This is a genomic window from Streptosporangium sp. NPDC023615 (genome assembly GCF_040640155.1).
In the GTDB taxonomy this organism is placed as follows: domain Bacteria; phylum Actinomycetota; class Actinomycetes; order Streptosporangiales; family Streptosporangiaceae; genus Streptosporangium.
Map to the genome: position 1 here is coordinate 1 of NZ_JBFABE010000066.1, position 43,912 is coordinate 43,912.

33 protein-coding genes and 2 pseudogenes are annotated in these 43,912 nt (G+C 71.2%); 16 read left to right on the plus strand and 19 right to left on the minus strand.

All coding sequences use genetic code 11. The features are described from left to right. Nucleotides 1–79: 79 nt before the first annotated feature. The 3 genes from AB0G16_RS31460 to AB0G16_RS31470 form a co-directional block, all read right to left on the minus strand. Nucleotides 80–1,063: an ABC transporter substrate-binding protein gene (locus tag AB0G16_RS31460; RefSeq protein ID WP_362813203.1), complete on the minus strand. Its 984-nt coding sequence runs from the start codon at nt 1,061–1,063 to the stop codon at nt 80–82. Between the two features lie 24 nt (nt 1,064–1,087). Beyond that, complete coding sequence (locus AB0G16_RS31465) at nt 1,088–1,990, minus strand: ABC transporter permease (protein ID WP_362813206.1); 903 nt, start codon at nt 1,988–1,990, stop codon at nt 1,088–1,090. Between the two features lie 110 nt (nt 1,991–2,100). Then, nucleotides 2,101–2,874: an ATP-binding cassette domain-containing protein gene (locus AB0G16_RS31470; RefSeq protein ID WP_362813213.1), complete on the minus strand. Its 774-nt coding sequence runs from the start codon at nt 2,872–2,874 to the stop codon at nt 2,101–2,103. 89 nt (nt 2,875–2,963) lie between these two features. Here AB0G16_RS31470 and AB0G16_RS31475 point away from each other — a divergent pair, with 89 nt between their 5' ends. Beyond that, nucleotides 2,964–4,007 carry an SIS domain-containing protein gene (locus tag AB0G16_RS31475; protein ID WP_362813216.1) on the plus strand — a complete coding sequence of 348 codons (1,044 nt, stop codon included), beginning with the start codon at nt 2,964–2,966 and terminating at the stop codon, nt 4,005–4,007. 180 nt (nt 4,008–4,187) lie between these two features. Here AB0G16_RS31475 and aspS read toward each other — a convergent pair whose 3' ends face one another. The 5 genes from aspS to AB0G16_RS31500 form a co-directional block, all read right to left on the minus strand. After that, a complete protein-coding gene (gene aspS, locus AB0G16_RS31480; RefSeq protein WP_362813218.1) occupies nt 4,188–5,492 on the minus strand; it encodes an aspartate--tRNA(Asn) ligase in 1,305 nt (434 codons plus the stop codon). A gap of 445 nt (nt 5,493–5,937) precedes the next feature. Beyond that, the gene (locus AB0G16_RS31485) at nt 5,938–6,873 is read right to left on the minus strand and encodes a hypothetical protein (RefSeq protein ID WP_362813221.1); all 936 of its coding nucleotides are present in this window, start codon (nt 6,871–6,873) and stop codon (nt 5,938–5,940) included. Further along, on the minus strand, nt 6,870–8,324 hold the full coding sequence (locus AB0G16_RS31490) for a VWA-like domain-containing protein (RefSeq protein ID WP_362813224.1): 1,455 nt from the start codon (nt 8,322–8,324) through the stop codon (nt 6,870–6,872). Before AB0G16_RS31490 ends, AB0G16_RS31485 begins: the two co-directional genes overlap by 4 nt. Next, nucleotides 8,321–9,418: an ATP-binding protein gene (locus AB0G16_RS31495; RefSeq protein ID WP_362813227.1), complete on the minus strand. Its 1,098-nt coding sequence runs from the start codon at nt 9,416–9,418 to the stop codon at nt 8,321–8,323. The genes AB0G16_RS31490 and AB0G16_RS31495 overlap by 4 nt, the downstream gene beginning before the upstream one ends. Before the next feature lie 56 nt (nt 9,419–9,474). Beyond that, nucleotides 9,475–9,708, minus strand: coding sequence for a hypothetical protein (locus AB0G16_RS31500; RefSeq protein WP_362813230.1), 234 nt, complete (start codon nt 9,706–9,708; stop codon nt 9,475–9,477). A gap of 168 nt (nt 9,709–9,876) precedes the next feature. Between AB0G16_RS31500 and AB0G16_RS31505 the strand changes: the two genes are divergently transcribed. Further along, a complete protein-coding gene (locus AB0G16_RS31505) occupies nt 9,877–10,524 on the plus strand; it encodes a hypothetical protein (RefSeq protein ID WP_362813233.1) in 648 nt (215 codons plus the stop codon). 55 nt (nt 10,525–10,579) lie between these two features. Further along, the gene (locus tag AB0G16_RS31510; protein ID WP_362813236.1) at nt 10,580–11,731 is read left to right on the plus strand and encodes an AI-2E family transporter; all 1,152 of its coding nucleotides are present in this window, start codon (nt 10,580–10,582) and stop codon (nt 11,729–11,731) included. A 100-nt stretch (nt 11,732–11,831) separates the two neighbouring features. Here the strand turns inward: AB0G16_RS31510 and AB0G16_RS31515 are convergent, their stop codons facing one another. Continuing rightward, nucleotides 11,832–12,443, minus strand: coding sequence for a TetR/AcrR family transcriptional regulator (locus tag AB0G16_RS31515; RefSeq protein ID WP_362813239.1), 612 nt, complete (start codon nt 12,441–12,443; stop codon nt 11,832–11,834). A gap of 71 nt (nt 12,444–12,514) precedes the next feature. On the opposite strand from AB0G16_RS31515, the gene AB0G16_RS31520 reads away from it, so the two are divergent. The 3 genes from AB0G16_RS31520 to AB0G16_RS31530 all read left to right on the plus strand — a co-directional run bounded on the left by AB0G16_RS31520 (nt 12,515) and on the right by AB0G16_RS31530 (nt 15,312). Beyond that, nucleotides 12,515–13,162 (plus strand): class I SAM-dependent methyltransferase, encoded by a 648-nt coding sequence (locus AB0G16_RS31520; RefSeq protein WP_362813242.1) that lies wholly within the window; start codon nt 12,515–12,517, stop codon nt 13,160–13,162. A 169-nt stretch (nt 13,163–13,331) separates the two neighbouring features. Next, nucleotides 13,332–14,459: a sigma-70 family RNA polymerase sigma factor gene (locus AB0G16_RS31525; RefSeq protein WP_362813245.1), complete on the plus strand. Its 1,128-nt coding sequence runs from the start codon at nt 13,332–13,334 to the stop codon at nt 14,457–14,459. 76 nt (nt 14,460–14,535) lie between these two features. After that, nucleotides 14,536–15,312, plus strand: coding sequence for an alpha/beta hydrolase (locus tag AB0G16_RS31530; protein ID WP_362813248.1), 777 nt, complete (start codon nt 14,536–14,538; stop codon nt 15,310–15,312). A 20-nt stretch (nt 15,313–15,332) separates the two neighbouring features. Here the strand turns inward: AB0G16_RS31530 and AB0G16_RS31535 are convergent. After that, nucleotides 15,333–15,500: pseudogene (locus AB0G16_RS31535) on the minus strand (LysR family transcriptional regulator); the annotation flags it as partial. A gap of 135 nt (nt 15,501–15,635) precedes the next feature. Here AB0G16_RS31535 and AB0G16_RS31540 point away from each other — a divergent pair. The 3 genes from AB0G16_RS31540 (at nt 15,636) to AB0G16_RS31550 (ending at nt 18,801) form a co-directional block, all read left to right on the plus strand. Continuing rightward, a complete protein-coding gene (locus tag AB0G16_RS31540; RefSeq protein ID WP_362813251.1) occupies nt 15,636–16,865 on the plus strand; it encodes an MFS transporter in 1,230 nt (409 codons plus the stop codon). Nucleotides 16,866–16,934: 69 nt separating this feature from the next. Beyond that, nucleotides 16,935–17,933 carry an NAD(P)/FAD-dependent oxidoreductase gene (locus AB0G16_RS31545; protein WP_362813254.1) on the plus strand — a complete coding sequence of 333 codons (999 nt, stop codon included), beginning with the start codon at nt 16,935–16,937 and terminating at the stop codon, nt 17,931–17,933. Between the two features lie 178 nt (nt 17,934–18,111). Further along, a complete protein-coding gene (locus tag AB0G16_RS31550) occupies nt 18,112–18,801 on the plus strand; it encodes a methyltransferase domain-containing protein (protein WP_362813257.1) in 690 nt (229 codons plus the stop codon). A gap of 137 nt (nt 18,802–18,938) precedes the next feature. Here AB0G16_RS31550 and AB0G16_RS31555 read toward each other — a convergent pair whose 3' ends face one another. Beyond that, on the minus strand, nt 18,939–19,700 hold the full coding sequence (locus AB0G16_RS31555) for an NUDIX domain-containing protein (protein WP_362813260.1): 762 nt from the start codon (nt 19,698–19,700) through the stop codon (nt 18,939–18,941). 199 nt (nt 19,701–19,899) lie between these two features. On the opposite strand from AB0G16_RS31555, the pseudogene AB0G16_RS31560 reads away from it, so the two are divergent. Then, nucleotides 19,900–20,298 (plus strand): annotated as a pseudogene (locus AB0G16_RS31560) (SDR family NAD(P)-dependent oxidoreductase); the annotation flags it as partial. Nucleotides 20,299–20,356: 58 nt separating this feature from the next. Beyond that, nucleotides 20,357–20,707, plus strand: a complete 351-nt coding sequence (locus AB0G16_RS31565; protein WP_362813263.1) for an SDR family oxidoreductase — start codon at nt 20,357–20,359, stop codon at nt 20,705–20,707. Here the strand turns inward: AB0G16_RS31565 and AB0G16_RS31570 are convergent. From AB0G16_RS31570 to AB0G16_RS31585, 4 genes are all read right to left on the minus strand, one after another. Further along, on the minus strand, nt 20,694–21,491 hold the full coding sequence (locus AB0G16_RS31570; RefSeq protein ID WP_362813267.1) for an isocitrate lyase/phosphoenolpyruvate mutase family protein: 798 nt from the start codon (nt 21,489–21,491) through the stop codon (nt 20,694–20,696). The two genes, AB0G16_RS31565 and AB0G16_RS31570, sit on opposite strands and share 14 nt — an antisense overlap. Beyond that, nucleotides 21,488–22,351 (minus strand): cytochrome P450, encoded by an 864-nt coding sequence (locus AB0G16_RS31575; RefSeq protein WP_362813270.1) that lies wholly within the window; start codon nt 22,349–22,351, stop codon nt 21,488–21,490. The genes AB0G16_RS31570 and AB0G16_RS31575 overlap by 4 nt, the downstream gene beginning before the upstream one ends. Nucleotides 22,352–22,477: 126 nt before the next feature. Continuing rightward, nucleotides 22,478–23,833 (minus strand): serine hydrolase domain-containing protein, encoded by a 1,356-nt coding sequence (locus AB0G16_RS31580; RefSeq protein ID WP_362813273.1) that lies wholly within the window; start codon nt 23,831–23,833, stop codon nt 22,478–22,480. Between the two features lie 39 nt (nt 23,834–23,872). Beyond that, nucleotides 23,873–26,356: an ATP-binding domain-containing protein gene (locus AB0G16_RS31585; protein ID WP_362813275.1), complete on the minus strand. Its 2,484-nt coding sequence runs from the start codon at nt 26,354–26,356 to the stop codon at nt 23,873–23,875. Nucleotides 26,357–26,630: 274 nt separating this feature from the next. Here AB0G16_RS31585 and AB0G16_RS31590 point away from each other — a divergent pair, with 274 nt between their 5' ends. Then, on the plus strand, nt 26,631–26,972 hold the full coding sequence (locus tag AB0G16_RS31590; RefSeq protein WP_362813278.1) for a nuclear transport factor 2 family protein: 342 nt from the start codon (nt 26,631–26,633) through the stop codon (nt 26,970–26,972). Nucleotides 26,973–27,055: 83 nt separating this feature from the next. On the opposite strand, the gene AB0G16_RS31595 is transcribed toward AB0G16_RS31590, so the two are convergent. Further along, nucleotides 27,056–29,380 (minus strand): tetratricopeptide repeat protein, encoded by a 2,325-nt coding sequence (locus tag AB0G16_RS31595; protein ID WP_362813281.1) that lies wholly within the window; start codon nt 29,378–29,380, stop codon nt 27,056–27,058. 240 nt (nt 29,381–29,620) lie between these two features. Between AB0G16_RS31595 and AB0G16_RS31600 the strand changes: the two genes are divergently transcribed. Next, entirely contained in the window at nt 29,621–30,184 is a 564-nt protein-coding gene (locus tag AB0G16_RS31600; RefSeq protein ID WP_362813284.1) for a hypothetical protein, read from the plus strand. Nucleotides 30,185–30,382: 198 nt separating this feature from the next. Here AB0G16_RS31600 and AB0G16_RS31605 read toward each other — a convergent pair whose 3' ends face one another. Beyond that, a complete protein-coding gene (locus tag AB0G16_RS31605) occupies nt 30,383–30,508 on the minus strand; it encodes a hypothetical protein (protein WP_362813287.1) in 126 nt (41 codons plus the stop codon). 198 nt (nt 30,509–30,706) lie between these two features. Between AB0G16_RS31605 and AB0G16_RS31610 the strand changes: the two genes are divergently transcribed. Further along, nucleotides 30,707–33,667 (plus strand): tetratricopeptide repeat protein, encoded by a 2,961-nt coding sequence (locus tag AB0G16_RS31610; protein ID WP_362813290.1) that lies wholly within the window; start codon nt 30,707–30,709, stop codon nt 33,665–33,667. Between the two features lie 88 nt (nt 33,668–33,755). On the opposite strand, the gene AB0G16_RS31615 is transcribed toward AB0G16_RS31610, so the two are convergent. Further along, nucleotides 33,756–34,745 carry a tyrosine-type recombinase/integrase gene (locus AB0G16_RS31615; RefSeq protein WP_362813293.1) on the minus strand — a complete coding sequence of 330 codons (990 nt, stop codon included), beginning with the start codon at nt 34,743–34,745 and terminating at the stop codon, nt 33,756–33,758. Between the two features lie 761 nt (nt 34,746–35,506). Here AB0G16_RS31615 and AB0G16_RS31620 point away from each other — a divergent pair. Then, nucleotides 35,507–42,706: an RHS repeat-associated core domain-containing protein gene (locus tag AB0G16_RS31620; protein ID WP_362813297.1), complete on the plus strand. Its 7,200-nt coding sequence runs from the start codon at nt 35,507–35,509 to the stop codon at nt 42,704–42,706. Nucleotides 42,707–43,317: 611 nt separating this feature from the next. On the opposite strand, the gene AB0G16_RS31625 is transcribed toward AB0G16_RS31620, so the two are convergent. Next, entirely contained in the window at nt 43,318–43,590 is a 273-nt protein-coding gene (locus tag AB0G16_RS31625; protein WP_362813300.1) for a hypothetical protein, read from the minus strand. A 43-nt stretch (nt 43,591–43,633) separates the two neighbouring features. On the opposite strand from AB0G16_RS31625, the gene AB0G16_RS31630 reads away from it, so the two are divergent. Beyond that, entirely contained in the window at nt 43,634–43,807 is a 174-nt protein-coding gene (locus AB0G16_RS31630; protein ID WP_362813303.1) for a hypothetical protein, read from the plus strand. The last annotated feature ends 105 nt before the right edge of the window (nt 43,808–43,912 follow it).

Sequence of the window (43,912 nt, forward strand, 5' to 3'; positions counted from 1 at the left end):
GACAGATGTAGGACTTGGTGTCGCTCCTTCACAACGGTCTCACGCGCAACGCCCGACGCCCGTCCCGTCACCGGTCGGGTCAGCAGGGCACGTAAAACGACTGGGCGATGGCGGGATCGTCCATGTTGTCGCGAGTGGCGACGACGATGTCCGTGTCGACGGTCGGCTGCGTGGCCGAGCCCTTCGCCGCCGCCAGCGCCTGGCCCACCGCGGCGGCGCCGATCTTCGACGGCGCGGGCACGAGGAGTGCCTTGGCGATACCGTCCCTGAGCAACCCAACCTGATACTCGCGGGCGCCTCCGGCCACCAGGGGGATCTTTCCGGCCCTTCCCGCCTCGCGCAGGCCGGTGACCGCGCCTTCGGCGTCGCCGCCGTTGAAGGTCATCACACCTGCCAGCCCGGGGTGCCGGGCCAGCGCCGCGGTCACGATCGAGGCGGACTTGCCCGCGTCGCCCTGGCTGTACTGGATGACCGGCTCGATGTCGGGGTGTTTCGTCATCTCCTCGAGGAACGCCTTGCGTCCTAGATCGTTGGTGGTGACGCCGGGCGGCGAGAAGATCGCCAGGACGGTTCCCTTGTCACCGATGGCCTTGGCGAGCTCCCGAGCACCGAGCGTCCCCATCTGCGTCCAGTTGGCGGATATCTGGGAGGACAGGAAGGAGGTGTCGTCGAGCGTCGTGTCCACTGTGACGATCTTGGAGCCGTCCTGGTGTGCCTGCTGGAGCGGTGGCAAGAGAGCCTTCGAGTCGGTCGGTGCGATGATGATGGCGTCCGGCTTCTTCGCGGTGGCGCCGTTGACGATAGGTACCTGCTGCGAGGTGTCGAAAGCCTTCGGCCCCAGCAGTTCGAGCGCGACGCCCTTGGCCGCGGCCTCCTTCTTGGCCCCGCACATGAGTGACTGGTAGTAGGCGTCACCGAGGTTGCCCACGATGAGGGACATGTCGGCAGAGGCGGTGGTCGTGGCCGCTCCGTTGGAGCGTTCCGCGGCGCCGCAGGCGGCGAGGCCCGTGATCACCGACGTGACGAGGGCGGCGTGTCCGATGGCACGCAGGGACGGCTTCATGGGTTTCCTTCGGGGTATGGCCGTTCAGACGGAGCGGCTGCGGCGGATCTTGTCGAGGTAGACGGCGGCGATGAGGACGACACCCACGGCGACCTGCTGCCAGTAGGGCGTCACGCCCGTGACGACGAACCCGTTCTGCAGCACCGTGGGGATGAAGACGCCGGCGACGGTGCCGACAATGGCGCCCGTTCCGCCGAACAGGCTGGTGCCGCCGAGGACGACGGCGGTGACGGCTTGGAGGTTGTCGGTGGCATGCCCGGCGAGGGTGGTGGTGGCGAACCGGGCGAGTGACAAGAACCCGGCCAAGCCGGTGAGCCCGCCCGCGATGACGTACACCTTCACGAGGTGGACGTTGACGTTGATGGAGGCGCGCCGGGCGGCCTCCTGACTGGCGCCGATGGCGTACGTGTGGCGGCCGAAGCGGGTGGCCTGCAGCAGCACTCCGAAGACGATGGCGACGATCGCGGCCGCCACCACGAGCCACGGCACTCCGAGCAGGCGCTGCGACCCGATGGAGGTGACCGAGGACGGCACGTCCTGCAGGTCGAACCCACCCGTGATGATGTAGGAGAGCCCGAGCGCCGCACCGAGAGTGCCCAGTGTCGCGATGAAGGCTGGGATTCGCCCATACGCGACGAGCACGCCGTGCAGCACACCCCAGCCCAGACCACTGGCGACCGCGACGACGCCACCAAGGACGGCCACCCCGGGGCCGTCGCCACCGAACGCCTGCATGACCTTGACCGACATCACTCCCGAGAACACCAGCACCGAGCCGGTCGAGAGGTCGATGCCTGCCGTGATCATCGGAAAGTTGATCGCGATGGAGAGGATGAGCAGGATCGATGCGTCGGTGAGGATAGCCCGCGTGTTGCTCACACTGGTGAACGAGACGGGCGCGATGGTCGCGAACACGGCGACGATCACAACCAGAATGATGAACGTGACCGTGCTCGGACGTAGCAGGAGGCTGGTCAACCGAGCGCGCGGGGACTCCGTTCCGGTAGCCGGGGCCACCGTGGCGGCGCTTGAGGGACTCATCTCATCTCCTCCTGGCGCGCGCCGGTGATGGCGGCGACCACTTCCTGGGTGTTTGTGACACGGGCGTCAAGCCGGGCGACGCGCCGCCCGAGCCGCAGCACCTCGATCCGGTCTGCGACGTCCAGCACGTCGGGGACGCTGTGACTGATGAGCACGACCGCGATGCCCCGGTCACGCACCCGTTTGATGAGGTCGAGGACATTCCTGGTCTGGGCCACGCCCAGCGCGGCCGTGGGCTCGTCCATGAAGACGACGCGGTTGGCCCACATGACGGCGCGGCAGACGGCAACCCCCTGACGCTGGCCGCCGGACATGCCACGGACCGTCTGCCCGCCTGGCGTGACCGTCACCGACAACTCGCTGAAGACCCGCGCGGCCTCGCTGCGCATGGTCTTCTTGTCGAGGAAGCCGAGGCGCCCGAGTAGCCCGGAGCGCATGTGTTCCCTTCCGAGGAACAGGTTGCTGGCCGCGTCGAGGGAGTCGGCGAGCGCGAGGTCCTGGTAGACGGTCTCGATCCCCAAGGCGCGAGCGGCGTCGGGACTTCGCAGTTCGACAGGCTCGCCGTCCATCAGGACTTCGCCGCTGGTAGGGGGCTGGACACCGGAAAGGATCTTGATGAGGGTGCTCTTGCCCGCGCCGTTATCGCCCATCAGCGCGACCACTTCGCCCGCACCGACCGCGAAGTCGGCGCCGCGCAGCGCCTGCACGTGACCGAACGTCTTCACGACGTTACGCGCCTCAAGCAACGGCTCTGCCAGTGAGGATGTCATGGCGGAGAGGTTATGTTCACTTGAACATTTATGGCAAGAAGTAAACAGAAAAAAGTTTACATGTAACAGGAAGGTGATAAGTTCGCCGGGTGAACTCCTCCTTCGACGTGACGCCTCCCTACGTGCGCGGCATCGCCCAACAGGTCCACACCCTCCGCGCCATCCTCGACTCTCCGATCCCCGACGACGTCGGCCGCCTGGTGCGCGACCGATTGGCGCGCCACAGCGGCATCGTGTTCACCGGCATGGGCTCGGGGCCGTTCGCGTCGTACCCGGCGTGGCTGCGGCTTGTATCGGCCGGCGTGCCCGCCTGGATCGTCGAGACCGCCGAGTTGATCAATTACGCGCCTGGCCTTCTGACCCCCGACAAGCTGCTTGTGGTCATCTCGCAATCGGGCGAGTCGGCGGAGGTGCTCGCCCTGCTCGACACGCTCGGCCCGAAGCGCCCCGCGATCCTGGCGGTGGTGAACAACCTGAGCTCGCCGCTCGCCCGCGGCGCGGACGTCGTCTACCCCCTCCACGTAGGGGCCGCGCGCGAGGACACAGCCGGTACAGGGACCTACATCAACACGATCGTGGCCGGCGCGCGCCTGGTGGACGCCGCGCTCGGCGAAGATCATTCGGCGGACTTCGCGCCCGCCGTGCCCGAGGTGCGTCGGTATGTCGATGCCCTCGACGATCACCTTGACATCGCTCGCCCACTGGAACTGGCCAGTCGCACATTCGTGGTGCTGGGCCGCGGCCCGTCGCTGGCGTCGGCGCGCACCGGGGCGCTGCTCGTGAAGGAGGCGGGCAAGGTGCACGCGGAGGCGCTGGCCACCAGCGAGTTCCGTCACGGCCCGCTCGACCTTGTGGACGACCGCTTCACGGCCGTCATGCTGGCGGGGGCGCGGGCGACGGCACCACTCAACCGGCGCATGGCGCAGGACATTCTCGACCGCGACGGGCAGGTGCTCTGGGTCGGGCCGGAGGAGGGGCCCGGGGTGAACCTCACGGCCCCCGCCCTCACCGGCGCGGCCCGGCCGATCGCCGAGATCCTGCCGTTGCAGATGCTGAGCGTTGCGAGTGCCCTGGACAACGGGCTGCAGCCGGGCGCGTTCCGCCATGCCAGCCGCGTGACCCGCGTCCTATGAAGGGGGGAGAGGCAGCGCTGAATTCACCCACCCTCCGAGGGCTGCGATCCCGGTGCGTCGCCGCCCTCCAGTTCGCTGACCCTGCGTTGCCGCTCGGCCACCGCGGCTGGTCCCCGGATCTCCGGCCGGGACCCCGGGGATCCCCGGTGGGGCCGGCCGGGCCGGCCCCACCGGGTGCGGTCACGGGGACAGCCGGTGCAGGTCCCGGGGGAACAGCGTGACCTGGCGGATGTTCGGCACGTCCAGCAGGCGCGCCAGGAAACGCTCCAGCCCGAAGGCGAACCCGCCGTGCGGCGGCATGCCGTGCCGCATCGCGTCGAGGTATCCCGCGTACGCCGACAGGTCGCTCTCGCCGCGCGCCTCCAGTGCCCGCACGTAGTCGCCGTGGCGGTGCAGCCGCTGGCCGCCGCTGACCAGTTCCAGGCCGCGGAAGATCAGGTCGACGGCGCGCGAGTACCCGGGACGCGCCGGGTCGGGGTGGGTGTAGAACGCGCGGTGCGCGGTCGGGTAGCCCTCGACGAACACGAAGTCCGAACCGTGTTCGCGCAGGGCCCACTCCCCGAGCAGGCGCTCGTGCGCGGGCGCCAGGTCGGGCTCGCCGCTCAGGTCCTGCCCGGTCGCCTCGCCGACCATCTCCAGGACGTCGGTGAAGTGCACCACCAGGGGTTCGGGCGGCAGCGCGGGCATGGTGACGCCGAGCAGGTCGAGCGAGGGAGCGGCCAGGTCCCGGATGGCGTCCAGCATGCCCCCGACCGTGGTGTGGCAGGCGGCGACGACGTCGCGGTGGTCGTCGACGAAGCCCATCTCGGCGTCGAGGGAGGTGTAGGAGGCCAGGTGGCGGGCGGTGTCGCTGGGTTCGGCACGGAAGACCGGCCCGACCTCGTAGACCCTCTCGAAGACCCCGACCATGATCTGTTTGTAGAGCTGGGGGGACTGCGCCAGGTAGGCCGGGCGGCCGAAGTAGTCGAGCTCGAAGACGTTCGCGCCGCTCTCGGTGGCCGTTCCCACGATCTTCGGGGTGTGGATCTCGACGAACGACCTCGCCTGCAGGGACGCGCGGAAACCGGCGACCGCGGCCGCGCCGACACGGTGCACGGCGGCGAGTCTCGGGTGGCGCAGCGCGACCGGCGCGTGGTCGAGCAGCACCGGCAGGCTCACGTTCAGGTCGGGCCGGTACAGGTCGAACGGGGGCGGCTCGGCCGGGTCGCCCAGTGCCTCGATCACCGGCGAGGTGACCTCGACGCCGCCCGGCGCGGACGGGTTGGCGGTGACCGTGCCGACGACGGAGACCACGGTCTCCTCCGGCAGTTCATCCAGGCGGGCGCGGACCGCCCGCTCGGACACGACGACCTGGGCCGGTCCGGCGGCGTCGCGCAGGATCAGGAAGGCGACGGACTTCAACGACCGGCGGCGATGGACCCAGCCCGCGAGCCGTACGGTCTCGCCGACGTGCGCGGGCAGGGCGCTGGACAGGATGCGTTGCATTGTGGTGACCTCCTCTGGTTCGCAACGCGTCCCCTGGGAGGTGCGGGCGAGCGGGATCCTCGCGGTGCCACCACACCTTCACCGTGCCGTCACGGGGACGGCACGGCCTTCATGAACCCGTGACGTGGGTGAGGCGGCGGGACTCTACTTGGCCGCAAGGCCGTTCTTCCCCGCAGCTCGGGAGGGTCTTCACACCCCGGCCGGAGTCCGCCTTCGCAGCTTCCGGCGGCTCTCTCCGACTCCGGTGGTCGAGGTGCTACTCGGCTCCGTCGTCGCTTTGGGCGAGATCCTACACCGATCCCGTAGGGCCCCACGGGCCGGACAGGGTCCGCGGCCGGGCACCGACGCCCGGTCGCCGGGCCGGGTCGCCGGGCCGGGCGTCGGGCCGGGCGTCGGGGCCGGTGCCCCCGCGGCGGGCACGGTCGCCGAGGCGGCGCGACCCCGGTCACGGCTCGTCGGCGCGGGTGAGCGCGCGCAGGATCCCGGCCTGTTCGGCCCCGGTGCCCTCCTCGCGCAGCCGGGCGGCCTCCTCTGCGCCGAAGCCCGCCCCGCACCAGGCGGCGACCTCCCCCGGGGGAACCCCGGCGTTCCACCAGGCGGTCATGACCGAGATCGCGTCCTGTCCGCGCCCGACGAGCCCGGCCGCCTCGGCGGCGGTGAACCCCAGGGCGCGGAAGATCCTGGCGTCGGCCGGCTCGACCCGGTGACGCGCCCATTCGAGCGCGTCACGACCGCTCCAGCCGGCCTCGACGAATCCCCGCGCGACGGCGGCGGGCACCCGGGCGCGCAGCAGTTCCCGCATGGCCTCGGACCTGGCCGGGTCGGCGGTGGTGCCGTCGGGGCCGGCCCGTCCGCGCCCGCGGCCGAACAGGCGGGCGAGCCGGCTCGCGGGCCAGGGCCTCTCCCCGGCCAGATGCCGTTCGGCGGCCTCCTGCGGGGAGTGGCCCATCTCCCTCCAGCGCACCGCGTCACGCGGCGTCATGCCGGCCCGGAGCCAGACGTCGACCGTGTACGGGGTCGCTCCGGCCGTGCGCCACTCGCGGGCCGCCCCGGGGGTGTAGACGCCGGAGGTACGCCAGCGCTCGGCGTCGTAGGCCAGGAAACCGGCCTCGATCCACCGCCGGGCCTCGGCGACGGCGAAGCCGCGTGTCCGCCACTCGTGCAGGGGCTCGGGAACGGGGTCCCCGGTCGCGCCGATGTCCCAGCGCCCGTCCCCGCCACGACCGCCGCCGGAGCCGCTTCCGCCCTCCGCGGGGGGCGGGGTCGCCGGGACCTCGGGACGGGCGGGGGTACCGGAGCCGCCAGGGACGCCGGAACCGCCGGTGCCGCCGGGATCGTTCTCCTCCGGCTCGGGCGGCTCCCCGGTGAACGTGGTGATCACTTCTCCTCCTCGCCCGGAACCTCGCCCGGACCCCTGTCCGGAACGCTGTCCGGAACGCCTGCCGTGGGAACGCGTACCGTTGCCGCCCATGCCGGGGCCTGCCCCTCCTCGCCGACCAGGCACACGATCACCTGGGCGGGTGGGCGCCGCTCGGGCCACGGGGTCAGCCCGTCGGTCATCACGATCACCAGGTCGGGCCGCGGGCGCAGTGCCACCGCCGCCGCGATCCCGGCCCGCATGTCGGTGCCGCCCCCACCGGTCAGCGCCAGGCCCCCGGCGTCCGCCGCGTCCATCGCGCCCATCGCGTCCACGGTGTTCACGGTGTTCCGGGCGGCCACGGCGGCCACGGCGGCCACGGCGTCCTGGGCTCGCCTGATCTCCTGGACCGGATGGGCCACCGTGTCGCAGCAGATCACCCGGAGTCGCCTGCGTGGCCCGGCCGCCCGGTTCAGGACGCCGGTGGTCTCGGCGACCAGCCTGCCCAGCACGGGACGGCCGACGCTGCCGGAGGTGTCGATCACGACGGCGACGGAAGGGGCCGGGCCGACCATCGCGGGCATGACGATGCCGGGGGTCGCGCCGGCCCGGCGAGAGGGGCGCCGGTGGCCGAAGTCGACGCGCCCGGCCGCGGTGCTCACCCCGCGCCGGATCAGCGAGCCGAGCAGCGCGCGCCAGTCGACCTCGGGGCGCAGGCGTCCCTCGGCCCAGCGGCGCAGACCCAGCGGCACGTCGCCCCGGGTCGCGGCCCGCTCCTGGACGCCCGCGGCGATGGACCTCTCCAGCAGTTCGCGTTCCAGCTCGCCGAGTCCGCCGGAGCCGCCCGGGCCGGGGGAGTGGTGGCCGCGATCCAGCCCGTCGGCGGCGCCGCCGCAGTCGACGGCGTCCGACAGCGCCACCCCGCCCCTGCCGAGTGCCTCGGCGAGCACGTCGAGCATCGGCACGTACTCCTCGGCCGTCCGGTTCGGGGGCAGGCCCAGCAGGGCGGGGGAGATCACTCCGGCGGGTCCGTGCAGGCCCTCGGCCTCCAGGTCGTCGTTGATCTCCGCGTCGGCCGCCTGGTTCCAGCGGCGCGCCTCCGCGGACCCGGCCTCACCGGCGGCGTGGGTGTTCCCGTGGGCGGGCCGTACCGGGGAGCGGGCGGCGTGCGCGCGTACCAGGTGGCCGATCTGGTGCAGCAGCCACCAGCCGATCTCCTCCACCGGGGTGGCCAGCGCGGTCCCGGTCTCCACGTGCACGTTCCAGCGCGTGTCGGCGGGAAAGGCGCGGAACTCCGGATCGGCCACCGGCTCGCCGGTGGCGTCGTCGAAGGAGGGCTCCAGCACGACGGGGTTCAGCGCGAACAGGGCGGCGGCCAGGTAGGGGGCCCGGTGCGCGGCCCACAGCCTGGCCGCCGCGAACCTGGCCGCCACCTGCTCGGCCAGGACCGGCGCGGCCTCGGCGGGACCGGTCACCGCAGCAGCCCCGCGGCGCGCAGCACCGGCGCCAGTTCCAGCATGGTGTGCGGGAGCGCGGCTCCGGCGGGCCTGGCCGTGGCCAGGGACCTGGCCGCGGAGGCCGCCACGTCCGGCGCGGTACGGGAGGCCCTGGCCACCACCGTCCAGGCCCGTTCCCACGCGTCGCGGCCCCCGTCGGCGAGCACGTGCGCGACGACGGCGCCGAGCACCGCGTGCAGCCGGTCGACCCGCTCGGGCAGCGGGACGTCGTCACCGGCCAGCAGGCTCCGCGGGTCGGGCAGGTCGAGGTTGCGCAGCCAGGACAGGAGCTCGAACCCGGCGGCCTCGCCCACCGCGCCCAGGACGAGTTCGGCGAGCACCTCGTCGCGGACGCCGCCGTGCTCGCAGGCGGCGACGGCCCTGGCCGCCATCTCCCAGGTCCTCGGGCTCGGCCAGGCCCGGCCGGCCTGGTCGGGGCCGGACGGGACGGCGAGCACCAGCTCGGGCCGTACGCGCAGGAAGGCGCCCACCAGCGCCCTGGCGCGGGCGACCTCGGCCTCGCCCGGCGGGGCCGCGCGTCGCAGGTCCGGGGTGGTGAAGCCGCCGGTGAAACCGTCGGCGACGTCCGCGGCCCGCACCTGCCAGTTCAGGTGGACGAGCCGGTTGGCCAGGGGCGCCGACAGGTCCCAGCCGTCGGCGGCCTGCCGCGGGGGATTGGCCGCGGCGACGATCCGTACCTCGGCGGGCAGGGCGAGGTCCCCGACGGTCCGCTCCAGCACGACCCTGAGCATGGCGGCCTGCACGGCCGGTGGCGCGGTGGTGAGCTCGTCCAGGAAGAGCAGGCCGGTGCCGTGGCGGGCCAGCCGTTCGGCCCAGCGCGGCGGGGCGAACCAGGTGCCGCCCTCGCGCAGCACCGGCAGGCCGGAGAAGTCGGTGGGTTCGCGGATGGACCCGACGACGACCTCGACGGGCAGTCCCAGCGCCTCTCCCAGGGCGAGCACCGAGGAGGTCTTGCCGGTGCCTGGCGCTCCCCACAGCAGGACGGGCAGGTTGGCCGCGACCGCCACGGCGACGGCTTCCGGCACCGCGGACGGAGGGGTGGTCGTCGTCAAGGGGGCTCCTTCGCCTGTCACAGGGTCACGCCCCGCTCGGTGGGACGTCGTTCCCGTCATTCCTCGGAACGGAACAGCCCGCGCCCGCCGTGTTTCTTGTGCACGGCCTGCTTGCTGATGCCGAGCACCTGGGCGATCTCGGCCCAGGTGCGTCCTGTCGTACGCGCCCTGCGCACGAGCACGGCCTCAAGGCGTTCCATCTCCCGCCGCACCTCGACGGTGACCGCGAGGCCCGCCATGGGGTCTCCCTCGGTCGTCTGGTCGAGCGTCGCCGGCCTGCCCTGCTCCATTCCGTCACCCTAGGTTGACACCCCGATTAAGTCAACCGAAGTTGACGTCGTCCGCCGCTCGCGGGATGTCACCCCGCCCCGCGCGTCCGTCGCGCCCCCGGACTCGCGATCGTCGGACGGCGGGCGGCCCGCCTCGGGGGATCTCCCGGTCCTGGCTACGATGGGCGCATGGCGTTGATCCACCAGGCCACGCTGCGGCCCACGAAGCTCGAACTCCTGGCCGCCTGGCTGCCCGGCCGCGACTGGTACGACGGGCCGGCCGGCGAGGTGCTGCGGGTGGCGTCCTACCGGTTCGACGACCCCGCCGGCGCGGTCGGGATCGAGACGATGCTGGTCCGGGTCGGCGACGGCCCGGTTCACCAGGTGCCGCTCACCTACCGTGGCGCGCCCCTGACCGATGACGAGGAGCGGCTGCTGGGCACCCTCGAGCACTCGGTGCTGGGCAGACGCTGGGTCTACGACGGGTCCGGCGACCCGGTGTACGCGGCGGCGCTGGCGGGCGCGATCCTCGGGAACACCGGCCAGGCCGAGCAGTTCACCCGGATCGGCGACCGGCTCGAACGCCGTGAGCCCGACATGGACGTCGCCGGCGGCGCGACCGGCGGCACGGGGGCACCCGCGGCGGGCGCGATCCGGCGCGTCACCGAGGGCGACCCGACGCTGATCGTGACGGACACCGTCGAGCTGGACGTCGTCCGCCGCCTCGACGCCGCCACCGGTCTCACCGGCGCCGTGCTGAGCGGTTCCTGGCCCGGTCAGGGGACACAGGTGCCGCTGGCGGCCGCGCGGCTCCGCTCCGCCACGACCCCTGGGTGATCGGCCGGCTCCCCGCGCCGACGCGGACCCGGTCGACTATGTCTAAGGTGTTCTCGTGCCCGCCACGCTGAACGCCAAGAAGACCCGCGCCGCGCTGCGCACGTCGGCGCACATCTCCCTGGAGATGCTGCTCGTCGTGCTGATGACCGCGGCGGTGCTGTGGATCCTGGGCCAGATGTGGTCCATCATCTGGCCGCTCGTCATCGCGCTGCTCCTGACCACCCTGACCTGGCCGGTGACCCGCTTCCTGCGCCGGCACGGCTGGCACCCCACCCTGGCCGCCTCGGTCGTGACCCTGCTCTTCCTCCTGGTCGCCGCCGGCATCGTGGTGCTCATCGCCGTCCCGGTGGCCTCCCAGTCCGGCGAGCTGGTCACCGGCGTGGGCAACGGCATCCAGCGCCTGCGCGACTGGGCCTCCGGTCCGCCGTTCAACATCGGCGACAACCAGGTCAGCAACGTGTTCGACACGGCGGTCGCCCGCATCCAGTCCAGCATCGGCAGCATCGTCACCGCCACCCTCAGCGGGGTGGGCACCGTGGTCAACGGCCTGGTCACCACCGTCCTGGCACTCTTCCTGATGTTCTTCTTCCTCAAGGACGGCCCCCGGTTCCTGCCGTGGCTGACCCTCCAGCTCCCGGGCCGTCTCGCCAAGGACGTGCCGACCGTGGCCGGACGCGCCTGGGACACCCTCGGCTCGTTCGTCCTGTCCCAGGCCTTCGTGGGCCTGCTCGACGCCGTCTTCATCGGTATCGGCCTGTGGATCGTGGGCGTACCGCTGGTCCTTCCGCTGGCCGTCCTGACCTTCGTCGCGGCGTTCGTCCCCATCATCGGAGCCCTGTTCGCCGGTTTCGTCGCGGTCCTCATCGCGCTGGTGTCCAACGGCCTGACGGACGCGCTGATCGTGCTCGCCATCATCATCGCCGTGCAGCAGCTCGAGGGGAACGTGTTCCAGCCCATGGTGCAGAGCCGTGGCCTCGGCCTGCACGCGGCGGTGATCCTGCTGGCCGTGACACTGGGCGGCAGCCTGGCGGGCATCGTGGGCAGCCTGCTCGCCGTGCCCGTCACCGCCCTGATCGCCGTGGTGTGGAACTACCTGCGCGAACAGCTCAGCGACCCGCCCCCGGTGATCCCCGAGCCGGACACCCCCGAGCCGAAGGCACCCGCGCCGGACACCGCCACGGCCGTCCCCGCGCGCGAGCCCACCTGACGCGCGGCCGCGGCGTAGGCCGGCTGGCGCGCGCTCGGGGCGCCGCCGGTCCGCGGGAAGGGTCCACCCCGACGGCCCCCGAGAGGGCACTCCCGCAGGCTCAGCCCCCGGTGTGCCGGCTGACGACGATGTCGACGAGCGCGTCGGTGAACTCCGGGGACGGGCTCTGGCCGGTGACGAGGACGCGGTAGTAGATCGGCCCGACGATCTGGTCGACGGCGAGGTCGATGTCGAGGCCGGGGTCGAGCGCGCCGCGGGCGACCGCGCGTTCGAAGGGCAGCCGGTCGTAGCCGCGCTGCCTGCTGAGATGCTCGAAGCGCAACCGGGCGGCGAGTGCGGGATCGTGCTGGGCTTGCGCGGTGAGCACGCGGAAGACCGCGCCGGCGTCGGACTCGGTCAGGAAGCGGGCGATCTCGCGGGCGTGGGCACGCAGATCCCGCCGAAGGTCCGCGGTGTCCGGCGGGACGAGAGCCTCGGCGGCGTCCTGCACGAAGGCGTCCATGAGGATGTCGGTCTTCGACGACCACCAGCGGTAGATCGTCTGCTTGGCCACCCCCGCGCGTTCGGCGATGCCTTCGATGGTCAGCCGCGCGTACCCGACCTCCACCAGCAGGTCGTCGGCGGCCTCCAGCACGCTCTGGCGGGCTTCTTCGCTGCGGCCGTGCCTGTTTCCGCGGTGTCTGCCCGTGGCTCCGCCGGTCTCAGCGCTCATGGGTCCGTTCCCTTCGACCACGCGACCTTAGCATCTTGTGTAGACGCAACGGTGCGTCTACTGTAGCGGTCATGAACACACTGGCAACGCCCGGCACAGCCGCCGTCCTCGATCGGCTGTTCGCGGCCGCCGACCTCGAAGAGGTGAACCCCGCGCCGTGGCCGCTGGAGACGCCCTTCGCCGACGCGTCGGCGAAGCAGCGTGCCGATGCGCTGGCCGAGGAGTACATGCCGATCTCCCGATCGGGCGGCCAACTGCTCTACGCGCTCGTACGCAACGGCCGCCCCGAGACGATCGTCGAGTTCGGCACCTCCTACGCCACCTCCACGATCCACCTGGCCGCCGCAGTCGCCGACAACGGCGTCGGTCACGTATGGACGACAGAACTCAGCCGGACCAAGGTCGACGCCGCGCGCGGCAACCTGGCCCAGGCCGGCGTCGCCGAGCACGTGACGATCCTGGCGGGCGACGCTCTGCTGACCCTGGCCGAGGTTCGCGGACCTGTCGGCCTGCTGCTGCTCGACGGCTGGAAGGACCTTTGCCTGCCGGTGTTGCGGCTGCTCGAAGACCGCCTCGCCCCGGCCGCCCTCGTCGTCGCCGACGACACCACCTTCGCGAGCATGGCCGACTATCTCGCCTACGTCCGCGACCCCGCACACGGATACGTCACCGTCGCGTTCCCCGTGGAGGACGGCATGGAGATCAGCTGCCGAACCTGACGCCGCTCCCTTCGACCGTCGGCCGGTGGCGTACTCGCGGTCGGCAGGAGGTCTTCGCGAGGTCGGCCGTCAGGTCGGCGGTCCGCCCCACCTGCGGAGATGTTCGGTTCCGCGGGAGCGTACCGACCGGTCCCGGCCGGTTGTCGGTGCCGGGCGCTACCCTCGCCGCGTGACTGGTCGTATGAAAGCCGGCGGCGGGACGACCGCGCCGCCGGACCCGGAGGCTCTCGGGGCCGTTCCCGGCGGTTCGGGCACGCCCGGGTCCGGGGGGATGGACGAGCTGGAGCGGCACCGGATCGCCCTGACCGGTTACTGCTACCGGATGCTCGGCTCGCCGTTCGAGGCGGAGGACGCCGTGCAGGAGACCCTGGTGCGCGCCTGGCGGAGCCTCGACCGGTTCGACGGGAGCCGTGCGCCGCTGAGGTCGTGGCTTCACGCCATCGCCACCAACGTCTGCCTCGACATGCTGCGGGGCGCGCGGCGCCGGGCCAGGGCGATCGACCTGGGCCCGGCCGCGCGGGCCGGTTCCGATCTCGGCGCGCCGCTCCCGGAGAGCGCCTTCGTCCAGCCGGTCCCGGACGGCCGTGTCCTGCCCGCCGGCGGTGATCCGGCGGAGCTGGCCGCCCAGCGCGACACGATCCGCCTGGCGTTCGTCGCCGCGCTGCAACACCTGCCGCCCCGCCAGCGGGCGGTGCTGATCCTGCGTGACGTGCTGTGCTGGAAGGCCGACGAGGTCGCCCGGCTGCTGGACACCACGGTCGCCTCCGTCACCAGCGCGCTGCAACGCGCGCGGGCGACGATGAGAACCCTCTCGGCCGCCCCGGCCGCCTCCACCGCCCCGGCCGCCTGCGCCGGGCCCGGCGAGCCGTACCTGCCGATGGACCGGGCGCGGCGGCGGCTCCTGGCCCGCTACTGCGACGCCTTCGAGCGGTACGACGTCGAGGCCCTGGTGGCGCTGCTGCACGAGGACGCCGTCACGTCCATGCCGCCGTTCCCGTGGTGGTTGCGCGGGCGGGCCGCGATCCGCCGGATGCTGCTCGCGGCCGGACGGCCCTGCGCGGGCACGCGCCTGGTGGCGGCCACGGCCAACGGCTCGCCGGCGTTCGCGCAGTACCGCCCGACCGGCCCCGGCGGCGGGCTGGAGCCGTTCGCGCTCGTGGTCGTCGCGGTCTCCGGCGATCTGATCACCGAGCTGACGACCTACCTCGACGCCGACCGGCTGTTCCCGCTGTTCGGCCTGCCGGCCGTCCTGGAGGCCGAGGTCGCCTTTCCGGGGGATTCTCCGGACGGGCGATGAGTTCCCGGCCTCCGCTTCGTACTACCCACGTACCCGGTGACGGTCACCGGGAGGGAAGCGAAGGGACGGCGACACGATGGCGGACTACGCGGATGTGAACGGCGTACGCATGTGGTACGACGAGCGCGGCGAAGGAGAGCCGCTGGTGCTGCTGCACGGCGGGTTCTCCGACAGCAGGGACTTCGACGGCAACCTCGGCACTCTGGCCGGCCGCTTCCGGCTGCTGCTGCCCGATCGCCGCGGCCACGGCCACACCGCCGACGTGCCGGGGCCGATCACGGCAGAGGTGATGGCGCGCGACACCGTCGCGTTCCTGGAGAAGGTCGCCGACGGGCCGGTGCGGCTGGCCGGCTACAGCGCCGGCGCGACCGTGGCGCTGTGGGTGGCCGTGCACCGCCCCGACCTGGTCGAGCGGCTCGTCCTGATCAGCGGCGCCTTCGATGTGGAAGGAATGATCGTCCGGCCCTCCGGGGAGGGGACGCTGCCCCCGCCCCTGGTCGAGGCCTACGCGGAGGTGTCGCCCGACGGCGTCGACCATCTCCCGGTCGTGGTGGCCAAGATCGTGCGGGCGGTGGCCGAGCAGCGCGCCCTGGAGCCGTCCGCTCTTCGTTCCGTGACCTGCCCGGTGCTGGTCATGACCGCCGACGACGACATCGTGACGCTGGAGCACACGCTGGAGCTGTACCGGGGCCTTCCCGACGCCCAGCTCGCCGTCGTTCCCGGCACGTCCCACGTCCTCCTGCACGAGAAGCCCGAGCTGTGCGCCCGCCTGGTCGCCGACTTCCTGACCGGCGATCCCGCACCCACCTGGATGCCCGTCCGCCGCGCCGGGGACGGCCCCTCGGGGGGCTGATCCCGGCGCGGCGCCCGCCGCCGGAGCCCGCGCGCGGTGCGCGTGAGCAGCCGCACCCCCAGGCTCCTCTCCAGCGCGGCGACGCGCTTGGAGACGGCCTGCTGGGTGATCGACAGCTCGTCGGCGGCGTCCTGGAACCGCCCCGCGTCCACGGCGGCCACGAAGGTGCGCACGGCGTCGAGATCCACGCCGGCAAGGGTAGCGGCACAACTCCTGGTTGTGCCCTCGTGGTGGATCGGTTGTTTGATCTCCCGCTCCGCTCGCCGCTTGGATGTCGGAGGCCGACACGGGGTTGTACGGGATGACGCGGGAGACGGGCGGGGATGAGGGGCAGACGGGCGCTGGGACGGCGGTTCGGGTGGTTGTGGGCGTCGTACGCGATCAGCTCGTACGGCACGAGTATCGGGTTCGGGGCGTTCCCCCTGATCGCGGTCCTGGTGCTGGACTCGGGGCCGGCCCAGGTGGCGGCGCTGTCCGCCGTGGGGCTCGCGGTGGGGGCCGTGGTCGCGGTGCCGCTCGGTCCGTGGGTGGAGTTCCGCCGCAAGCGGCCGGTGATGGTGACGATGGACCTGGTCCGGTTCGCGGCGCTGACGAGCGTTCCCGTCGCGTTCGCGTTCGGCCTGCTCGGCTTCGCCCAGCTCCTCGTCGTCTCCGTCGTCGTCGCCGCGGCCAGGATCGCCTTCAACGCGGCCGGCGGCGCGTACCTGAAGACGCTCCTGCCGCCGGAGGACCTGCTCGTCGCGAACAGCCGGTTCGAGTCCACGACGTGGACCGCGACCATGGTCGGGCCGCCGCTCGGCGGGGCCGCGATCGGGGTGTTCGGCCCGGTGGTGACGGTGATGGCCGACGCGGTCAGCTACCTGCTGTCGGCGCTGGGCGTCCGCGCGATCGGCGGGGACGAGCCGCGCCCCGCGCGTACCGGCACGGCGGGGCCGCGCGCCGGGGACCTGCTCGAGGGGTGGCGCGACATCCTGGGCCACCCGGCGCTGCGCCGGTTGTTCCTCAACGCGATCCTGGTCAACGGCCTGATCATGGCGACCGAGCCGCTGCTCGTCGTCCTCCTGATCGGCGACCTCGGGTTCGCCCCCTGGCAGTACGGCCTCGTGTTCGCGGTCCCCTGCGCCGGCGGTCTCGTCGGGGCACGGCTGGCGCGCCGGCTCGTGGCGCGGTTCGGGCGGCACGAGGTGATGCTCGCCGCCGGGACGCTGCGCGCGTGCTGGCCCGTCGGGCTGGCGTTCGTCCAGCCCGGCGTCCCCGGGATCGTGCTCGTCGTCGCCGTCCAGCTCGGCCTGGTGACCTGCTGCGGCGTGTTCAACCCGGTGCTGGCCACCTACCGGCTCGACCACACCGCCCCCGGCCGGGTCGCCCGCACCCTGTCGGCGTGGTCGGTCAGCGGCAGTCTCGCCATCGCGGCGCTGACCGCCCTGTGGGGCCTGCTGGCCGCGGCCACCGGCCCCCGCGCCGCGATCGCGACCGCCGGAGTCCTCCTCCTGGCCACCCCGTTGCTGCTCCCGCGTCACACCCGTCCCCGCCCGTCAGGGGCTGTTTGCTGATACGGCAACAATATTTGCCGCATTTGGGGGGCGGGAGGCAGTATCCCCGGTGAAACGGGAGGTACTTTCATGAACGAGTCGAGAGCACAGGCCGACACCGCCGGGGGCGGCGGGCGGCACTACGACGTGGTGGTGGTGGGCGGCGGGGCCGCCGGGCTGAGCGGGGCCCTCACCCTGAGCCGGGCGCGGCGTTCGGTGCTGGTGATCGACGCCGGCGACCCGCGCAACGCCCCGGCCGCGCACGCGCACAACTACCTGGCGCGCGAGGGAACGCCGCCCCTGGAACTGCTGGCCCTGGGCCGCGGGGAGGTGACCGGGTACGGCGGCGAGATCGCGCGGGGCGAGGTCGCCGCTGCCGAGCGCCTGGAGGCTGGTGACTTCCGAGTCACCCTGCGGGACGGGTCGGCGGTCACCGCGCGCCGGCTGCTGGTGACCACCGGCCTGGTCGACGAGCTGCCGCAGGTGACGGGGCTGGCCGAGCGGTGGGGGCGGGAGGTGCTGCACTGTCCCTACTGCCACGGCTGGGAGGTCCGCGACCAGCCGATCGCCGTTCTCGGCGACGGGCCGATGGCGGTGCACCAGGCCCTGATGTGGCGGCAGTGGAGCTCGCGGGTGACGCTACTGCTGCACACCGCGCCCGAGCCCGGCCCCGAGGAGTACGAGCGGCTGGCCGCCCGTGACATCGCGGTCGTGAAGGGCAAGGTCGACGCCGTGGAGACGAGCGAGGACCGGCTCACCGGTGTGACCCTGGCCGACGGCCGGACGGTCCCCTGCCGGGCCGTGGTGGTCGCGCCGTACTTCGCCGCCCGCTCCGGCGTCCTGACGAGCCTGGGCCTGGAGGCCACCGAGCAGGAGATGGGCGGGCACGTGGTCGGCGCCTCCGTCGCCTCCGACCCGTCCGGGGCGACCGCGGTGCCGGGGGTGTGGGTGGCCGGCAACGTCACCCTCCTGACCGAGACGGTGATCGGAGCCGCCGCCGCGGGCCTGCGGGCCGCCGTGGCGATCAACAGCGACCTGATCGCCGAGGACACCCGCCGGGCCGTCGACGCCCGCCGAGGCGGCCGGTGAGGCGTTCCGTACGGGACCGCGGACGACGTTCCGTCGGCCGGCATCCGGCACGCGTCCGCGAGCGACGTCCCACCGACGCCCTCTCCCACCCGGGAGCACCGGCAACACCGACAACACCGAGAGCACCGAGAGCACCGAGAGCACCGAGAGCACCGAGAGCACGAGGAAGGACCCACCGATGACCCACGGCACCCGCGACACCCACGAGGCCGGCGGCGCCTACGACACGGCCGCCGAGGAGGAGTTCTGGGACGGACGCTACGGCGAGAGCGAACGGATCTGGAGCGGCGACCCGAACGCGGCCCTGGTCAGGGAGGTCTCCGGCATGGAACCCGGCACCGTCCTGGACCTGGGCTGCGGTGAGGGAGGGGACGCGATCTGGCTGGCCCGCCAGGGCTGGCGCGTCACCGCCGTCGACATCTCCCGGATCGCCCTGGAGCGCGCGGCCCGGCACGCGGCCTCCGTCGCCGGGGACGTCGCCGGGGACGTCGCCGGCCGCATCGACTGGCAGCGGCACGACCTGGCGACGTCCTTCCCCGAGGGGACCTTCGACCTCGTCTCCGCGCAGTTCCTGCACTCCCCGGGCGACATGCCCCGGGAGAGGATCCTGCGGGCCGCCGCCTCGGCGGTCGCGCCGGGCGGGGTGCTCCTGATCGTCGGGCACGCCGGCCCCCCTTCCTGGGAGACGGAGCCCGACCGGTACGGGGCGCTCCCCACCCCGCGGGAGGTGCTCGAATCCCTCGACCTGCCCGACGGGGAGTGGGAGGTGCTGGTCAGCGAGGAGCACCCGCGCACCCAGACCGGTCCCGACGGGCTGCCGGGAACCCGTACGGACAACACCCTCAAGATCCGGCGCCTGGCCGGATGAGCACGCCGCGGTCGATCCGAGCCGCTCGCCACGGCGGAGGCACAGGCCCCGGGGCCTGTGCCCGCCGACCCCCGCCGACCCCCGTGGCCGCCCGTGGCCGCCCGTGGCCGCCCGTGGCGGCTGCCGGTGGCGGACGGTCAGGCACGGCCTCGGGAGAGCAGTCCCGCGTACCGGCGGACGACCGGTTCCAGGTAGTCGGCGTGCGGCCCGTCGAGGCGCGCGAGGCCGGCGGGGGAGTCGACCAGGGCGATCCGGTCCAGCTCCGGGTCACGTCCCCGGGCCCTCTCGCAGGACACCATGGCCGCGAACCGCTCGCGCAGGAACGACGCCGGTCGGCGGGGGGCCAGGAACAGCACGCCGACGTTCCCGTTGCCCTCGCGCGTGACCAGCCACCGGGTCAGGTCGCCGGGTGCCGTCTCGACACCGGTCTCCTCGGCCAGTTCCCGGACCGCGTTCCGGCGGAGCACGGCCTCGTCGATGGACGCGCGCTCCTCGGGGGGCTCGACGGACCCTCCCGGGAGCTGCCAGCGACCGGGGTCGGCCGTGGAGGGCGACATCCTTCCCACCAGAAGACGCCCGTCGTCCGTCGGCTGCGCGACGCTGACGAACAGGTTCGGAAGCCACGAGGTGGCGCCCGGGACCAGGCGCAGCGCGTAAAGCCGGTAGGTCGTCCTCACCCAGGAGAGGACCAGGCCGTCCGCCCCCTCCCGTTCCATCCCCGCGCACGCCGCCACCGGCCCGTCGAACAGGCTCGGGTTGGACCGGACCGCCTCGTCCCAGGCGCGGTTCATGGCCGCCAGCTCGTCGGACGGCACCCGCGGTACGGCGGTCTCGACGAGGCGGAGCCGGCGGATCTCCAGGAGTTCGGCCCCGGAGGGTCTCAGCGGTGCCTCGGTCATCGGTTCATGCTCGCACACGGGCCTTCCCGGGCTCCCCGCCGGTCGGCCGGACCGGATGCGAGGTCCGATTCCATCCTTCATTGCCCGTCTGAATCCCGCCGGCCCGCGATCGCGCCCCGCTCCTAGCGTTGTCCGCGTGAAGAGCCCCATCGGGCTCCGCGTGAAGAGCCCCCGAGCGGGGCTCGGCGAAGGGACACTCATGGATCTGCAGCTTTCCGGTCGCGTCGCGGTCGTCACCGGCGCCTCCAAGGGCATCGGCCTGGCCGTCACCCGCACCCTCCTCGCCGAGGGGGCGCGCGTCGTGGCCGCCTCCCGCAAGAGCACCCCGGAGCTGGAGGAACTCGCCGGCGGCGACCTCCTGCACGTACCGGCCGACCTGATGGACCCCGAGGCGCCCGGCCACGTCGTGGCGCGGGCCGTGGAGGAGTTCGGCGGGCTGGACATCCTGGTCAACAACGCCGGGGGGCCGCCTCCCGGCGTCTCCCTGCCGCGTTTCTCGTTCATGGCCCCGACCGACGACGACTGGCGGGCGATGTTCGAGTTCAACCTGTTCTCGGTCGTACGGGCCGTCCGCGCGGCCGTCCCGCCGATGCTCCGGCGGGGCGGGGGGTCGATCGTGAACGTCTCCTCCACCAGCGCCCGCCACCCGGCCCCCGATGAACGTCGACTACAGCGCGGCCAAGGCCGGGTTGAACAACCTCACCAAGGCGCTGTCGGAGGAGTTCGCGCCGCAGGGCATCCGGGTGAACACCGTGTCCCCGGGCCCGGTGCGGACGCCCTGGTGGACCGAGGAGGGCGGCGCCGCCGACATCATCGCCGCCCAGGCGGGCACCGACCGTGACAGCGTGCTGGACAGCGGCGCGGTGGAGATGATGAGCCTGAGCACCGGGCGTCTCGCCGAGCCGCAGGAGATCGCCGACGTGATCGCCCTGCTCGCCTCGCCGCGCTCGGCGAGCACGACCGGCGCGGACTTCGCCGTCGACTCGGGGCTCCTCAAGGAGATCTGAGGTCACCTCGCCCGTACCGGTGCAGCGCCTCGACCTGCTCGTAGGAGGGGACGCCGTCCGGGACCGGTTCACCGGCGGCGATCTCCAACGCCGTGGTGACGGCGGCGTGCAGCGCCGTGCGGAACAGCAGCGAGCCGTAGCTGATCCTGGCCACGCCCAGCTCGGCCAGCCCGCGGACCGGGATCTCCCGCTGGACGAGCACGTTCACCGGCACCCCGGCCTCGGTGACCAGCGTCTCGATGTCCCGCTCGGTGCTCGCGCCCGGCACGAACACCCCGTCGGCCCCGGCGTCGGCGTAGGCGCGGACCCTGGCCCGCGCCAGCGCCGGGGCGCCGGGCAGGCCCAGCCAGAACGCGTCGGTACGGGCGTTGAGGAACACCCCGGGGACCTGTCGCTTGATCACGCCGATCAGCCGCGCCTGGGTCCCGGTCTCGGCCAGCCCGGCGCCCCGGCCGTCCTCGAGGTTGACCCCGGCGACCCCGAGACCGGCCAGCTCGGCGACCAGGTCGGCCACCTCGCCGGGGTCGCGGTGGAAGCCGTCCTCGATGTCCACGCTCACCGGCACCTCCAGGCCGGCGATCGACCGCGCCAGCGCCGTGGTCTCCCGCCGGGTCGCCCGCCCGGCGTCCGGCTTGCCGGCCGCCGCGGCCACCCCCAGGCTCGTCGTCCCGACCGCGGCGAACCCCGCCCGCGCCAGTGCCGCCGCCGAGGCGTGATCCCACGCGCAGGGCAGCAGCAGCGGCTCCGCGCCGTGGTGCAGGGCCTTGAACCGGGCGAACGTCATCGTGGCGCTCCCTCGAACGTCATCGCGACCGCCTCGACCGTCCCGGCGGCCAGGGCCAGCGCGACCCGCCGGGCGGGGCAGGCCCGCGGGCCCGCGCCGAACGTCAGGTACCCGGGCTCCTCCTCGGGCGCCCGGCCCGGCTCCGGGCGTGCCCGCGGGTCGCGGTTGGCCGCGGCGATGTCGAGCACCACCTCCCGCCCGCCGGGTGCCCTGCGGCGCAGGGCACGGACCGGGGGATCGTCGCGCAGCGTCCTGGCCAGCAGGTCCTCCACCGCGCCCGCCTTCCCGGTGGCCGACGCTCCGCGGACCAGTCCCGCGGTGGCGCCGCACGCCTGGGCCAGCAGCCCCGCGAGCACGGCCAGCCGCTCCGGGGCGGGATCGCCCAGCAGCCGCGAGAGCCGCGCCACCCCCGCGTCGGCCGCCTCCCGGGCCGTCTCCCCGTCACCGCCGCCGTCACCGCCGCCGTCACCGCCGCCGGGCGCCGGCAGGTACATCGGGGCGATCGCCGCGACGGCCTCCACCGCCCCCGGCCCGTCCTCGGCCGGTACGCCCAGCGCGACGGCCAGCACCAGCACCGGGACCAGCTCCACGGGACAGGGGAGAGGTCCTCCCTCCCGCGAGGCGAGCCGGAAGGCCTCGGCGCGCAGCGCGTCCGGGTCCAGCCCGGCCAGCACCGCCTCACCGGCGGCCCGCCGGGCGGCGTGCTCGGCTCCCTCGGCGAAACGGCCGACGGCTCCGCGCAGCCACGCCACGGTCGGCGCGAACGGCGGGCGCGGCACGGGGCCGACGGTGAACCGGGGATGGGCCAGCACGGCCCGTACCTCGGCGTGAAGGCTCACCACCAATGGATCCGATGTCATGGACCGAAGGCTAGGGGGCGGACGCTTCGGTACCGGCCGAAACGTCCACGTGGTCGCCGTCCGGACCGCCCCAGCCGCCGCCCGGCGACCGGCGCGGTGCGCGGGCCGTGACGTGACCGGCTCCGCTCAGGCGCGCCAGCCGCCCTCGTCCACCCCGCCGGGCACCTCCGCCCCGGGGTCGTAGGGGGTACGGGTGAAGACGAAGGTGTTGAGGTCCAGGTGGCTGGGCGAGCCGTCGTGCCGGCGCACCACGCGGAGCGTCTCACCCGCGTAGTAGCCGTCCCGTCCCAGCCAGGTCCCGTCGTCCTGGGCGGTGAACCGCGAGGCCCGGCCCGTGCCCGTGACGGGGTCGAGGGAGACGCCGCCCTCGGGCAGCAGCCGCAGCACGTACGCGCTGGGACCCCAGTACCACGGGCCGGTCAGCTCCAGCAGGCCCGCGGTGTCGGCGACGGGACGCCACTCCTCGGGCAGGCGCGGCTCGTGCTGGTCGAGGATCGTCAGCAGGTCGGTCAGCAGGCCGCGGGAGACGCCCGCCGTGGAGTTGGCGGTGAACAGCACCCCCACCCTGTCGGACGGGTCGGCCCACACCGTGGCGAGGAAGCCCGGCATGGAGCCGGTGTGGCCGGCCAGGCGCCGCCCTCCCGCGCGGGCCAGTTGCAGGCCCAGGCCGTAACCGGCGGTCCAGGTGTCGCCGTCGTCGACGGTCGCGGGCTCGCGCATCTCCTCCACGGTGCCGGGGTCGAGCACGCCCGCGGTGTCACCGGCCACGAACGCCGCCCACCGGGCCAGGTCGGCCGGGGTGGACCACAACTGCCCGGCCGGGGCCATGGCGACCGCGTCGTGCTCCGGCTCGGGCAGCAGCACGTCCGCCCAGGGGTGCACGGCGTAGCCCAGGGCGTGCGGGGCGCGCGGCCGGGGCGTGGTGTCGTTCATGCCCAGCGGCCGCAGGACCTCCTCCCGCACGGCCCGCTCCCAGCTCACGCCCCGGTGCCGGGCGACCAGCTCGCCCAGCAGGGCGAAGCCCACGTTGGAGTAGTGGAAGCGGCGCCCGGGCCGGTGCCTGACGATCTCGGGACCGAGACCGCCGATGAGGTCGCCGGCGGGCACGCCCGGCGCCCGCTCCCACCACGCACCCGGTGACTCCGCGCTCAGCCCGGAGGTGTGCGAGAGCAACTGGGCGACGGTCACCCCGCCGACGCGCAGTCCGGGCACGTGCTCGCCGATCGGGTCGAGCAGGTCCACCCGCCCCTCGTCGCGCAGGCGCATGACCACGGTGGCGACCAGGCTCTTGGTGATCGAGCCGATGCGGTACTGGGTGCCGGTGGTGGGGGCGGCCCCGTCCACCCGGCCGCGCGCGCCGAACCAGGCGAGCTCGCCGTCGCGCACCACCCCGGCGGTCAGCGAGGGCAGGCGGCCCTGCGCCTGCTCCACCGCGATCCTGCGCAGCAGCAGCCGAGCCGTACTCTCCAGAACCGGCGACATCACAGGGCTCCTCCCCGAGGTGAAAAAAGTGCCCCCAGGCTAGTGGCGCTCGAGCCCGGAGAGCATGGGGGGCAGCTCTCCCCGATGCGTCACCGTCAGCCTCCGGGTCGCCCGGGTGATCGCCACGTAGAGGTCGTTGCCGCCCATCGGAGCCTGGGTCAGGATCTCGGCGGGTTCGACGACCACCACGGCGTCGAACTCCAGGCCCTTGGAGGCGGTGACGGTCAGCACCGCGACGGGGGAGTCCAGGAGGTCGCCGGAGGCGGGGAAGAGCGCGGCGAGGTGGGCGTACCGGGCGTCGGGGACGATGACGGCCAGGCGGCCCTCGCCGATCTCCGCCAGCTCCTCCTCGACCAGCTCCACCAGCGCGCCGGTCCCGGTCGTCCCCGCGTCGGCCCCCTTCTCGGCATCGGTGCCGGTCTCCGCCCCGGCACCGATGCCGGTGCCGGCCCCCGCCCGGGTGCCGGCGTCGATGCCGGCGCCGGTCCTGGGGTCGGCTCCGGTGCCGGTGCCGCCCCGGTCGACCGGCCCGCCGGGGGAGACACCGGGAGAGACGGGGTCCCCCAGGCCGAGGGGCACCGCGCGGGGCGGGCTCCCGCCCTCGCGGACCGACTCGGGAGGACGCCGGTCCGGCGCCACGGCAGCCAGCACGTCCGCCGCGACCCGCATGATCTCCACCGGGGTCCGGTAGTTGACCGTCAACGTCTCCTGCCGCCAGCGGCCCTTGACGTAGGGGTCGAGCATCTCCCCCCAGGAGCGGGCCCCGGCGGCCGATCCGGTCTGCGCGATGTCGCCCACCACGGTCAGCGACCGGGCGGGAATCCGGCGCATCACGGTCCGCCAGGCCATCGCCGACAGCTCCTGCGCCTCGTCGACGATGACGTGCCCGTACGCCCAGCGCCGGTCGGCGCGAGCCCGCTCGGCGGTCGTCCGGGACGGAGCGGGCGCGCGGTGGCGGTCGGCCAGCGCGCCGGCCACCATCATCCGGTCCTCCAGCAGGCCGGTGAACTCCAGCACGCCCAGCGCGTAAAGCTCCTCGTCGTCCCCGTCGTCGTCCTCGTCGTCCCGGGCCCTGTCCAGGGCCGGGCCGGCCGCCTCGACGGCGTCGTCGTCCTCACCGAGGAGCTCGGCCGCCTCGTCCAGCAGCGGCACGTCACCGACGGTCCAGGGTTCGCCGTACGGCCTGAGCAGGGCGGCGCGCTCGGCGTCGGACAGGCCGGGGGCGGCCGACAGCAGGGCCTCGGGGGAGGCGAGCAGGTCGGCGACCAGCCGCTGCGGGGTGAGGAGCGGCCACAGCGCGTCCAGCGCCTCGCGGACGGCCGGCTGCGACCAGAGCACCTTGCGGGCGTAGCGCAGGTCCTCCTCCTCCAGCGGGCCGTCGAGCCGGACGGCCTCGTCCACGGCCAGTGCCCTGAGCATGTCGACCAGGAACAGCCTGCGGGCCACGTTGTGCGGGTGGCGCGTGTTCGCGGCCCGGTCGCGGGCGCGCACGCAGGTGGCGTGGTCCACCGACAGGGTCATCCGCTCGACCACCACCTCGACCCCGTCGCGCAGGGAGGTGCGCACCGGGATGCTCACCTCCAGGTCCGCCTCGGGTACGCGCCGGCGGTCGGCGAGTGCCGCGGCCATCACGCCGGCCATGCGGAGGTCGCCCTTGACGACCGCGGCGGCTGGGGGATCGACGGCGACGGCGTGCACGCCGGGATGGAGCTCGCCCAGGCTGGAGAGCACCACGTCGGTCTCGCCGAGGGAGGGCAGCACCTGGCCGATGTAACGGGAGAACAGCGAGGTCGGGCTCACCACCAGCACGCCCCGCCGTTCCAGGACGTCGCGGTGGGCGTACAGCAGGAAGGCGGCCCGGTGCAGGGCGGCGACGGTCTTGCCGGTCCCGGGACCGCCCTGGACCACCAGCGCGCCGGGCAGGTCCGAGCGGATCACCCGGTCCTGCTCGGTCTGGATGGTGGCCACCACGTCGCCCATCCGCCCGGTGCGTCCCCGGCGCAGGGCGGCCATGAGCGCGGCCTCGCCGACCAGCGTGCGGCGGTCGCCGTCGCTCAGGTGTTCCAGGTCGAACACCTCGTCGTCCAGGCCCACCACGGTCCGGTCACGCAGGTGCAGGTGGCGGCGGCGGACCAGGCTCTCGGGGACGGCGGGCGTGGCGGTGTAGAAGGGGCGTGCCGCCGGGGCGCGCCAGTCGGTGAGGACGATCTCACGGTCGGCGTCGCGCAGCCCGATCCTGCCGATGTAGAGGGTCTCGCCGCCGGTGTCGTCGATCCTGCCGAAACACAGGTCGCGCTCGACGGCGGACAGCCGCGCCAGGCGGCGGGCGTGCTCGGCCGAGGCGACCTCCCGCTCGATCCTCGCCTGGCGCGGTCCGCCCGCCTCGCCGCGCGCGTACTCCGCGCGCAGCGCGGCCTCCGTCTCCCGCCGGGCGGTGTCGAGACATCCGTAGACCTTGCCGACATGGGCCTGTTCGAGCCGCAACGCTTCGGCGAGAGCAGAGCCGTGTTGACGACGCTCCATATCTTTGGTAGACTCCTGTCCGATGGGTTTTCTATTTCCTAAAGTATCCGCCAGTGTAGCCTTTTCTCGTGTGCCGCGCTCCCGTTCAGCGCGTCCGGGCCGCGTCACGGCCCTCCTCTCGTCCGACGTCGCCGACCGCGTCGGCCGCGCCGACCCCGAAACGACCGCTCCGAGCATGTGACGTCGAGAACGCCCCGACCGCTCCGACCTGTCCGTGAGGGAACCGCCGGTCCGTACGGCGGAGCCATAACGGCAAGCGATCGAAGGAGCGGCCATGCCGGCCATGTCACGGAACGTCGAGACCGTCACCGGATACCTGGACGGTTTCCGCAACAACGACCACGAGCAGATCCTGTCCTGCCTGACCGACGACATCGAGTGGACCGTCTTCGGAGCCTTCCACCTGACCGGCAAGGACGCCTACGATAAGGCCGTCGACGGCCCGCCCGAACTCGTCGGCCCTCCCCGCCTGGAGGTCGTGCGCATGGTCGAGCAGGGCGACGTCGTCATGGCGGAACTCACCGGGACGGTGAGGCGAGCCGCGGGCGGTGAGATGCGCATGTCCATGGCCCGGCGCTCGGGTCGGTGTCACCAGGGGCAAAGTAGCTCAGCGTGAGGTCTGACCGGACAGAGCGAGGCTCCTGTCCCGTTACCCATCGGTAGGGTTTTGGGTCCCACACCCGGATCGGCTACACAAGATCAATCGGCCGTTAGCGTGCCGTGGCACCGCTTGTACTTCTTCCCCGATCCACAATTGCACGCCGCATTGCGTTCAACGTCCCCCAGCCCGGCGCGCTGCTCTACCACCGTCGTGTCCGCAGGTCGGTGAGTGTGAGAAGCGCCAGCGCTTCGTCGAAGGTGCATCACGTTGCTGCGCACGAGTTTTGTCGTTGGATGGTCCGCTCCCAACACTCGCTCGCAGTCGATGAGGGTCTGCTCCAACAGCGAGATGGCCCGGCCCAGATCCCCCGCCGACTGATAGGCGTAGGCGAGGTTGTTGCGGGAGGTCAGGGTGGCGGGGTGATCGCCGCCCAACACCCGCTCGCAGTCAATGAGGGTCTGCTCGCACAACGGGATGGCCCGGCCCAGATCCCCCGCCGCCCGGTAGGCGCTGGCGAGGTTGTTGCGGGAGGTCAAGGTGGCGGGGTGGTCGCTGTCCAGCACCCGCTCATGGTCGGTCAGCGTCTGCTCAAACAGCGGGATGGCCCGGCCCAGATCCCCCGCCGCATAGTAGGCGCCAGCGAGGTTGTTGCGGGAGATCAGGGTGGCGGAGTGGTCGCTGCCCAACACGCGCTCTTGGTCGGTCAGCGTCTGCTTCAACAGCGGGATGGCCCGGCCCAGATCCCCCGCCGCCCGGTAGGCGCCAGCAAGGTTGTTGCGGGAGGTCAGGGTGGCGGGGTGATCGCCGCCCAACACCCGCTCGCAGTCAATGAGGGTCTGCTCGTACAACGGGATGGCCCGGCCCAGATCCCCCGCCGCATAGTAGGCGCCAGCGAGGTTGTTGCGGGAGGTCAGGGTGGCGGAGTGGTCGCCGCCCAACACCCGCTGCCGATCGGCGAGGGTCTGCTCATACAGCGGGATGGCCCGGCCCAGATCAGCCACGTCGTAGAGGTATCTGCCACACCAGGCGCGCAACCCGAGCAGGTCGTCGGTCAGATTGTCGGACTTGGTGGCCAAGGCGTGCACCGTGGCGGTTTGCTCGACGAGCATGTCGACGGCGCCGCGGGCGGCCCAGGTTGCGGCGCCGTCGGGGATGTGAGTGTTGAAGTGGTGCAGCAGGGTGGTGGCGCGAGTCAGCATGCCGGGCAGGTCGCCGGATGTGGGGTGGGGGGTGTGCTGGGCGCGTTCGCGTAGGACGCGGCTGGTGAGACGGTGCATGAGGATGGTGGTGCCGTCGTCGTTGAAGCTGATCAATGAGCTGTCGGCCAGGTCAGCCAGCAGCTGATCCAACTCCGCGGTGTCGACCGGGCCGAGGTCGTCGGGGTTGGTGGTGCCGTACAGGATCGCGCGCGGCACACCGGCTTCCGACAGCACCGCCAGCAGCTCCAGCAGCTCGCGCGCGCCGGCGATGGTGTCTTCGGCTTGCTCGATGGACAGCAGGATCGCCTGCGCGGCCCCTTGGGGGTAGCCGTCTCCCGCCTGCGGCAAGTACTCGCTCAGCGGAAGGTCGCGCAGCGCCTTCAGGTAGGCGGGGTAGGTCATGCGGCGGCGCGCGATCAGCGCTCCTGCCTGCCCGATCGCCAACGGTAGATGGCCCAGCTCGCCGGCGACGTCGTCGGCGCCCGGGGTGGTTCGGCCGGTGCGCTGGTGCAGGCAGGCCACCGACTGCTCCGGGTCGAAGACGCCGACGTCGACCGGCTCGAACAGGTCGTGGAAGGCACGGTTGCGGGTAGTGATGAGGATCTGGACGGTGCCGGTGGCCGGGCACCAGGGCTCCACGTCGTCGACCTCGGTGGCGTTGTCGAAGACCAGCAGGCCTGGCTGGTCGGTGGCGGCCAGCCAGTCGCGGGCCTTGACGGCTGCGGTGTGGGTGTCGTCGTCGCTGGACAGCAGGTTTAGCCGGCGTGCCAGGCCGGCCAGGCCGGTGAGGATCTGATCGTGGGTTTGGGCGGTGATCCAGACGATCAGCGGCCAGCCGGCGTGCCGGCGATCCCAGGCGTAGGAGGCGGCCAGCAGGCTCTTGCCCACCCCGGGCGTGCCGGTCACCGCGTCGACGACCGCCGCGCCTTCGATGACCGCCGCCCCCTGCTCCCGCATACGTGCCCGCAACGCCTCCAGCAGATCCGGCCGGGGTTGGAAGGCGCGTGGCCGGCGGGGGAGGTCGCCCTCCACGATGGGCCAGGCGATCGGCGCAGGCAGGGGTGCGCCTTGAACGATGGAGACGTTCCCGCCGACGCCGGAGATCTGGTTCAGGTGGCCGGCGACTGTGGTGTCGGTGACCGACTGCAGCGGCGTGGGCGACTGCGGATTCTGCGTGTTCCCGGCCTCACCCGCGCCGGCTGCTTCGGGGGGAAGGTCGGCCATAGAGCCATCTTCGACGCATATCTGCCCTCTGCCCGGCGGCTTCGTCAAACAGTTACGCGCGATGCGCCCAGCGTGAGACCGCGCGAGGCTCAGCTCTCTAACTCCTGGACTGCTGGTGTCACTGATCTGAGCAGGGAGCGGACACGGACGTCCTGGACCGGGCCAGAGCACCTATCCGCATAGGTCACTGTTTGAGGAAGGGTCCTCACCGTCGGTAGGAAATGCGGTGATGATGGGGGTATGACGACTCTCAAGCGGTCGGGGTGGGCGCGGTGGATCTGGCTGTCGTTGTCGGTGGTGGTGCCGGTCGCGGTCGCGGTGGCCAGCAATCAGATCCTCACCGACGCGGGCTGGAGCTGGGGGTGGTCGGCGATCGCGGTGGCCCTGGCCGCGGCCGGCGCGGCGGTGGCCTACCGGCTCACCCGCGCCGAGCCCCGCGCGCCGGTTGGTGAGGCAGATCTTTCGTCCGAGCCGCGCCGGACAGCGAGCCCCGGGCAGGTCGTGACTGGCAGCACCGCAGGCGGCGGCATCGACCAGGTACGGCGGGTAGGGCGCAGCGTGCGGCTGCGCGACAGCGCCAAGCCTGCCGGACCGCCCTCGACGTCGGCGGCTCCGGCACCCGCCTCACCGACGGCCGCGCCCCCGCTCGCGCCTTCGAACCCGCCGGTGGCCGGTGAGCCCGCACGGGACGGCGCCGATGACGGGCCGCCGTCCGGCGGTCAGCGGGTCAGCAACTCACATGCCAGCGGTTCCATCACCCAGATCGAGGGGGTAGACGGTGATGTGACCATCGAGCGGTCATGACCACTCACCCCGCAGGCAGGAGAGACGACGCGAGCGGCGGGGACGAATCTGGCACACAGCCCGGTACGCCCCTGTCGCCGGCGCTGCAGTCGACCACTAAAAGCGTGATCTTCGGCGACTTGATTCGCCCGTTCGGCCGTCGTGTAGTGGACATTGTCCCGGCTCCCGGCGGGCGCGGGAGCCGGGACAGCCGACCTGTCAGCGGTGGGTGATCCACCAGATGGCCAAGGTGATGGGAGCCGCTGCGGCAGCTGCGGTGGCGCTGCGTATCGCGGCGGCCAGGGCGGCGCGGGCCAGGCGGCGCAGGAACGGGCGATCGATCATGAGCGGTTCTCCTTACCGTGGGCCCCGGTGCTCTGCTCGCCCGGGGCGGTGGTCTCATCAGGCCGCTTCGGATGGTTTTCCGGATCCGCTCGCATCGACGCGGTGGGGCGGGCAGGGTGGGAGACCTCGGGAAATGGGGTGATGGGCGGCTTTTCCGGATGGTTTCGATCCGGATCCGGATGGGCGAGGGGTAGCAAGATGAGCGGCTCCAGCGATTCGACGGACGCGGCAGAGACAGCCGGTGCGATGGATGCAACCAGCCGGTACGCCGCCGCGCTCCGGGCGTTGCACGCGGCGGCCGGCGCACCGGACGGCGCGATGATCCAGCGGCAGGCGGCCGCGCAACTGCCGCCGTTGAAGGTGGCGCCCGCGTCGTGGAGTGATTGGCGCAACGGCCGCAACGTCCCCTCTAACCGGAAGGTCGCCGACTGGTTGATCGTCTTCCTATGCGGCCGCGCCCGGCAGAAATCCCCTGAGTATGTTGCGCCGCCTGCTGTGTGGTGGGAGAAGCTTCGCCAGCAGGCGCGGGCCGAACGCCGCCAAGGCAGGGGGCGTGGCGGACGTCCCCCCACTGCTCACCCATCGGCCCCCACCTCGCAGAAGGGGGAGAGTGAGCCGGTGCGGCGCCAGGTGGGGGTGGTGCCCCGGGCCGCGGACTGCTTCCAGACCCGCCAGATCGCCGACCGGCTCACCGAGGCCGCTGCCGGCGGTGGGACGGTGGTGGTCTCGCAGGTGCTGGCCGGGATGGGCGGGATCGGCAAGACCCAGCTCGCCGCCGCCTACGCCCGCCGAATATGGGAGCAGCGGGAAGTGGAGGTGTTGGTGTGGGTGAGCGCGACCTCCCGCTCACAGATCCTGGCCGCCTACGCCCAGGCCGCCACTGAGCTCGGCCTTCCCACCGATCCGGGCGATGTCGAGCAGGCGGCCAGACGGTTTCTCACCTGGGCGCAGACGACGTCGACGGCGTGGCTGGTGGTGCTCGACGATGTGCAAGACCCCGCCGACGTCCGGGAGCTGTGGCCCTCGGGCGCAGCTGGGCGGGTGGTGGTCACCACCCGGCGCCGAGAGGCAGCCCTGGCTGGCCGGGACCGTCGGGTGGTGGAGGTGGAGGTGTTCACTAAGGCTGAGGCGCGCGCCTACCTGAGCGCCAAGCTCGCCGTTTACGACCGGACCGACAGTGACGCTGAGATCGACGCGCTCGCCGCCGACCTGGGATATCTGCCGCTGGCGCTGGCCCAAGCGGCCGCCTACCTGATCGACGCGCACCTGAATTGCGCGAGGTATCGGGAGCGGCTGGCCGATCGGCGCCACAGGCTGGCCAAGGTGGTGCCCGAGGAGGGTGGCCTGCCCGACGACCATCCCGCGATCGTGGCCGCGGCCTGGTCGTTGTCGATCGACCGCGCCGACCGTGCCCGGCCCGCCGGACTGGCCCGGCCCCTGCTACAGGTGGCGGCGGTGCTGGATCCGCACGGCATCCCGCAGGCCGCACTGACCAGCACCCCAGTGCTGACCTACCTAGCCACCGAACGACGTCCCCAGACCACCGAGGAGGTGTCGGCTGCCGACGCCTACGACGGGCTGCGGGTGCTGCACCGCTTCAGCCTCATCGACCACGACCCCGCCGCATCCTTTCAGGAGGTGCGGGTCCACCAGCTCATCCAGCGCGCCACCCGCGAGACCCTCTCCGGCGCCGAGTCGACCGCCGTCGCGCATGTCGCCGCCGATGCCTTGCTGGAGGTCTGGCCGGACGTCGAACGCGATCAGGCCGGTCCCGTTCTGCGCGCCAACACCGCAACCTTGCACACTCTCACCGGAACCGCCCTGTGGGAATGGAACGACATGGCCCACCCGATCCTGCTCCGCGCCGCGACCAGCCTCGGCGACAGCGGACAGGTTCACGCGGCCGTCACCGAATACACCCAGCTGCATGCCACCATGACCCGGCTTCTCGGCCCCGACCACCTCGCCACCCTGATCACCCGCAACAACCTGGCGACCTGGCGGGGGCTGGCCGGTGATGCGGCGGGTGCGGCGGCCGCACTCGACGATCTTCTCACCGATCGCTTGCGGGTGTTGGGGCCCGACCACCCCGACACCCTAATGACCCGCAACAACCTGGCGCACTGGCGGGGGGCGGCAGGTGATGCGGCGGGTGCGGCCGCGGCGTTCGAGGACCTCCTCGCCAATCACTTGGAAGTGCTTGATGCCGACCACTCCGACATCCTGATCACGCGACACAACCTGGCGAGCTGTCGAGGGACGGCCGGTGATGTGGCGGGTGCGGCCGCGGCGTTCGAGGACCTTCTTACCGATCGCTTGCGGGTGTTGGGTCCCGACCATCCCGACACCCTGATGACCCGCAACAACCTGGCGTACTGGCGGGGGGCGGCAGGCGATGCGGCAGGCGCGGCCGCCGTGTTCGAGGACCTCCTCACCGACTATGTGCGGATGCTGGGTCCCGACCATCCCAAGACCCTGGCCGTCGGCAACAACCTGGCGTACTGGCGGGGGCTGGCCGGTGATGCGGCGGGTGCGGCCGCGGCGTTCGAGGACCTCCTCACCGACTGCCTACGAGTGCTGGGTCCCGACCACCCCGACACCCTGACCACCCGCAACAACCTGGCAACCTGGCGGGGACTGGCCGGTGATGCGGCGGGTGCGGCCGCGGCGTTCGAGGACCTCCTCATCCATCGCTTGCGGGTGTCGGGTCCCGACCACCCCGACACCTTGATAACCCGTAACAATCTAGCGAGCTCACGAGGGCTGGCCGGTGATGCGGCGGGTGCGGTCGCCGCGTTCGAGGACCTCCTCACCGACTACCTGCGGGTGCTGGGCCCCGACCACCCCGACACCCTGACCACCCGCAACGGCCTGGCGGACTGGCGGGGGGCGGCCGGTGATGCGGCGGGTGCGGCCGCGGCGTTCGAGGACCTCCTCACCGACTGCCTACGAGTGCTGGGCCCTGACCACCCCAAGACCCTGGCCGCCCGCAACGGCCTGGCGGACTGGCGGGGGCTGGCCGGTGATGCGGCAGGCGCGGCCGCCACAACCGAAGACCTCCTCACCGACCGCCTGCGGGTGCTGGGCCCCGACCACCCCGACACCCTGACCACCCGAAGCCACCTGGCGTACTGGCAGGAGCAGGCAGGACTCGTATAGACGGCCAGGTAGCAGAAGCGATCACACGGTGTTCTTGAGCTCCGCATCGATCCACCGGCTCAGCGCAACCGTTCCCATCGTTTCGCCGTCAGTAGTCGAGGGCGCGGTCGACCAGGTCGGCGACCTCGGTGGGGGAAGCGCGGAAGTAGCGTGCGGTGGTCTCGATGGAGGTGTGGCCAAGGAGGGCCTGGATCTGGGCGTGGTCGGCGTCGACTTCGCGCAGCCGGGTGGCGTAGGTGTGGCGCAACCGGTGCGGGCGCAGGCCCGGCAGGCCGGCGTCCTTGCCGACCGCGCGGACCACGTCGGTGACGCCGTCGACCGACAGCCGACCGCGCTGGCCGACCCACACCCCGTCGCCGACCGCCTCGGCCAGGGCGGGTCGTGCGGCCAGCAGCTCAGCGCGCACCTTCAGCCAGGCGGTGAGCCGTTCGCGGGCCGGGACCGGCAGCGGGACGGTGCGGACTTCGTCGCCTTTGCCGTGCAGGCGGGCGGTGCCGCTGCGCGCGGTGATCGGCACATCGCCGATGCGCAGGCGTTGGCATTCCTCGGCGCGAGCGCCGGCGCCGAGCAGGACGGCGATGAGGGCTGCGTCGCGGGGGCCGCGGCGGTCGGCGGCGCGGCGGACCGCGTTCTCCTGCGCCCGCGACAACGCCTCCGGAGCACCGGGCTTGGGTACCCGGGCGCGCTTGACCGCCAGGCGCAGTGCGGGGCCGTGTTCATACAGCAACGTGACCGCGGCCAGTGCCTGGTTCACCGTCGCCGGCGACGCGCCCGCGGCGAGCAGGTGCCGGCGCCAGGCGGTGACGGCGGCCTCGGCGCCGACCAGGTCGACGAACGCGTCGGCGTGCTCGGCCGCCCGGGCGAGCAGCCAGTCGCGGTAGGCGATGGCTTGTCGTCGGTAGGCGGTCACCGTGTTGGCCGCGAGCGCGCACCGATCGAGATGCGTGCCGAACGCGGCCAACGCCGCCTCCGCCGCGGCCGCCACCGACCCCGCCTCACGACCAGGCCGGAGCATCACCACGTTGCCCGTCCCGGAGCTGTCCCGATCGGCAAGGCGGTTGTCGGTCGGACCGCTCACCCGATCGCCACTCCGATCGTCAACCCGGTTGCCAGTTTCTCTGTCGCCATCATTGTTGATCTTGTTGTCGGTGCTCGTGGTCACTCGCCGGACCCCTCTCCTTCTTATCCGGGGAGTTTTTCCGGCGTTAGCTCAGGCCTCGCCCGGCAGTTATCCGGGGAGATCCTACTCGTACTCCCCGGATAATGTCACTTATCCAGGGAGTCTTGAGCCAATGGCCTCCCCGAGCTCGTCCACATCCGGACATGTCGCGACCTGTGCGCAACGAGCGCCATCGGACGCGACCCAAAAGCAGTCTCATCCGGATGAGTCGGAGACCTCGTCGTTCGAGCGGAACGTCACCAGCCACTACCTGTGTGTTGAATTCAGACGTTTCGCCTTGGTTACCCATAGAAGCCAAACGCGTACGGACACAGCATGTTTTCAGATGAAACGTGACATTGAATCCTTTATTTTCCCCTTATGGAGATCTTGCGGCTTTAGGTGATCTATAGGTAATTTCTGATCGTTTGCTTGTTGCGCGCTCCGAAACGTCGACCCCGGCCCCGCTGTGGGCTTGGTGGCGGGCTGGGGTAACGCGGGGGCCACTAGGCCTTCGCGCTGACTTGTTCGGAGGGTGACGGCGTATGCGCCGTAGTCTGTCGCGTCCACGTTCGCGTCTGCGTTCGCCTGGTCGTAGGGCCTGGGTGGTGGCGGTGTGGGCCGTGATGTTGGTGCCGGGCCTACTACTGTTCCAGGCCGTCCCTGTCACCGCCTCTGTGGTGACCGCGCTGGTCCAGGATGATCCTGAGACGCCGAAGCAGCTGTCGGGGTCGGCGGCGGGGTTGGCGTCGTTGGTGGACAGCAGCGTGACCAGATCGCCGGTCACAGTGCGAGCCCCTGCTCAGAAGATCGGCCTTCCCAAGCAGGCGCTGCCCGTGGATGCGCGGTTTGTGTCCAAGAGGAGCCGGACATCGGCCTCCGATGGCACATCTCGCATCGGGTCCGTCTCTGGTGAGCCGCGAGGGGGCATGCGGCCGACGGCCGCCGTGTCGTCGCTGCTTGATGACCTTCAGGTGAAGGACATGTGGCCGTTGTCGGGCCAGCAGGTCGGGACGGTGAGACCGACCTTGGTGGCCTATGCCGACGGTGGGACGTCCCCGTTGCGTTATGAGTTCACGGTTTGCGTGTTGCCCGAGCAGGAAGAAGAGGACGAGGACCCGCTGCCAGGCTGTGGAGAGCCGACGGTGGTTGCATACTCCGGGGAGTTGCCCGATGGGGTGAGCTCCTGGAAGGTTCCCGCCGGCGCCCTGGAGTGGGGTAAGTCGTATTCGTGGTCGGTGCAGGTCTCCGACAGCGCCGGCAACAACACACTCTCGTCCGAGTACAGCTTCGTCACCGGTGCCCGTCAGCCGACTGTCGCCTCCCAGTTGGCGGCGCGTGGGGTCAACGGTCAGGAGTTTCACCAGCTGGCCGGTAACTACACCACCGAGGCTGTGGACGCGTCGGTACCGGGTGCGGGGCTGGGATTGAGTGTGCGGCGCGCCTACAACAGCAAGGACGCCCGCACGGATGGGATCTTCGGCGCGGGCTGGTCCACTCGCTTCGACATGAAGGTCCAGCCCGAGGCGAGTGGGGCGCTGCTGGTCACCTATCCCACCGGGCAGGTGCTGCGTTTCGCCTCGCGTGGGGACGGCGGGTTCCAGCCGCCGCCGGGCATGTTCGCCACCCTCGCTACGACCGGTGCGGGCGGGTGGCGGCTGATGGACAAGTCCTCCACCTCCTACCTGTTCAACGCCTTTGGCCGCCTGGTGAAGGTGACCGACAGCCGCGGCCGCGCCCAGGACCTGGTGTACGACACCGACGGCAAGCTCAGCGCGGTGCACGATGCCGGCGGCCGGTCGCTGACGTTCACCTGGAACGGGGCACGGGTGGCGAGCGTGGCCACCGACCCGGTCAACGGCGCCCCGCTGACGTGGACCTACACCTACCAAGGCAGTCGCCTTCACCAGGTCTGCTCCCCGCTGGGGGCCTCCAGTTGCACCACCTACGACTACACCACCGGCTCGGCGTATCCGGGTGTGGTGCAAGATGACGAGCCGGTCGGGTACTGGCGTCTGGGCGAGCCGGTCAACCAGCCGCCGTCGCCGACCCCGGACCCGATATGCACCGTCGTACCGGAGCTGTGCCAGCCGCCGACGAGTGAAGGCGTCAATCTGGGCTGGGGTTCGGGACCGGCCACCTATGAGGAGATGACCCTGGCCGAGCCCGGGGCGCTGACCGGCTCCACCAACACCTCGGCGAAACTGGCGGGTGATGGATGGATGGACCTGCCCGAGCACCTGCTGCCGCGGATGGCCGGTTCACTGTCGATGGAGACCTGGTTCAAGACCACCTCCCCGGGAGTGATCGCCTATGCCTCCGACACCTACCTGCAGCTCGGCCAGCAAGGATGGTTCCCCGGTAGCGGTCAGCCGCTGTTGTACGTGGGCACCGACGGCAAGCTGCGCGGCCAGTTCGGCGTCACCGGCTCCGGCGGTACCGCGGTCGTCTCCCCGATCACCTCGGCCGCTGCCGTCAACAACGGCGCCTGGCACCATGTCGCCCTGTCCGGCTCGGGCAACAGTCAGACCCTCTACCTCGATGGTGCCCCGGTGGGCTCGCTCAGCGGCACGATCAGCCACCAGGGGTGGAAGTTCGCCACGATCGGTAACGGCCGGATCACCTCGGCCTGGCCCTCCTCGCCCGTGACCGGTAGCTGGACGTCCGCCTCGTGGGGGTTGAGCGGTCACGTCGACGAGGTCGCCGTCTATGACCGGCCACTGACCGCGACCGAGGTGGCCGAGCACTACGCCGCCCGCCAGGCGGTCCCACACCTGCTGTCGAAGATCACACTGCCGTCCAGCCGTATCTGGGCGGACAACACCTACGACAGCGCCACCGATCGCCTCAAGACCCATACCGACCAGCACGGTGGCCTCTGGAAGCTCACCGAGCCGCAGTATGACGGCGACACGGGCTTGTCCACTGTGAAGGTCACCGATCCCAAGAACAAGACGCTGACCTTCGAGCACGACGCTTGGCGCGGCTACCGTCTGGTGACCCAGGTCGACCAGCTGGAGGAAAAGACCAGCTACACCTACGACAGCGGCGGCTACCCGGCGATGATCACCGACCCCAACAGCAACGCGGTCATCACCACTCACGACAAACGCGGCAACCTCCTGACCCGCACCACCTGCCTGATAGAGGAGGAGATCCCCTCCTCGCCCGCCGGGCTGGAATGCGTTCTGGGTCTTAGCCCGCAGGAGCGCTACACCTATTACCGCAATACCGCCGACGAGTTCGATCCCCGCAACGACAAGCTCCTGATTCGCCGCGATCCTCGCTCGACCAGCGCCACCGACAACACCTACGCCACCAAGTGGGAGTACAACCAGTACGGCGAGACGCTCAAGCAGACCGGCCCGGCTACCCCAGACTTCCCCACCGGACGCTCGGCCAGCAGCACCTACACCGACGGCACCGAGCCCGCCGTCGGCGGCGGCATCACCCCGGCGGGCCTGCGCAAGTCGGCCAAGGATCTCAAGGGCAGCGAGACGACCTACCGCTACAGCGCCGCTGGGGATCTGGCCGAGCAGACCAGCCCGTCGGGACTGATAGCGAAGTTCGGCCATGACGCGCTGGGCCGGGTGACCTCGCGAACCGAGGTATCGGCGGTCCACCCCACCGGGGTCACCACGACGTTCACCTACGACGGAGCCGGGCGCCCGCTGACGCAGACCGCTGCGGGAGTGAAGAACGAGGTCACCGACGTCACCCACACCGCAAAGACCGTCTACACCTATGACGCGGACGGCAACAGGCTCACCGAGACGGTGTCGGACCTGACCGGTGGTGACCCGGCGCGCATCACCACCTACACCTACGACACCAAGGGACGGGTGGAGACGGTCACCGACCCCGAGGGCGGCGTGACTCACTCCACCTGGGACGTCACCGGAGCGAAGGTCTCGACGACCGACCCGGTGGGCACCGTGCTTGCCTACGCCTATACCGAGCGCGGTCAGCCGTTCACCGCGACGCTCAAGAACTGGACCGGCAGCCCGGTCAGTCCGCAGCCTGCCCAGGACGTCGTGCTGGAATCTGCCTCCTATGACCCCGGCGGCCGGCTGGCCGGCCAGGTCGACGCGATGGGCCGCAAACGGGCTTACATGTACTTCGCCGACAGCCGCCTGTCGCAGGTAATCGCCGATGACGTCCGGCTCAACGATCCCTTGGCCACCAGGACCGATGTGGTGTTGGAGGACAACACTTACGACGCGGCCGGTAACCTCACCAAGCAGGTCACCAACGACCCGGCCGGTCAGGACAGCGCCGGCGAGAAGGTCACCACCGAATCCATCTACGACGCCGCAGGCCGCCTCACGTCCACCACCCTCGCCCCCGCCACCCTGGGGCGCAAGACCGCTTTCCAGTACGACGCGGCCAACAACATCACCAAGAAGACCTTCACTGCGGCCGGGACCACCCGCATCGAGTCCACCTCCTACCTTCACAACGCGTTGAACCAGGTGACCCGGCAGACCGTGGAGAACGGGGCAGAGGACCTGGTCACCACCAGCGTCTACGACGACCGTGGCCTGCTGAGCGCAACCACCGACCCGCGCGGCAACGCCTCCGGCGCCACCCCCGCTGATTTCACCACCACGATGCGCTACGACCTGGCCGGGCAGCTGGTGGAGACCAAGGCACCGCAGGTGACGATCGAAAAGAACGGCGCCGCCCTCACCACCGGGCGTCCCACTCTGCGGTACGGCTACAACAGCGCAGGTTTGCAGACCCACACCGTCGACGCCGAAGGGCGCACCACCACCTCGGTCTTCGATAAGGCCGGACGCCTGACCTCGACCACCGGCGCGCCGTACACCCCGCCGGGCGGCAGCACGATCACCCCCAAGGTCAGCATCGGTTACGACGCGGCCGGGCGGCAGACCACGGTCACCGACCCGCGCGACCACATCACCTCCACCGTCTACGACGTGCTGGGACGCCCGGTCAAAATCATCCAGCCCGGCCCATCAGGGCCAGGCGGCGCTTGGGTCTCGGAGTACGACCTGCTTGGCGAGCAGCGCGCGCTGATCGACCCCACTGGAGCGCGTAACGAGGCAACCTACGATGACCTAGGTAGGCAGATCACCCAGACCTGGATCGAGCGCAACCCCGCCGCCGCGCACGTCACCAAGCTGGCCTACGATGCCGCCGGTAACCTCACCAAGCGCATCACGCCAGGGCCGGGTGACAAGACCACCACCTACACGGTCAACGCCGCCGGAGAGGTCACCGCCACCATCAACCCGCCCACCCCCACCACCACCAACCCGGCCACCCGCACCACCACCGCCGCCTACGACCTGATGGGCCGGCCGACCAAGGTGACCGACCCGCTCGGCAACGCCACCGAGACCACCTACGACCTCGCTGGCCGCAAGAGCGCCGTTAAAGACCTCGCCGGCACCAACCCCGTCACGGTCGTGCGCACGTCCAGTTTCGGCCACGACCCGGCCGGCAACCCGACCAGCACCACCTCCGGCGAGGGCTACACCACCCAGCGCACATTCGATGCCGCAGGACGGCTGACCTCCCTCATCGAACCCGTCACCGCGAGCTCGTCGATCACCTCAACGTTCGGCTACGACGCCAGCGGGGCGCGCACCCGCACCACCGACGGCCGCAGCAACGCCACCTGGACCACCTACAACAGCCTCGGCCTGGTCGAATCCGTCATCGAACCGTCCACCACCGCCCACCCCAACGCCGCTGATCGGACCTGGACCAGCGTCTACGACGCCTCAGGCAACGCCACCGCGACCCTGCAGCCAGGGGGGGTGCGCATCGATCGCACCTTCGACCACCTGGACCGGATGACCGCCGAGGTCGGCAGCGGCACCTCGATGACCACGCTGAACCGCGCGGTCACCTACGACAGCGCGGGCCGGATGGCCACGATCGGTGACTACACCCTCGAATACAACGACCGCAGCCTGCTGACCAAGGTCTCCAAGGCCACCAACCAGATCGCCGCCTACACCTACGACGCCACCGGCAACCCCACCCAGCGCATCGACCCCGCCGGAACGGCGAACTACACCTGGGACACCCTCGACCGGCTCAAGACCGCCTCCGACCCGGTGACCGGCCGCACCTGGACCTACGGCTACGACAACGCCAACCGTCTGGCCAGTAAAACCTCCGCCAACCCGGTCAACACGCAAACCTACGGATACGACAGTGTGGACCGACTCACCTCCCAGACGGTGAAGAACAGCTCAGGTACGGAACTGTCGAAGATCGTCTACGGGTGGGACAAGGACGACAACCTCACCACCAAGACCACCACCGGCACCGCCGGAGCCGGAACCAACACCTACGGCTACGACCGCTCCAGGCGCCTGACCTCCTGGACCGCCCCCGGCGGCGCCGTCACCGCCTATGAGTGGGACGCCTCCGGCAACCGCACCAAGGCCGGAGCCGACACCTTCGTCTACGACCAGCGCAACCGCCTCACCTCCGGCGCCGGGACCGACTACACCTATACCCCCCGCGGCACCACCGCCACCGAGACCAAGGCCGGCGTCACCCGCATCCTCACCTTCGACGCTTTTGACCGCCTCACCTCCGACGGGGATGCCACCTACGGCTACGACGACCTGGACCGGATGACCTCCCGCACCAAGGGCAGCGCTCAGCAGCGCTTCATCTACTCCGGCCTGAGTAACGACCTCGTTACCACCACCGACGGATCCGGGACCCTGCAGGCGAAGTATGGGCGCGATCCGTTCGGAGGCCTGCTGAGCCTGCAAGAAGGCGCTGGCCCCGCGCTCGCCACCATGAGTGACCTGCACGGCGATGTGGTCGCAACCTTCTCCGGTACCGTCCTGGTCGACTCGGTCGCCTACGACCCCTTCGGCATCGTCACTCACCGCTCCGGCACCCAGCGCACGCCCGGTTATCAAGGGGAGTACACCGATCCCGATACCGGCAAGGTCAATATGCATGCTCGCTGGTATCAACCCGGCACCGGCGCCTTCACCTCCCGTGACACCATGACTCTCGACCCGAACCCATCGGTGCAGGCCAACCGCTACACCTACGCCAACGCTGGCCCTTTGACCAATACCGACCCCACCGGGCACAACGCATACGAAGTCATCCAAAGCGGAGGCTCCTACGGCAGCGCAAGCGGCGGCACTAGCTGGCAGTCCTATGACACGAGCAGTTACTGGGACAAATACCTTGACAGGCAATCCTCGTCCTCAAGCTGGGAATTTACACCAACAGAAGTTGTCCCGGGGCAGCCGTACTATTCCTGGCCCGATCAGCCATGCTGCCTTGTGGCAATGGACTGGTGGTTCGACGAAGAAAGAGGCAGAGCGATAGGTGTCACAGAGAAAGGAAAAACGGCCCCGAAGGGATATTGGGATGCACCTAAAGAGAAGCGGGATATTTATAATTTCTTCGCTGACTTAACGGACGACGAGAAGGCCTTGAGATTACTGTGGAAAAAAATATCTTCTCAGAAGAGCAATAAGGCAACTGCTAAAAGTAAGAAAAAGTTGTCGACATCTGCGTACGGCTCCATTCCAAAAAATGGAGATAAGTCTACCCGTAAGTGCACAAATCACTGGTATGGAAAAGTTTGTCAAATACATTTGACGACCGACGATGCGGCCGATACAGCGGATGACCTAAATGCGCTAGGGGCCGGACTGAGTGCATGCGGAGTGGCAAGTGCGTTGTTTTTGCCGGGAGCTATCTTGTGCGGAGGCGCCTCCGCCAATGCGTATTACTGGTCTTCCCAGATCAGTAAAGCTAATCGCCACAGCGGCGGACTGGGGGTAGATTCAACCTGCACTACATACTGGCATAACAGTCAAACTCGATGCAGCTTCAGACCTTCACCAAAGTTGTTAAAGGTATGATGTCACCTTAAAAGAGGAAGGATGGCCTTATAGGTGAAATGGGTAGCTTTAATATTCGCCGTCGCCTCGGTGACAACAATAGCAATAGCTCTCGCATTGAGGAGTGACGGAGATCCTGAGGTGCTATATTGGAGTAGGATGCTCACTTCGGTAGGCGGCATGACCTTCGCTGGCGCTACCGTCCTCTTCTCTATTCACCTTTTTCTCAAAAGGGAAAAGGATCGAAAAAAAACCCTTTAACACTAACCGCATTCTGATGGCGGCCGTCTCCCGGATACGCGTCCGGGAGACAGTTATTGTCGAAATATAGGGCATCAAATACCGGACCTGAAAGCTAACTTCACGGTCCCCTGATTTCTCTCGGGATCGTTGTTTCTGCTCAGCGTCGGCCTGTTCGTCAGCGCCCTGTGGATTCTCGGCTTCCCCGCCCTTACCTCGGTCGGGAAGCCAGGCCTGCCGCTGAGCCGGCTGCTGGACCTGCTAAAGCTCTCCTTCGCGGTGGTCGCCGGAATCGGCGGCGTCATCGCCCTGGCCGGCCTGGCCGACGACGTCGCCACCCGGGAACTGCGCCAGACGATGATCGACGTCTTGTGCGCCTACCTGCGCATGCCCTACCCCCCGACCCCGGCGAGAGCGGTAACCCAGCCGAACGTGACCTCCAGGCCATCGACGGTCAGCGCCAGGTCCTCAAGGTCGAGGGCGGCCAGCTCCGAGCGGCGGCCCCTCAAGGCGAAGCCGAGCACCAGCGCGGCGTGGTCGCGCAGGCCGGCCAAGGTGGCGGGGTCGCAGCCGTCGATCATCACCCGCAGGACGGCGAGCTTGGCGGGCGGCGCCTTGCGGGTGCGCGTGCCTGCCTTGGCGCGCTCCTTGCGGTAGGCGCGCAAAGCCAGGCGGCCGCCTTCGGCGTTGAGGAGAAGCCCAGCTTTCTTGTGGCGGGACTGCACGCACGCCAGGGCCCGCTCGATCGTCGAGGGCGCCGAGGGAGTGCCGCGCGTGGTGGGTGTGACGGCCAGGTGGGTGACGTACTCGGCGATCGTCTCAGCCGAGGCGGGTAACGGCGTACGCCCGCTCTTGGCGCACCAGGTGGTGAAGGTCTCCTAGTCGCGGGCGTAGGCCCGGGTGGTGTTGTCGGCCAGACCGCCGGCGCCCCGGGCACGGGCCGCCTCGCTCATCTCGCGGTCGGCGCTCGTCACCGCGGTGACGAGC

Bases quoted from the DNA above. Each gene is read 5' to 3' on its own strand.
- AB0G16_RS31570 (WP_362813267.1), bottom strand. From the start codon at position 21,491: ATGACGTTCGCCCGGTTCAAGGCCCTGCACCACGGCGCGGAGCCGCTG.
- AB0G16_RS31585 (WP_362813275.1), bottom strand. From the start codon at position 26,356: ATGGAGCGTCGTCAACACGGCTCTGCTCTCGCCGAAGCGTTGCGGCTC.
- AB0G16_RS31610 (WP_362813290.1), top strand. From the start codon at position 30,707: ATGAGCGGCTCCAGCGATTCGACGGACGCGGCAGAGACAGCCGGTGCG.
- AB0G16_RS31515 (WP_362813239.1), bottom strand. From the start codon at position 12,443: ATGAGCGCTGAGACCGGCGGAGCCACGGGCAGACACCGCGGAAACAGG.
- AB0G16_RS31605 (WP_362813287.1), bottom strand. From the start codon at position 30,508: ATGATCGATCGCCCGTTCCTGCGCCGCCTGGCCCGCGCCGCCCTGGCC.
- AB0G16_RS31500 (WP_362813230.1), bottom strand. From the start codon at position 9,708: ATGGAGCAGGGCAGGCCGGCGACGCTCGACCAGACGACCGAGGGAGAC.
- AB0G16_RS31460 (WP_362813203.1), bottom strand. From the start codon at position 1,063: ATGAAGCCGTCCCTGCGTGCCATCGGACACGCCGCCCTCGTCACGTCG.
- aspS (WP_362813218.1), bottom strand. From the start codon at position 5,492: ATGCAACGCATCCTGTCCAGCGCCCTGCCCGCGCACGTCGGCGAGACC.
- AB0G16_RS31550 (WP_362813257.1), top strand. From the start codon at position 18,112: ATGACCCACGGCACCCGCGACACCCACGAGGCCGGCGGCGCCTACGAC.
- AB0G16_RS31555 (WP_362813260.1), bottom strand. From the start codon at position 19,700: ATGACCGAGGCACCGCTGAGACCCTCCGGGGCCGAACTCCTGGAGATC.
- AB0G16_RS31590 (WP_362813278.1), top strand. From the start codon at position 26,631: ATGCCGGCCATGTCACGGAACGTCGAGACCGTCACCGGATACCTGGAC.
- AB0G16_RS31505 (WP_362813233.1), top strand. From the start codon at position 9,877: ATGGCGTTGATCCACCAGGCCACGCTGCGGCCCACGAAGCTCGAACTC.
- AB0G16_RS31530 (WP_362813248.1), top strand. From the start codon at position 14,536: ATGGCGGACTACGCGGATGTGAACGGCGTACGCATGTGGTACGACGAG.
- AB0G16_RS31600 (WP_362813284.1), top strand. From the start codon at position 29,621: ATGACGACTCTCAAGCGGTCGGGGTGGGCGCGGTGGATCTGGCTGTCG.
- AB0G16_RS31520 (WP_362813242.1), top strand. From the start codon at position 12,515: ATGAACACACTGGCAACGCCCGGCACAGCCGCCGTCCTCGATCGGCTG.
- AB0G16_RS31545 (WP_362813254.1), top strand. From the start codon at position 16,935: ATGAACGAGTCGAGAGCACAGGCCGACACCGCCGGGGGCGGCGGGCGG.
- AB0G16_RS31540 (WP_362813251.1), top strand. From the start codon at position 15,636: ATGAGGGGCAGACGGGCGCTGGGACGGCGGTTCGGGTGGTTGTGGGCG.
- AB0G16_RS31470 (WP_362813213.1), bottom strand. From the start codon at position 2,874: ATGACATCCTCACTGGCAGAGCCGTTGCTTGAGGCGCGTAACGTCGTG.
- AB0G16_RS31575 (WP_362813270.1), bottom strand. From the start codon at position 22,351: ATGACATCGGATCCATTGGTGGTGAGCCTTCACGCCGAGGTACGGGCC.
- AB0G16_RS31595 (WP_362813281.1), bottom strand. From the start codon at position 29,380: ATGGCCGACCTTCCCCCCGAAGCAGCCGGCGCGGGTGAGGCCGGGAAC.
- AB0G16_RS31580 (WP_362813273.1), bottom strand. From the start codon at position 23,833: ATGTCGCCGGTTCTGGAGAGTACGGCTCGGCTGCTGCTGCGCAGGATC.
- AB0G16_RS31565 (WP_362813263.1), top strand. From the start codon at position 20,357: ATGAACGTCGACTACAGCGCGGCCAAGGCCGGGTTGAACAACCTCACC.